Here is a 55,022-nt window from a genome sequence, read left to right on the forward strand (position 1 = left end):
GGAGCCGGCGTCGCCAGCGGATTCCGCACGGCACCCCCGTCGGAGTTCCTGGCCTTCGAACCGCACCAGCCCGAACTGTGCGGCTTCACACCGACCGTCTACGTGGACATCACGCCCGTATTCAACCGGAAGGCCGAGGCCATGAGTTGCATGGCTGCTCAGCAGTACCTCCAGGAGTACTACGCGCAACGCGCCGACCAGCGCGGCAACCACGCCCGCAAGGTCACCGGCAATCAGGACATCCGGCAGGCGGAGGCGTTCCACCGGCTGCTGCCCAACGTGGTGGGTGCCCTGTGAGCGCGGCGGTCACGGCCTCCGCCGTCGACGAGCTCGCCGCAGCGGGCGTGGCCACGGTCTACGAGGCGTACGGCCGCCGCGGGCTGCTCGACGTGGAGTGGGCGCCGCTGCAGCCGGGACGGAGTATCGCCGGGCCCGCCCGGATCGCCCGCTGCGGGCAGGGCGACAACCGTGCGGTGCACGAGGTGATGACGCATCTGCGCCCCGGTGAGGTCCTCGTCCTGACCATGCCCGAGCCGGAACCCGTCGCCCTCTTCGGCGACCTGCTCGCCACTCAGGCCGCGGCCTGCGGAGCGGCGGCGGTGCTCGTCGACGCGTCCGTGCGCGACAGCGCCGAACTGGCGCGGCTCGACTACGGGGTGTGGACCCGCTGGCGCCGCGCGCGCGGAGCCACCAAGAACGAACGCGGCAGCGTGAACGTGCCGGTGGAGATCGGAGGTACGACGGTCGCCCCCGGCGATGTGCTCGTACTCGACGACGACGGTGTCACCGCCGTCGAGGCCGCCGACGTCGGGTCGGCAATCGAGGCGGTCCGCGAACGCATCGCCAAGGAGGACGGGCTGCGCAGGCGCTGGGCGGCCGGCGAGTTCAGCTACGACGCGTACGGGATGCGGGAGTCCGATGAGAACACGTGCGAGGGGGCGGTGACATGACCGCGGTGCTCAGCGCAGAAGGGCTCACCAAGCAGTTCGCCAAGGACGACAGCGCGATCGTGGCCCTGCGCGACTTCGCCCTCACCGTCGAGGAAGGCAGCTTCGTCACCGTCCTCGGACGCAGCGGATGCGGCAAGTCCACGATGCTCAATCTCCTTGCCGGGCTGACTGAACCCTCCGAGGGTGTCGTGTCGCACCGGGGCGCGAAGCTGACCGGCCCGGACGTCGACATCGGGTACCTCACCCAGTCCGACACCCTCATGCCGTGGCGGGACGTGCAGCGCAACGTCGAAATGCCGCTGGAGATCCGCGGCGTACGAACGGACGAGCGGCGCAGGACCGCGGCCGAACTGCTCCGGCGCGTCGGCCTCGAAGGCTTCGAGAGGCACTATCCGCGCGAACTCTCCGGCGGCATGCGGCGCCGCGCGTCCCTGGCACGCATGCTCGCCGGGACTCCCAGCACGCTGCTGATGGACGAGCCGTTCGGAGCGCTCGACGCGCAGCTGCGCACCGAACTCCAGGAAGAACTCCTGAAGTTGTGGCACGGCAGCGGGCAGACGGTCGTGTTCGTCACGCACGACATCGAGGAGGCGCTGCTGCTGGGCGACCGGATCGTCGTGCTCGGCGGGCTCGGCCGCATTGTCGCCGACGAGAAGATCACCCTGGCCAGGCCCCGCTCCGTGGACGCGCTGCGCGTGGACCCGGAGTTCGTCAGGCTGCACACCGCGATGGCCGCCGCGCTGAAGGAGGGGTCGTCATGACCGAGCGGACCGTGACGCCGTCGCCCGAGAGCAAGTCCGAGGCAGCGCAGGCCGGGACGGCGGGGAAGGCCGCGACCGGTGACGCAACCACGCAGGGCACGGCGGGAAAGGGGGCCCCCTCCGGACCGGTGCGGATACCGGTCGAACGCACCTGGTGGCAGCGCAACGGGCGCACCGCGACCGTGTGGGGTGTCCGGCTGCTCCTCGTCGTCGTGCTGCTCGCCGGCTGGGAGGCGACCGCCGGAAGCCTCTTCGACATCACCTTCACGAGCAAGCCCAGCGCCATCGCGCAGCGTCTCGGTGAATGGTCGGGCGACGGCACGCTCTGGACGCACAGCTGGGTGACGATCCAGGAGATCATCTACGGTTTCGTACTCGGAGCGCTGGCCGGAGCGATCGCCGGATTCGTGCTGGCCTCCCTCCAGTTGGCGTACCGCGTGCTGGATCCGTTCATGATGGCGCTCTACTCGATCCCGAAGGTCGCGCTGGCGCCGCTGTTCATCGTGTGGTTCGGCATCGGGATGCACATGAAGGTGCTGCTCGCCGCGGCGACCGTCTTCTTCCTCGTGTTCCTCAACACCGCCGCGGGCGTACGGGAAGTGGACCGCGGGCTCATCGACGCCGTGCGGCTGATGGGCGGCAGCCGCCGGGACATCGCCTTCAAGGTCGTCCTGCCGGCGTCGATGACGGGTGTGCTCACCGGACTCAAGGTCGCCATCCCGTACGCGCTGATCGGCGCCGTCATCGGCGAGTTGGTGGCCTCCAACCAGGGTCTCGGCTACCTGATCAACGACGCGGCCGCGCAGTTCGACACCGCCGGCGTGTTCGCGACGCTCGTCGTACTGAGCGTCATAGCGGGGCTGTTGAACGTGCTCGTCGGACTCATCGACCGCCGCGTCAACCGGTGGAAACCCGTCGAGTCACAGGCCTGATGACCCCCCGTGGCGCGGTTCTTCGTTCGCCGGCCGCAGCCGCCCCCGCATCCGTCCTCTCTTCCGCCGTCCCCGATCCCGCCAAACCCCTTCCCCGTCATTCCCCGCCCTCTCCGTCCTCTCCGAACGGAGCTGGAACTCATGCGACTGGAGCTTGAACCATGGGCAAGCACATCGAGCGCCGCGCGCTGCTGAAGTCATTCGCAGCCGCCCCCGTACTTCTCTCCCCACTGGCCGCCGGATGCGCGGAGCACGGCTCCACCACCAAGGCCGGCACGCTCAACATCGGTCAGATCAGCAACTCCGTCGCCTTCTTCCCGCTCTTCGTGGCCGAGGAGAAGGGCTACTTCAAGGACGAGGGCATCAAGCTCGGCGACCGCCCGCGGCTCGGCACCGGTGCGAAGGTGGCCGCCGCGCTGAAGTCCGGCTCCATCGACCTGGGGGCCGGGGTGCTCACGGACGCCTTCAACCTCGCGGAGTCCTCGGAGCCCGGTGAGACGCGGGTCCTCTCCAGCCTCGTGACCGAGTACTACGTGGACATCGTCGTGGGGAAGTCCTTCTCCGGGCCGGGCGACAGGGCGAGCCTGGAGGAGCGTACTCAGGCGCTGGTGGGCAAGAAGATCGGCATCACCGGACCGGGCAGCGGCACCGAGGCCCTGGTGAGCTACCTCTTTGACGCAATCGGCAAGAAGGCGAAGACGGACGCGACTCTCGTCAACCTGGGAAGTGCGGCCACGTCGGCCATCGGCGCGCTCAAGTCGGGGCGCGTCGACGCGCTTTCCTTCTTCCAGCCGATCGGCCAGCAGGCCGAGGCCGACGGCTCGGGCCGGATTCTCATATCCCCGGCCAGGGGCGACGTGAAGGAGATGGCGGGCGCGCTGCACGGCGTCGTCTTCTCCACGCAGAAGCTGCTGAAGAAGAAGTCCAAGGAGGTCAAGGGCTTCCAGAGCGCGATCAAGCGCGCCCAGCAGGACGTGCAGGGCGACCCCGACAAGGTGCGGGAGCTCCTGGAGAAGTACCTCAAGGACTCCGACCCGAAGGCCCTCGACGCGCTGGTGCCGATCCTGCGCAGGGAGATGCCGCAGTCACCGGAGCTGAAGAAGGAGCCCTACGAGGTGGCGCGGCAGTTCCACGAGGACAGCGGACTGGTGAAGAAGACGCCGGAGTTCGGGAAGATCAAGGCGTAGGCGGCGGGCCGCGGTTCGCCGTCTGTTGCCCGCCATCGGGATGTACGGAGTCGGCGCCACCGTTCGGCGAACCCCGGTCGGCCCCGCGTGTCAGCCGGTCGTCTCGGTCCGCAGCCAGGCCAGATACTCGTCGCTTCCGGCGGTGATCGGGGTGGCGATGATCTCGGGCGTGTCGTACGAGTGCAGGGACTTGATGAGCGCTTCGAGCTCGTCGTAACGGGCCGACGTGCTCTTGAGGAGCACGCGCCATTCCGTGTCGATCTCGACCTTCTCCTGCCACTGGTACACGCTCTTGATCGGCCCGTCGACCTGTCCGCACGCGGCGAGCCGCCCCGCGACCGCGGATGCGGCAAGCACCTGAGCGCTCTCCTCGCTGTCCGTCGTGGTGAGCACGGCGAGGAACTCGGCCTCGGCCACGTTGTCTCCTCTCTCGGTTGGATCTGGAGGGCGACCGTACCGCGCGATGAAGCCGGTGCTTGCCGGGACTCCGGTCAGCGGGTGGCGTACGCGATGAACTCGGCCCAGGGCGTGTGGGAGAAGGTCAGCTGGGAGCCTTCAGCGTCCTTGGAGTCCCGAACGTGGACCGTGCCAGGGCAGTTGGCGACTTCGACGCAGTTGCCGCCCTCGCCGCTGCTGTGGCTGGACTTGTGCCATTCGAGGGCGACTTCCACGCATGCGCCGCCCTCGTTGTCGCTGTAGCTGCTCTTGAACCATGTCAGGGACGCGCCTGCCACGTCAGGGATCATGCTTCTCCCGCCAACTGCTCGATGAGGTGCAGGGATTCGTGAGGTGTAAGAGCCTGCGCGCGGATGATTCCATAGCGGGTATCCACCGTGCGGACCGCGTCACGCTTCGTGAACCAGACGTTGCGTCCCTGCGCTTCGGTGTACGCGAGCTTCTGCCCCTCTTGGGTCTCCAGAAGGATCAAGGGTCCTGCGACTCCTGGATGATCTGACCGCTGGGTCGGCATGACCTGAAGCTCCACATGCCGCATCCGTCCGAAGGCGATCAGCTGCCGTAGCTGTCCCCGCAATACGTCCTCACTGCCGAACGGTCGTTGCAACACCACCTCTTCGAGAACGAAGCTCAGCGTCGGCGGCGGCCATCGGTTGAAGATCTTCTGCCGGGCCAACCGCGCCGCCACGCGGTGTTCAACGGTCTCTTCGTCCAGGAGTGGGCGCCGCATTCGGTACAGAGCTCGCGCATACTCCTCTGTCTGGAGCAGGCCCGGCACGACCATGGTCGCGTACTCGTGCAGCTCGACCGCTTCGGTCTCCAGGCGCGCGAACTCACGGAAGAACGCCGGGTACCGGAGCCGCGCCCTGTCGATGTCCTCCTCGACCGCCTTGAGCAGCCCCCGGGCGTCCAGGATGCGTTCGGCCGCGTCGATGAACTGCGGCTTGGCCGCGCGGCGGCCGCGCTCGACGGAGGAGACCAGATCCATGCCGTAGCCCGCCTGTTTGCCGAACTCCGCCTGGGTCAGGCCCGCTTGTTCACGCAGGTGTTTGATCTGCTTGCCGAGGACCTTGTGTACGGGGTCCGGTGCGGCCTCGTCGGCTTCGAGATCTTCGATGTCGGTCATGCGCCCTCACCCAGCGTGCTGATTCCGTTGCAGTCAGCCTATGTCGGCGCATGGTCGTTGGGTCGTGGAATCTCCTCCTCTGTGGCATCCGTGGATGGGCGCTTCATCTGGCGCCATTCCGGGCGCAGGCCCGTCAGGTTCGTGGTGAGGAAGTACGCGACGCCGGCTGCGGCCAAGGCGGGGACGAGGCCCACGGAGGCCACCACTGCTCCCGCCGCGAGTCCGCCGAGCGGCATGCCCAGCCAGGCCATCGATGTGCCCAGGCCCGTTACGCGGCCCAGCAGTTGGCGCGGAATGCGTTCGTAGAGGATCGCTCCCAGAATGGGGTTGAGGAAGCCTGCGCCGAAACCGCTGACGATGAAGACGAGGACCACGGTCCACATCGGCACGTCGACCGCGAGGATCAGGAAGCGCGGTGCGCCGGCGAGTGTGAAGCCGGCGAAGAAGATGAGGCGGCGGTTGAGGCGGTGCGCCACGGCTGCCGCGGTGAGGCTGGCGGCGATGGCCGAGAGCCCCCAGGCGGTGCCGGTGAGTCCGATCGCGGCCGGGCCGTAGCCGGACTCCTTCGCCCAGACCGGTACGAGGACCGAGGAGAAGGCGGTGTCCAGCAGGTTGGTGACCGCGATCATCGCCGTGATGGTGAGCAGCAGCGGGTCGCTGCGCAGGAAGCGCAAGCCTTCGCCGAGGCGTCTCCAGTAACCCGGGCTGTCCGAACCGGGGCCTGGCGCTTCGGCGGTGCGGCCGACGCCGCGGGGAACGACCAGTGTGATGACGAGTGAACCCAGCGCGAAACACAGGGCGTTGGCCACCAGTGCGGCCATCGGTCCGAGGATCGCGACGAGCGATCCCCCCGCGGCCGGCCCGAGTGTGAACGCGAGGCGTTCCATGACGCCGCTGAGCCCCGTGGCCCGCTCCAGCGGTACGCTGCCGCGGTCCGCGGCCTCCGGAACCATGACCTGCTTTGCCAGATCGCCGGGAGCGCGCGCGGCGCCGATGATCGCCACGAGGAGCATCAGCAGCCAGAAGGAGAGCAGGTCCGCGGCGTGCAGAACGGGGATCGTCATGGCGGCCGCCGCACTCACCAGATCCGTGGACCAGGAGACGATCCGTGGGCCGCTGCGGTCCACCAGCGGCCCGATGAACGCCTTGACCAGTACGTACGGCCCCATTTCACAGAAGGCCACGAGGCCGGTCTGCGTCGCGCTGCCCGTGGTGACCAGGACGAACCAGGGCAGCGCGATGACCGAGATGCGGGTGCCGGTGAGCGCCAGGCCGGTCGCGGCGAGCACGCCGGCCAGCGGCCGCAGCGACCGTCCTCCGGAGGGGAGTTGACTCACGCCTGCCTCCCCGGGCCGTCCAGCTCGGGGAGGATCTGCGTGATCAGCATGACCCGTTCCGCGGCCTTCGGGGCGTCGGCTCCGGGCACGTCCCGCCGGTACCGGCCGATGACCGAGACCAACTCCTCGTACAGGGAACGGCTTTCCTCCGGGGTGAGGCGCAGTGCCCAGTCGCTCATGTCCGAGGCTTCGCGCCAGTCGCGGGGGAGTGTCTGGAACTCGTTGACCGCCCGCTGGGTGCGCAGGGTGTAGGCGGCGGCGACGGAGTGCAGGTAGGCGAGCGTTGCTTCCGGCTCACGCTCGGCCAGTTCCATGTCGTTGAACCGCGTCTTGCGGTGGACCGAACGCCACCATCGTTCCCGGGCATTGCCGCGCGCGGTGTCCTCCTCGACGAAGCCCGAGGCGCCCAGCTGGCGCAAGTGGTAGCTGGCGGTCCCGGAGTTGACGCCGAGCTGGTCGGCGAGGCGCGTCGCTGTCGACGGGCCGTTCTTGCGCAGCAGCCCGACGAGCTGGACGCGCACAGGGTGCGCCAGCGCGCGCAGCCCCTTCGCGTCCAGAACGACCGTGTCCTGCGAGGTCTCCTGCGGATCCTTCTTGTCGATGTCCCCCATGCCGTGAACTCTAGAAGACAAAGAGTTCTTCGCAAAGAGTTCTTCGCGAAGAACTCTTTGCAATCCAGGCGACGTGGGGACGATCAGGCGCCGAGGCAGAGCGCGAGCGTCATTCGTCCCCGGCCCCCGGCGAAGAACGCCGCGGGAACCGGGGACGACGGGCAGTGCCCATGAGGAGGGTTCGGTCAACTACGTTGCGGGACACCCTCGTCCGCGCCGACCACGCCCAACGCACGCTCCCCGCGTGCACAGTTGTCACGCAGCTCCGAGAGGACCCGCCCGGGCAGGCGAAGAGCCGAGCCGCGGCGGCCCGTACCGTCGAGGATCTCGTCGCCCTCCTCCAGCCACTCCGCGAAGGGCTGGACGCCGATGAAGTCGGCCAGCCGGGCCAGCTCCTGACGGGGTGAGTCGAGGAGACGTTCGTACGAGAGCGTCGTGACCTGCTCCCGCGGGACGGCGGCGAGGTACTCCATGCCCTCGCAGATCAGGTCCGACCACAGCGTGCCGAAGTCCGGCACCGGCATCTCGCGGTCGAGTACCAGCGCCGGGTCGTACTGCGGGCCGAGCAACGGGGCCAGGTCGTCGGGGAGTTGCTTGATGTGGTCGTCGGTCAGGTCCGAGGCCGACTCCACGCCCGAGCGGCGGATGATCTCACGGAGCAGGGAGATCATGCGGTAGCCGTTGTGGCGGCTCATGGACAGGGCGCAGTCGGGGCCGTCGCGGAAGAGGTGCACGAAGCGGGCCTCGGGGAAGAGCTCGTGAAGCAGATCGACGCGGTGCAGCGAGTATCCGGAGCGTTCAACGGCGGCCTCGCGCCCGCCGATCCGCGAGGCGAGCGCGCCGAAGAGGGCGTGCCACTGCTGCGGGGCGGGGCGCTCGGGCCAGGAGCGGACCTCGGGCTCCAGGGCGTCGAGGAGCGCGTCCGGGTCGTCGCTCAAATGTGGCAGCGGCATCATGCTGATCGCGGGGATGCCCGTGGTCTCGGCCGAGTAGCGCCACTCGGGGTGGCGGTTGTAGATGAACTCCGGGAGCGGGGTGCCACTGCGGACCATGGCGTCGAAGACCGGCATCGGTTCGCGCAGACATCGCCAGAACTCCGGTCCCGTCAAAGGCTGTTGGGACAGCGCCGGCGGGCCGTCGATGCAGGAGTAGAGCTCGCTGAGGCTGAGCACGTCGGGATGGAGCCGCAGCACCTGGGACAGCGCCGTCGAGCCGCTGCGCCCGGTGCCGACGACGAAGGTCAGGGTCTTGATGCCCGTGCGCACGGTGGTTTCCTCCCCCATGGCCCGGCCGCTCGCCAGGCCGTTCGGCTTTCCATCGCACCCAGTCCTACCCCTGCGCCCGGCGATCGACCCGGAGGACGGGACGGTCGGCGGAAGGTGTCACCCCAAAGAGATGTCGGCCAAAGATCTGTCACCCCATGAGAGAGGCGATCTCCTCCGCGCAGGCGCGCAACGCCGGTACGTGGCCGTGGAGTTCGTCCCAGGTCGTGAGCACGACCGTCGCACCGAGCGAGATCGCCAGACGGGGACGCAGCCCCCCGTTGAGGTCCGGTACGACGGTGGCGACGGAGCGGACGCCGACCTCGTTCTCCTCGTCGACCTCGGCCCAGCCCCGCTCCCGTACGCGCGCGACCTCGTCACGCAGCACCGCCGGGTCGGTGACGGTGCGCGCGGTGGGGGAGGGCAGGTCGGCAGCGAGGAGTGCTGCCAGCTCCTCATCGGGGAGCGCCGAGGCGAGCGCCTGGCCCATGGACGTGGCGTGCCACGGGTTGCGCGTGCCCTCGGCGCTGCGCAGCTGGAGATGCTGCGTGCCCTGCGCGCTCAGCACGATGAGCACCTCGCTGCCGTCGAGGATCCCCGCGATCGCGGGAAGTCCCGTGCGGGCGGCGAGGCGCCGCATCGGTGCGGCCGCGGCCGAATAGCCGGCGGGGGAGCGCTGGAAACCCCGCGAGAACTCCAGGACGCGCACGCCCAGGGCGTAGCGGCGGGTGTCCTCGTCGTAGGCGACGAAGCGTTCGGCGGCCAGCCGCCCCAGCAGCCGGTGCGCGCTGCTGACGGGAAGCCCGGCGGTGCGCGCCGCCGCACTGACGCCGAGCCCCGACGGGTTGTCGGCCAGTACGGTCATCAGCCGCAGACCCCGGCTGAGCATGTCGTCGCCGGGCGGTGCGGTCACCGTCGGTGCTCCCTCGAAGATCGTGCGCGGCAAGGTCAGTCGCGTCCGCCACTGCTCGATGCCCTGCCGGCGGTCGTGTGCGGATCCCCGCTCACCGTACAGGTATCACCCGGGGTGACCCGCGGTTCCCGGACTCCGAACATCAGCGCCGCGGAGATCATCGTGCACACCGCCATGAAACCGAAGGCACCTGCGTCACCGAGCGCGGTGCCGCGCACCCAGCCCACGAGATACGTGCCCGCGAACGACCCGAGCGCACCGAAGGAGTTGACGGCGGCGACGGCCGCGCCCGCGACTCCGGCGGGCGCCAGCTCGGAGACGAACGCGAAGTACGGGCCGTAGGGCGCGTACATGCACAGGCCCGCCACGGTGAGCAGCGTCAGTGCGAGCGGGAAGTTCGAACCTGCGAAGTAGGAGCCGAGCAGCGCCAGCGCCCCGGTGCCCAGCCACGGCCACACGGCGATGCGGCGGCGTCCGTTGCGGTCGGACAGGCGGGAGTTGAGCATCATCGCCACGACGGCGAACGCGTAGGGGATGGCCGAGATCAGGCCGGTCGCGCCGATGCCTTCGCCCGAGGCCTGCTTCACGATCGACGGCAGCCAGAAGATGAAGCCGTACATGCCGAACGACCAGAAGAAGTACTGGGCGGCGAGCACGACCACGGCGCGGGAACGCAGCACCTTCTTGTAGTCCGCCGCGGTGGCGCGCGGCGCGTCGGCGGTGGTGGCATGAGCGCCGGGGTCCGACCCGGCGGCGGGTGAGTCGGGCGTGCCCGCGCTCACCTCGGTGGCCGTCACGGCCGAGCCCGGCGCCTCGGCTGCGGCCCGCTGCTCGTCCGCGAGGTCCTTGCGCAGCTGGTCGTGCTCCGCCTCGGGCAGCCACTTGGCCTCGGCCGGGCGGTCCTTGATGAAGCGGATGCACAGCACGCCCCAGATGATCGAGGGCACGCCCTCGACGATGAACATCATCCGCCAGTCGGAGACCTCGATGAGCCATCCGGAGAGCACGGACAGCCACATCACGGTGATCGGATTGCCCAGAATCAGCAGGGAGTTGGCGCGGCCGCGCTCACGCTTGGTGAACCAACGGCTCAGCAGCACCACCAGCGCGGGCAGGACCGCACCCTCGACGACGCCGAGCGCGAAGCGCACCGGGATCAGCTGGCCCGGGCTGCTGAGCAGCCCCTGTGCCGTCGCCAGCACGCCCCACGCGATCGTCGAACCGGCGACCATCCGCCGCACGCTGCGCTGCTCGGCGTAGATCGTCCCCGGGATCTGGAAGAAGAAGTAGCCGAGGAAGAACGAGGCCGCGATGAGGGAGTCGGTCCCGGCCGAGAGGTTCAGCTCATCGGCCATGCCGCCCGCCGAGGCGATCGCGTAGTTGGACCTGTCGAGGTAGGCGAGCGAGTACGTGATGAACGCGATCGGCATCAGATACCGGGCGCGGGTGGATGACCAGAAGCCGCCGCTGGCGGTGCGGGAGGAAGACGCTGCCGTCATTCCCGAACACCCCTTTTTCCGTCGGGTGGAAAGTGTTTCACTGAGCGGGAAGGACGTTACGAGTGTGTGCGGGCCGGGTCAATGGCCATGACGAGTCCGGGCCCGCAGGCCGCCGGACTTCCGGGAGGCCCGCCGGTCCGCCGGTCCGCGGGTCCGGCTCCGTCGGTCCGTTCGTTCCGCCCGTCATCCGCCGCCGCGACGAGGAGAGGCACACGCCGATGCCCGAGACCACCGATCCCGCAGTCCACGTGCTCCTGCCCTGGAACGGCCTCGACGAGCGCCACGGGCCGTGGCCCTCGAACGTCTGCGTGCACGTATGGGACGGACGCACGCCCGAGGACGAACTGCCCACGGACGCATTGGAGTCGACGGAGCTGTGGGTGATGCCGTACGCGGTGCCGGGCGCCGAGCGGCTGCTCCCGCGGCTCCCCGCCGTGCGGGCCGTGCAGTCCCTCAGCGCCGGCGTCGAGAAGCTGCTGCCGGTGATGCCCGAGGGCGCGAAGCTGTACAACGGCCGGGGTCTGCACGACGCCAGCACCGCCGAACACGCGCTCGGCCTGATCCTCGCCGCGCAGCGCGACCTTCCGCGCTGGGTCGCGGACCAGCAGGCCGGGCGCTGGGAACCGCACTTCACACGCTCGCTCGCCGGGTCGCGCGTCGCCGTCATCGGCTACGGATCGATCGGGGAGGCGCTGGAGCGACGGCTGCTGGCGTGTGAGGCGGAGGTCGTGCGCGTGGCCCGGCGGTCCAGGCCCGAGGAGGACGTGCACCCGGTGACCGCCCTGCCGGAACTGCTGCCGGAGGTGGACATCGCGGTGCTCGTGCTGCCCGAAACCCCTGCCACGGCAGGCATGTTCGGGGCCGACGAACTCGCCGCGCTGCCCGACGGAGCGCTCGTCGTCAACGTGGGACGCGGCCGCACGCTGGAGACCGGTGCGCTGCTCGAAGAGGTCCGGAATGGACGGCTGCGCGCCGCCCTCGACGTCACCGACCCCGAGCCACTGCCGGGCGACCATCCGCTGCGGGGCCGGCCCGGGGTGCTGATCACGCCGCACGTGGCGGGCGGCTCCGCCACGTTCCGGCCGCGCGCCGAGCGCCTCGTGGTGGAGCAGGTCCGCCGCTATGCCGCGGGGGAACCCCTCGTCAATGCCTTCCCGCGCTCCTGAACAGCGTCCTTGAACCGGTTCCCCGATCCGCACGGCACCGGAACCGGGCCAGGACGCGGAAGCGGCCGACCGGCTCCGTCCTGCCGTGCGGTCAAAGGGCCCCGGCGGGCGGCTTGTCGGATCCCCGTGATCCCGGTGGCCTCGGTGAGCCCTTCAGCCCGGGGCACCATCCCGAACGGGTCACGCTCGTCCGGCTGCCCGGACCGGGCGGGGGAAGGTGACCGTGGAGCACCCACCCGTCCTCGCTCCGTGCCCAGTGGAGGACCTCTTCCTCCCACGGGCGGTTGAGCAGATTGATCCGTTCCCAGATTTCGATCTGCTCCGCGTTGAAAGCGCGGAATCTTCGCCAGAGATCCTTGAGCACCATGGAAATCACCACCGGCCGAGATCTTCGGAGGTATTCGCTGCCGGGCGTGCGCGCGAGGCCGCTTCTGTGCATCAAAGTTACGGCCACGGCGGCACCCGGTCCACGTTTCCGCCGCCCTTCGCCTGCGGTCGGGTGAAAGAGCCCGCTTCACCGGATTCACCGGCGATCCGCGGCCGGGTCCCCGGAACCGGGAGTGCACGCCGGAGGGAAGGGGACTCCCCCTCCCCGTGACACCATCGGGCGGTGCCCTTCGACCACAATGATCACTACCACCGGCTGCTGTCACGTCACGTTCCGAGAAGCGGCGGTACGGCGTTGGACGTGGGCTGCGGAACGGGCCGGTTCGCACGGCGGCTCGCCCGGCTGGGGATGGATGTCGACGCGATCGACCCCTCCGAGAAGGTGATCGCGCAGGCCCGTGGGCTGTGCCCGCCGGCCGAGGCCGTAGGCAGCCCGCGCTTCCGGCAGTCGGACATCATGGCTCTCGAACTGCCCCGCGGACACTACGACTTCATCTCTTGCCTCGCCAGCATCCACCACGTGCCGTTCGGCACGGTCTCCGCGCTGCGGGACGCGCTGGCACCCGGCGGTGTCCTGGTCATCCTCGGCTGCTACCGGGAAGAGACATGGCTCGACCATCTCTGGAGCCTGGCCGCCGTTCCCGTCAACGCCGTTGCCAGGCTGGCGGTTTGGGCAGGGGACAGGCTGCGTTCCGCCTCCGCGCCCGCAGGCCGGGCCCGGATGAAGCCCCCGGTGAAGCAGCCTGGGATGCCCCTGTCCCAGGTCCGGTCGGAATCGGCCGTCCTGCTGACCGGTTGCCGCATCCGCAGGCTGCTCTTCTGGCGCTATCTGCTCGTCTTCCGCAACGACCGCTGAACGGCGGCGAGTTCGGACGGCGCCCGATCCCGCTCTGCTTCTCCGGACGGGCCGTGCCGGGTCAGAAGCCGCCCGCCGTGTCGAGGATGCGCTCTGCGACCCGTACCGAGTCCACCAGCGGATGCAGCGCCAGCGCCCGCAGCGCCGCAGCACGTGAGCCGCTTTCCGCCGCCTCGATTGCCGAGCGTTCCACCGCCTTGAGCTGGAGCATCAGGCCCAGTTGATCCGGCGCGACGGGCCCCGCCGAGAGGGGCCGTGCGCCCCCTGCGTCGACCAGGCACGGCACCTCCACGACCGCCTCCGCGTCCAGGCCCGGAACGGCCGTGCGGTTGGGCACGTTGAGGATCAGCGTGGTGCGCTCGTTGCGGGAGACCGCACGCATCAGGGCGAGAGCGACACGGTCGTAGCCGCCGCCCTCGAGGTCGCAGCTGTCACGCTCCCAACCGCCGGTCGCCTCACGGCTCTCGGCCATGTAGGTCTCCTCGCGCTCCCGGCGCGTACGGTCCCAGGCCTCGTACGCCTCGGCCGGCCCGGCGGCACGCCCCAGGCGTGACTCCTCGTAGAAGCGGGACTGCTGCTCGCGCAGGAACTCCCCGCGGGTGGCCTGCGAACCACGGATCGAGGCGACGGCCTCGCGGTTGAAGTAGTAGTAGTGCAGGTATTCGTTGGGCAGCGCGCCCAGGGCCTGCAGCCAGCCGGCCCCGAAGAGCTTCCCCTCCTCGAAGGACTCCAGCAGTGCCTCGTCCGCGAGGAGTCCGGGCAGCCGGTCCTTCCCGTCCACGACGACGCGGCGCAGCCAGCCGAGGTGGTTGAGACCCACATAGTCGTAGTCCGCGCGGTCGGGGTCCGCTCCCAGGGCGCGGGCCGCCCGGCGGCACAGGCCGACCGGCGAGTCGCAGATGCCGATCACCCGCTCGCCCAGGCCCCGTTGGCGGAAGACACCAGCCATGGCCTCGGTGACCATGCCGGCGGGGTTCGTGAAGTTGATGACCCAGGCGTCGGGGGCGAGTTCGGCGACGCGTTCGGCGATGCGCACCGCGACGGGCAGCGTTCGCAGCCCGTACAGGACACCGCCGGCGCCCACCGTCTCCTGCCCCAGCACCCCCTCGGCGAGCGGCGTGCGTTCGTCGAGGGTGCGTCCCTCCAGACCGCCGACGCGGATGGCGGAGAAGACGAAGTCGGCGCCGCGCAGGGCCTCGTCGAGGTCCGTGGTGGCACGCACGGCGGGCGCAGGGTCCCGTCCGCCCGCGCCCCGCCCCGGCTGCTGCCGAGCCTGGTCCGCTTGGTGGGAGAGGACAGCCGTGATCGCGCCCAGACGGTCCGAGTCGGTGTCGTGGAGCACGAGTTCGGTGATGCGTCCCGCGTCGTCGCCCTCGTCCTCCAGCAGCGCCCGGTGCACCAGCGGTACCCGGAACCCGCCGCCGCCCAGCACCGTCAGCCTCATCGGCCTTCCACCTCCGCCTCCATGGCCGTCTCCACCTTCACCCCGGCCTCGCGGAAGACGGCGAGGGTGCCGGGGTCCGACGCCTGACTGGTGATCAGCACGTCGATGTCCTGCGGCCCGCAGACGCGGGCGCTCCCCGTACCGGGGAACTTGCGCGCGGCCGCGAGCAGCACCACGTGCCGTGCCGAGGCCAACATGGCCTGCTTGACGGGCACTTCGACGTCGGTGGTGTCCAGCACGCGTCCGTCGGGCAGCACTCCGCTGGTGCCGAGGAAGAGCCGGTCGGCGTAGAGATGACTCAGGCTCGACTCGGTCAAGTGCCCCACCAGGGAACGGTAGTTGCGGCGCACCTGGCCGCCGAGGAGCACGAGTGCGACCTCGGTGTCGTCCTTCAGCTCCTCGTAGACCGCGAGGTTGCTGGTCGCCACGGTGATGTTCCGGCCGCGGAGCCTGCGCGCGAGCTGAAGCGTCGTGGTGCCGATGTCGAGCAGTACCACCTCTCCGTCCTCGACCATGGCGGCGGCGCTGCGGGCGATGGCGTCCTTGTCGGCGCGGTCGTCGCCCTCCTCCTCCGCGAAGGGACGCTCGACGGGACCCCGCGCCACGGCACCGCCGTACACCCGCGTCAGCCGGCCCGCGTTCGCCAGGTCGTTCAGGTCGCGGCGCGCGGTGGCCTCGCTGACGCCGAGGCGCTGTGCGATCTGCCCGACAGGCAGTACACCCTCCTCGCGGAGCAGCTTCAGCAGCCGCTCATGACGGGTCTCGCGCAACATGCAGGCAATGTAGCGTGCGTGAGCGTCTTTGCGCGAGTGTGACCGGGGTCTTGCACTCATCGCCGCTGACGTGCAAGGTATCGCTCAAAGAATCGAGCGATCCTCCGGCTGTGCCCGGCCATCGACGACCGTGCCCTGCAGAGCACGACGCCGCCGGCGCACCGGAGGACGGGGCCTTCACAGGCCGCAGAAGGGGCGGGAAGAGCAGTGAGCACGACGGGGAGCGCGCAGCCGGCGCCGACTTCGGCGGCCCTGGACCCGCTGTCGGCCCTGCGCGACGACGGCGGCCCGGAGCAGGACGTGTTCCTCACCGGCACCGTCTTCCTCGACATCATCTTCACCGGGCTCGACCACGCTCCCGTACGCGGCACCGAGTCCTGGGCGCGCGGCATGGGTTCGTCACCCGGCGGCGTCGCCAACATGGCCACCGCCCTGCGCCGCCTCGGTCTGCGTACCTCTCTCGCAGCCGCCTTCGGGGACGACGTGTACGGCGACTACTGCTGGGAATCGCTGGCCGACAGCGAAGGCATCGACCTCGGACCGTCCCATCGCGCCAAGGGCTGGCACTCGCCCGTCACGGTCTCCATGGCCTACGAGGGCGAGCGGACGATGGTCTCCCACGGGCACGAGGCCCCCGCCCCGTGCGTGCGGTCGGCCGGACGCCCGGGCTCCCGCGCCTGCTTCACCGACCTGGCCCCCGGCCGGCTGGAGAGCTGGGTGCGCGAGGCCCACGACGAAGGCAGCAAGATCTTCGCCGACGTCGGCTGGGACGACACCGGAGCCTGGGACCCGGACACCCTGGCCGACCTCTCCTACTGCCACGCCTTCCTGCCCAACGCCGCCGAGGCGCAGCATTACACGCGCACCGAAAGCCCCGAGGAAGCGGTGCGGGCGCTGGCGGAACTCGTACCGATCGCCGTCGTCACCAAGGGCTCCGGCGGGGCCGTCGCCGTCGACTCGCTGACCGGTGAGAGCGCCGACCTTCCCGCACTGCCCGTCGAGGCGCTGGACCCGACCGGCGCGGGTGACGTCTTCGTCGCCGGCTTCATCACCGGCACGCTCGCCGGCTGGCCTCTCACCGACCGGCTCGCCTTCGCCAACCTCACCGCAGCACTGTCCGTGCAGCACTTCGGCGGTTCGCTGTCCGCGCCCGGCTGGCCCGAGGTCGCCGCCTGGTGGCAGTACGCGACCCGCTGCGGCGGACAGAGCGAGGACGTGATGCGGCGGTACGCCTTCCTGTCCGACCTGCTGCCCGGGGCCAACCGGGGCTCGGCGCTGCGCCGTGCCACGCCCACCATCGGATTCCGTGCGACCTGAGCGGTGCCGTGGCACGGACGCGGCCCGCCCCGCCCGTGCCACGGCAACCGCGGCAGGGCGCCGAGAGGAGATTCCCATGCGCGCTGAGCGACCGACAGGTGCGGGACCGGTGCGCCAACGCCCGCTCCGCCAAAGCCCGTTCAGCGGCACGGGACGGATTCGGCGGCGTACGGCAGCGCTCGTGCTGGCCGTCGGCGGTGCGCTGCTGGCCGCGGCCTGCGTCCCGGGAACCGACGGCTCGGGGGCGGCGGGGGCGGGAGCGCCCGGCTCGGCCGCGACCTCCAAGCCCGACCCCTCCAAGGCGGGCAAGGCCACGCTGACCGTCTGGGACCAAGAGGTACGCGGCGGACAGAACGACGAACTGGAGCGGCTCAACGCCGAGTTCGAGAAGAAGTACCCGCACATCCGCATCAAGCGCACCGCCCGCAGCTTCTCCGACCTCAAGACGACGCTGAAGCTGGCCATTTCGGGGAACAAGCCCCCGGACGTCATCCAGGCCAACCAGGGCTACTCCGACATGGTGGCCTTCGTGAAGGCCGGGCTGCTCACCCCGCTCGACAACTATGCGGGTATCTACGCCTGGAACACCCGCTACCCGTCGACGCTGCTCAACCTCAACCGGGTCTCCGTCGACGGCCGCGACTTCGGCACCGGGCGCCTCTACGGCATCTCCCAGACGGGCGAGTACATCGGCGTCTACTACAACAAGGACGTCCTGGAGAAGGCGGGCGTGAAGCCCCCGAAGACCTGGGGCGAGCTGACGGACGCGCTGCCCCGGATCAAGGACGAGGATGAACTGCCCGTCCAGTTCGGCAACTTGGACAAGTACCCGGCCATCCATACCTTCGGCGTGCTGCAGAACCAGGCCGGTGGCGCGCAGGAGACCCGCGAGAGTGTCTTCGGCCGCGGCAAGGGCTTCGACAACGGACCGACCAAGGAAGCCGCCCGCACCCTCGCCGACTGGAAGAAGAGCGGCTACGTGCCCAAGGGTGCCAACGGCACCGGATACGACGACGCCGCGAAGAAGTTCGCCGGCGGCGAGGGAGCCTTCCTCATCACCGGCACCTGGCAGCTGCCGGATCTGAAGAAGACCATGGGCGACAGTCTTGGTTTCATGCCGCCGCCGCCAGCGAAGAAGGACGCCGCACCCGTCACCACCGGTGGTCAGGGCCTGGCGTGGTCCGTGACGTCCAAGTCCCGCCACCCCGAAGTCGCCGCCGCCTACCTGGACTTCATCACCAGCCGGCACGCGGCGGACGTGATGACCGAGGAGGGCGTGTTGCCCGCCCTGCCCGGCAAGGCCGCCCGCGACATCCCCGAGGGCAGCGCCGACGCGCAGATGGTGGAGGGCTGGGAGCGACTCAACGCCGACGACGGGCTCGTGCCCTACCTCGACTACACGACGCCCGACTTCTACGACTCGCTCTCCGCGGACCTCCAGGGCGTCATCGACGGATCGGTCTCCCCGGAGGAGCTGTCGTCGAAGATGCAGCGCTCCTACACGGACTTCCAGGACACGAAGCGCGCCGAAGGGAAGGCGAAGCAGTGAGCTCCGCCCCCGCGGCGCCGGCCGCCGAACCCCGGGACGAGGCTCCCCGGCCTCCGGCAACGGACACCGGCTCCCGAGGCCGTCTGCTGCGTGACGCCGCGGGCCGCTACCGCCGCCGGGCGCCCGGGCAGCCCCGTGCGGTCGGCTACCTCTACGTGCTTCCGGCCCTCGTCCTGTACGGCGTCTTCCTGTTGTTCCCTCTCGGGCAGACGGTGTGGCTCTCGCTGCTGCACTGGGACGGACTGACCGTCGCCACCTGGGCCGGGACGGACAACTACCAGGCCCTGCTGACGGATCCGTCGCTGCGAGGCCCCTTCTTGCACGCCCTCGCCCTGCTGTTCTTCTACGCCGCTCTGCCCGTCGCGCTGGGACTGCTGCTGGCCTCCGCGCTCTCCCGCTTCCGGGTGCGCGGGATGACGTTCTTCCGCACGGTGTTCTTTCTGCCGCAGGTCCTGGCGATGGTCGTCGTCGGCGTCACCTGGCGCTCCATCCTCGGCCCGGACGGGCTGCTCAACGACTCGCTCCGCGCGGTCGGTCTCGGCTCTCTCGCGCGCTCCTGGCTCGGCGATTACACGTGGGCACTGCCGGCGGTCGGCACGATCGGCACATGGGTGGAGACGGGGCTGTGCGTCGTGCTCTTCCTGGCGGGCATTCAGCGGATCCCGCGGGAGCTGTACGAGGCAGCCCGCATGGACGGAGCCGGCCCCCTGCGGGAGTTCTTCGCCGTCACCCTCCCCGCGCTGCGTGCCGAGACCGCCGTCGCGCTGACGCTGACCATCGTCGCCGGGCTGCGCAACTTCGACCTGATCTACATCACGACGGGCGGCGGCCCGGGCAACGCCACCTCCGTGCCCGCGTACGAGGTGTACCACCGCGCGTTCGAGACGAACGAGGTCGGATCCGCGGCCGCGATGGGCGTCGGACTGACCGTGCTGATCTTCGTGCTGACGGTCTCCGTCGCACGGCTCGTAGAAGGACGGAACCGATGACCGGCCGCCTGGAACGCAGCGCCACCTACGGCATCCTCGCCCTGTTCGCCGTCATCAGCCTCACGCCCGTGATCGGCATTCTCTCCACGGCGTTCGGCCGCCCCTCCTCGCAGGCGGCGGGCTTCTCGCTGCCGGACGGCCTCAACTGGTCCAATTTCGCCGAGGCATGGACCCGCGGGCACTTCGGCTCGTATCTGACGAACTCGGTGCTGGTCGCGGTCGTGGTCGTCACGGCCACCGCCGTGCTGGCCGTGCTCGCCGCCTACGCCTTCGGCGTGATGCACTTCCCCGGCTCGAGCGTGCTCTTCTACCTCTTCGTCATCGGGCTGACGCTGCCCCAGGAAGCACTCGTCGTGCCCCTGTACTTCGATCTTCGGTACTGGCAACTCACCGACACCTACTGGGCGTTGATCCTGCCGCAGACCGCACAGTCACTCGCCTTCGGCGTCTTCTGGATGCGCACGTACTTCCGCAACAGTCCGCGTTCGGTCATCGAGGCCGCCCGGATCGACGGTGCGTCCAGCTGGACGACCCTGTGGCGCGTACTCGTTCCGATGGGACGTCCGGCGCTGTCCACGATGGTCGTCATCGTCTTCATGTGGACGTGGAACGAATTCCTGATGGCACTGGTCATGGTCAGCGACGAGGCGCACCGCACGGTCCCGCTCGGACTGGCCTTCTTCCAGGGGCAGCACAGCTCCGACACGGCGCTGCTGGCGGCCGCCTCGGTGCTCATCGCCCTGCCGGTCGTCGTGGTGTACGTGGTGCTGCAGCGCCGATTCATCGAAGGCATGCTCACCGGCGCCGTCAAGGAGTAGACGGCCGCGGTCAAGGAGCCCGTCAGAGGCCCCGCGCGTATGGGCGCCGGGACCTCCTTTCCGTGTGCCAAGTCACAGTTCCTCGCTGGCCGCCGTGCGTGTGACCGTGTCCGCGTTCGCAACGAATTGAGCCACCATCTCCCGGCTCTCACAAAGCAGTTGCGGTCCCAAATGTGATCGGCACGTAAAGCCCGACGCATAGCTCTTCACAGTCGGGGCACCCAACACACCCTCCGCAGGTTCGAGCGGTGAGACCTGGAACACAGGACTGCAACCCGGCCTCAGGGAAAGGGGTGAGAACATGGCGATATCAGGTGATAAAGAGAGCAAAGAGAACAAAACGCAGCATGCGAGTCGACGACAGCCAAGTCGGCAGCAGGCGAACGCAGATCAGAAGCAGGAGCGGAGCAGCAGCGCCGACCGGAGCGAGCGGCCGAGCAGCAACGCCGAGCAGAAGCAGGGGCGTAGCGGCAGCGGCCAGAACGGACGGGTTCCGATAGCGGAGGCCATGCGTCTCGCGGCCGGGCAGCTCGCCGAACTACTTCAGTGCGAGCCCGCTTCCGTCTCTTCGGTCAAGGCCACGGACGAAGGCTGGAGGGCCGACGTCGAGGTGGTCGAGGTGGAACGCATCCCCGAGACCACCAGCGTGATGGGCTCCTACCGCGTCGAGCTGGACGGCCAGGGAAATCTGCTCGGTTACGAGCGCACCCGCCGCTACGCGCGCGGTCAGATCGATCAGCGGAAGTGACCCCGGCGCGATCCGAGGCAACTGATTGCGGAACGGCGGTCTCCCCCTGCAATGCCATCCCGAAAGGATGATTTGAACGTGACGGTAGTCCCGCAGACGACCAACTCTCAGCCGAGCACCGGTGCCGGCGGTGGGAATCTCTACGACATCCTCGAACTGATCCTGGACCGAGGTCTGGTCATCGATGCGTTCGTGCGGGTCTCCCTCGTCGGCATCGAGATACTCAAGATCGATGTCCGTGTCGTCGTCGCCAGCGTGGACACCTACCTGCGCTTCGCCGAGGCCTGCAACAGGCTGGACCTCGAGGCCGGGCGCAAGGCTCCCACCCAGCTCACCGAGATCGTGGGCGACGCGACCGAGAGCGGCGCGAAGGGCAAGTCCAAGGGTGCGCTGACCGGTGCCGTCGAGGCCTTCAGCGAGTCGTTCCAGAGGGGACGCGACGGCGACGAGGAAGAGCGTGAGCCGAAGAAGGCGACCGCCTCGTCCGGCAGCCGTCGCACCCCCCGTCGCAAGGAGGACTGAAGCAAGTGTCCACCTACATCTACGCGATCACGGCGGCCGACCATCCGCAGAACCTCCACGGACTGAGCGGCGTCGGGTCTCCGGCAGGCTCGCTGCGCACGGTCAAGGCGCAGTCCCTGAGCGCCGTCGTCAGCGACGCTCCCGGAGACCTGCGTGCCAAGCGCCGTGATCTCGCCGCGCACCAGGCCGTCCTGGAGCAGCTGATGGCGGACGGTGCGACGCTGCCGATGCGCTTCGGTCTCGTCGGCCCCGACGACGGAGCCGTCGAGACGGTGCTGGAGGAGAATCAGGAGAGTTACGCCGAGCGGCTCTCGGAGCTCGACGGCTGCGTGGAGTACAACCTCAAGGCGGCCCGCGAGGAGGACGACCTGCTGCGCGAGATCGTCACCGGATCCGAGGAGATCCAGCGTCTGCGTGAGGTCACCGGGGAGCACCCTGAGGCCCAGGACGAGAAGATGCGGCTGGGCGAGCTGGTCGCGGGCGAGGTCCAGGCCCGTCACGAGGCCGAGGGCAGGGACCTGCTGGAGCGGTTGTCCGGTGGCGCCCAGCGCCACGCGGTCGCCGAGCCCACCGAGTCGCACTTCCTCAACGCCTCGTTCCTGGTGCGGCGGGAGGACACGGCCGCCTTCGCGCAGGCCGTGCACGAGGAGGCCGAGCGCAGGGGCGATGCCTACTCCCTCGATCTCCACGGCCCCCTGCCCCCGTACAGCTTCGTCTGACACGTGACCGGAGGGCCTGAGCATGGGCCTCATCACACAACTGCTGACCCTGCCGCTCGCGCCTGTGCGCGGAGCGCTGTGGGTCATGGATCAAGTCGTACTTACCGCCGAGCAGCAGTACTACGACCCGGAACCCGTGCGACGGCAGCTCGCCGAGCTGGAGCAGGACCTGCTCGACGGCCGCATCACGGAGGAGGAGTTCGACCGGGTCGAGGACGAGCTCCTGGACGAGCTCGAGTGGCGTCAGGCCTGGCAGCGACAACATCAGGAGCGCTCATGACTGCTCCGAGACCCCCGTCGGGACCGACGCGGAGACGGAAGGTGACCGGAAGATGATGAACAACAGCAAGATAGGACTGGCGCTCGTGGGGGGTTACCTCCTTGGGCGCACCAGGAAGGCCAAGATGGCCATCGGCCTGGGCATGTTCCTGGCCGGCAAGAAGCTCGACATCAACCCGCAGCAGCTGGTCAAGATGGTGGCGAACTCGCCCGTCGTCGGCCGGCTGAGCGACCAGGTCCGCAAGGATCTGGTCGACAACACGAAGTCCGCACTGACCTCGGCGGTCACCCAGCGGGCCGGCAGCATCGCCGACACCCTCCACGAGCGCACGCTCGACATCAACGATCCTTCGCGGAGCGCGAAGCGGTCCGAGGATGCCGAGAGCGCCGAGGACGGCGAAGAGCGCGCCGAAGACAGCCGCGACGAGCGCGAGGAACGCGACGAGCGGCCCAGGGCACGCAAGGCCGCGGCCGCGAGCGGCAGGACCGCGAAGACCGCGAGGACCGCGAGGACCGCCAAGTCCGCCGGGAGCTCCGCTTCGGCCAACGGCAAGGCAGCGTCCGCGCGCCGCAGCGCCGGCTCGGGAGGCGGTGCCCGCAACACGGCCTCCTCCGGCACGCGCAAGGCCACCGGCGGTGCGCGCAAGACCGCCGCGAAGACCGCATCGGGTGGCGCGCGGAAGGTGACCAACCGAGGAGGCGGCAATGGCTGACTCTGCTCTGAGCAAGTTCAAGGACGATCTGGCGAACGACCCCGCCACGGACCGCCTCAAGCAGGAACTGCAGTCCTACTTGCAGGCACGCGCCGTGAAGGCCGTGTCGGGGCTGGGCAGCAAGCTGGGCGAGGGCGTCGGCAAGCTGGCCGACCCCGGCGCCGGACCGGGCGCCCTCATGGGCAGCCTCGCCAAGGGCGGCCAGGCGCTGAGCGAGGGCAAGTCCCCCGCGCAGGCCGCCATGACGGCGGGCACCTCGCATCTGAAGGACATGGTCAAGGACAAGGTCAAGGGTTTGTTCGGCAAGGGCAAGGGCAAGAGCGGCGGCGGCAAGTCCAAGAGCGTGACGATCGTCGAGGACATCGACGTGGGCGTGCCGGTTCGCGAGGCGTACGACCAGTGGACGCAGTTCCAGGAGTTCAGCAGCTTCGCCAAGGGTGTCGTCAGCGTCGAGAAGTCCGACGACACCAGCAGCAACTGGAAGGTGAAGGTCGCCAAGTCCACGCGGAGCCTCAAGGCCAACGTCACGGAGCAGATCGCTGACGAGCGCATCACCTGGACGACCGACGGCGCCAAGGGCACTGTCAAGGGTGTCGTGACCTTCCACAAGATCACCGACAACCTGACCCGTGTGCTGCTGGTCCTGGAGTACTTCCCGGGCGGTTTCTTCGAGAAGACCGGCAACATCTGGCGGGCACAGGGCCGCCGCGCACGGCTGGACCTGAAGCTGTACCGCAAGTTCATCATGATGCGGGGCGAGGCCACCGACGGCTGGCGCGGTGAGATCCGGGACGGCGAGGTCGTCGTCGAGCACGACGACGCCGTCGAGGAGGAAGAGCGCGCCGAGGAGGAGTCGCAGAATTCCGATGACCCCGAGGCCCAGGCCGAGGGCGAGTACGACGACGAGGACCGTCCCTCCGACGAGATGGACGAGGACGAAGAAGCCGAGGACGAGTACGACGAGGACGACGAGCCCGAGGGCGAGTACGAGGGCGGGTACGAGGAAGAGGAAGACGCGGAGGTGGACCCCGAGGGCGAGTACGAGGAGGAGCTCGAGCCCGAGGAGGAATACGAGGAGGAAGAGGCGGAAGACGCCGAGGAAGACGAGCGTGGCCGCCGAACCGTCTCCGCCGGCCGCTGACTGCCCGAAGCAACACCCCGACTGAGCAGGCAAGGCTGATTCCACGTGTCCGATTCACTGGCCGGCCGTATGGGACCGACCCCCAGCAGGGCGGTCCCGTACGGCCAGCAAGGGTCCTCCTCCGCCAACCTGGCGGACATCCTCGAGCGGGTGCTCGACAAAGGCGTCGTCATCGCCGGCGACATCCAGATCAACCTGCTCGACATCGAGCTGCTGACGATCAAGCTGCGGCTGCTCGTGGTCTCCGTCGACAAGGCGAAGGAGATGGGGATCGACTGGTGGGAGAACGACCCGTCGCTCTCCTCCAGGGCCGCCGGGCGGTCGCAGCAGTCCGATGCCGCCCTCAACGGCGGTGAGAACCACAGGACCCTGGCGGAGGAGAACGACCGGCTGCGCCAGGAGATCGAACGGCTGCGCTCGACCGCGGAACTCCCTGCCGGTGAGGGGACCGGCGAGAGCGGGTCCGCGGCCAAGCGGACCGGCCAGAAGGGGACCGCCGCGGGGCAGAGCGGCGGCGACGGCACGCGCAAGCGCGGAAGGTGACCGGACAGATGCCGATTCCTGAAGGAGAGCCCGCAGCGCCGCAGCACGAACAGGACGGCGAACCGGCCCCGGTCCGCTACGTCTTCGCGGTCGGGCGGAGCGGCGAACAGCTCGGGTCCGCGGCCGAAGGGCTCTCCGGTCCGTCCGGTTCGCCGGTGCGCACCGTGGACGCGGGGGAGCTGAGCGCGCTCGTCTCGGATGTTCCGGCGGGTCTCTACGACGAGGCCGGGCTGAAGGCCCAACTGGAGGACATGGAGCGGCTGGAAGCGATGGCACGCTCCCACCACGCGGTGGTCGCCACGGCGTACGAGCACACCACGGTGCTGCCCATGCGTCTGGCGACGGTGTATCTCGACGACGGACGGGTCGCGGAGATGCTGGCAGGGCGGGAAGGCGAGTTCGCCGCCCTTCTCTCCCAGCTGGAGGGCCATGTCGAGTGGGGCGTGAAGGTCTACGCCGACCCCCGCGAGGCAGTGTCCGGCGCCTCGACGTCTTCCGACTCCGGTACGGCGTCGACGTCGCCCGGCAGCCCCGGGCGCGCATACCTCCAGCAGCGCAGGCAGCAGCGCAGCACACACCGCGACACCTACCGGGCCGCCGGCGCGGTCAACGAACGCGTGAGGGCGCTCGCGGACGGCATCGCCACGGCCAAGGTCGCGCACCGCCCGCAGCAGGGCGAACTGACCTCCGGACCGGGCGAGAACATCGCCAACGACGCCTATCTGGTTCCCGTGGCGCGCAGCGACGACTTCAGAGCCGCGATCGGCGGTGTCGCCGAGGACGTCGCCGAGGACGTCCCGGGTGTCCGTGTCGTGCTGACGGGGCCGTGGGCGCCGTACTCGTTCGCGACGCCGCCCTCAACGGCCGCAACACAGCAGCCTCAGCACGCGGGAACCGCCGACGATGGAACCTGAACTGCCCGGCAGCGGCTTCGCCGACGCCGTCGCGGCGGGCACCCGCTCGGCCTCGGACGGCTTCGCGGACGGCATCGCCGAGGAGAACGGGCTGGCCGGCCGTCAGGTCGCCCTCATCGACCTGTTGGACCGGCTGCTGTCGGGCGGCGCCGTGCTGACCGGTGACCTCGTGCTGTCCATCGCGGACGTCGACCTGGTGCGCATCAACCTGCGTGCCGTCATCCACTCGGTCACCCCCGACGACCCGGCGCCGTGGTGAGCGCGGCCGTGCCGGGCGCCGGTGAGGGACCGCACGGACCGGCGGACCGGGTCGACAGGACGGACGGACAGCCAGGCATGACGAGCGAGCCCGGGCCCCCGAGCGGCCCCCAGCACCAACCCCGAGGCACGCCGGAGCACGAGGCCGAACGCGGGCCTGCGCGGCCGGAGTCCGGCCAGCTCCCGGAGGGGCTGCCTGGCGGCGTCAACCTGGACGACGTGGCGCGCTCGGCGGCCCGCGCCTTCGAGTTGCTGCCCGCCGGACCGGACGAACACAGCTCCCGTGGCGACGGCAGGCTGGCCCAGCGGCTGCGCACGGACCCGGACTCGGTCGAGCGTGACCTGATGAAACTCGTGCTGACGATCGTGGAGTTGCTGCGTCAGCTGATGGAACGCACGGCCCTGAACCGGGTCGACCAGGGCGACCTGAGCGAGGACCAGGAGGAGCGGATCGGCATGACGCTGATGATCCTCCATGAGCGCATGACCGAACTGTGCGAGCGCTACGGGCTGACGATGGAGGACCTCAACCTCGATCTGGGACCGCTCGGTTCGCTCCTGCCGCGCCAGGACGGATAGCCGGCGCGCGCTTCGGCGGAGGCGGCGTTCGCCCTGTCAGGCCGCACACAGTACCCATACCGAATGTTTCAAGCCGCCACGCACGGCAACCCGGTGGCCATGACTGAGAACGGCAAGACCTCAAGCAACGCAGGAAAGGCCGCAGCCAGCACCAAGAAGCCCGCCGCCGCAGGGGAGAAGGCGGACCGCGGCATCACCAAGGCCGCGGAGAAGACAAGTTCGGCCACCCACTCGGTGGGGAACGCCGTCGAGGGCGGCGGCCGTAGCTTCGGCGATGCCACCAGGCGTGCCGGCCATGTCGCGAGCAGGAGTGCCGAGGCGGGGCGCCAGAAGCTGGTCTCCGCATCCAGCACCGCCGCGACAGCGGCGTCCGCGACGTGGACCGTGGTGAAGAACCGCAAGGCTGTCGCGGCCGGTGTCGGCACCGGGGCGATCACGGCAGTCGCCGCGTCCTTCGCGGCCGGCCGCTACTCGGCCAAGCGCAGGACGGGCCCGTTCACGCGGCTCACCGGCGGACGGCTGTAGAACTCGCCGTGCGGCTGAGAATCAGCTCACCCGGCAGGCGCCTGGCAGGGCAGGCGGGCGCCTGCCGGGTGCGCCGGACTCACCGGCAGCACGGCCGGGCCCGACCGGGCACTCTCAGGTAGCGGTCAGGTGTCCCGCCAAGTCCCCTGCGGGCTGGGGGATTTCACCGAAATCCTCGTCGTCGTCCAGCACTGGAAGCCGGTGGATGACGGCTTCCAGTGCGTTCGGCAGTCGGGGATGTCCGCCTTCGTGGCAGACGCTCAGCAGCCCGTGCCGCACCCCGTCCGGCAGGAGGGGACGCGCGGACGGCCGCTGCGGTGCACTCGGCTCCGGCGCCTCCGCCGTGCGGCCGCGCTGCTCGAGCCGCGCCGACTGGGCGCGCCAGTACCCGGCGTCGCGGAACTCCCCTTGCCGCCGGTGGTGCAGGCACAGACAGAAGGCGGCGGTCCTGGAACCGCCGCCGGCGGCGAACTGCCACCAGAATTGGGCCGCTTCGCGGTAGCGCGCCAGATGCAGCAGACACGCGAACACCAGCGCACCCTCCGGTGCGATGGACTCGTGGTCGTCGACCAGACGCGTCAAACTGGCCGCGGCCTCCGGGGCGTTGATCACCAGGCTCACCGCCAGGTCCAGGTCGTGGGCGGCCTGTTCGCACTCCGTCGGGTAATGACGCGCACGCACAGCTGCCGGGTCCGCGGTCGCCGCGGCAGCCTCCGTGGCAGCGCCAAAAGCCGCGGGAGCCGGTGATTCACCGGCTCCCGTTCCCGCGACGCCCGCGAGCACCCGCTCGCGCACCGCGGCCACATCGTCCTCGTCGTAGTCGTCGGCGAGCACTTCCGCGCCGCTCAACAGCGCGTCGATGGTGCGGTGTTCGTACCTCCCCCGCATCAGCCTTCCCCCGTGCCGGGCCCCGGTGCCGTGCGCAGCTCCCGGGCGAGCCTCCGTTTCGCATAGCGTATGTGGGAGCGCACCGTGGCTGTCTCGAAACCGAGATAGCCGGCCACTTCTTCCTCCGAGCAGCCGAGGACGTACCGCAGCACGACCACGTCGTACTGCCGCTCCGGGAGCCTCCCGATTGCCGCGTACAGCCCGATCTCGCCTTCCAGCACCGCGAATTCGTCCCGCAGTTCGTGCAGCAGCGCCTTGCGCACCGCCGTGTGGAAGGCCGCGGTCTCGGCGAGCTGCGGCCGCAGCCCGCGCTCGCCGAGCCAGTGTGCGACGTGCTCCTTGAGCACCGTCCAGGCGTACTCGGTGAGCGACTGCTGGCGCAGCGCGTGTTCCCAATGGGCGAGCAGATGACGGCACGCGTCTTCCACGATGCGCTCCGCCGCCTCGCGGCTGCCGGCCTGCGTATGCGCGTAACGCAGCCAGAGCCGGTGGTGGGAGGCGTCGAACGCGTCGAAGGAGAGCATCAGCCGCCGGCGGTCGCCACCGTATTGTGCCTCGTCCGTCGCTGCCGTCGCCCGTGCGGCGGGACCGCGGGGCCGGTCGGCCTCGGCCGTCATGGAGGAGCCCCCCAGGGGAGAACGTCGGTCGGAGAACGTCTGTCAGAAGGCGCGAACAGCCGGAAACGCGCGTGTCCGCGAAAGTCCGGCCAAAATACTACACAGAGTGAAAGCGTGGCTACCGCGTCCGTGCGCAGGTGCTGCTTTCACGCCACTTTCGTGCGGCTGGGCGACCGGTCCCGGCCGCCGACTCCCATGTGCCTTGGGCAAGTTCACCGGAGTGGCGCACGATAGCGGCCACAACAGCCGTATGTGATGCGGAAATCGAGAAAGGCGGAATCCTGTGGCCGTTGACGGAGGCGCGGTGGACCTGGAGCTGGACCGGGCGCACTCGGCGAGGATGTACGACTACTTCCTCGGCGGCACGACGAACTTCCCCGCCGACCGCGAGAACGCCGGCAAGGCCATGGCCGCCTTCCCCGGGGTGCTGGTCGCCGCCCGTGCCAACCGGCAGTTCATGCACCGTTCGGTACGGCACCTGACACAGATGGGAATGCGCCAGTTCCTGGACGTCGGCACCGGCATCCCCACCTCGCCGAACCTGCACGAGATCGCCCAGGGGGTCGCCCCTGACGCGCGCGTCGTCTACACCGACAACGACCCCATCGTCCTCACCCACGCGCAGGCCCTGCTGCGCAGCAGCTCCGAGGGCCGTACCGCCTACGCCCAGTGCGACGCCCGCGACCCCGAGGCCCTGCTGAAGTCCCCGGAGGTGCTGGAGACCCTCGACCTGAGCCGCCCCGTCGCCCTGAGTCTGATCGCGCTGCTCCACTTCGTTCCGGGGGAGCGCACCGCCCACGACATCGTCGAGTACTTCCGCGAGGCACTGCCCTCGGGCAGCACGCTCACGATCAGCCACGTCACCCCCGACTTCGATCCGGAGCCCATCACACGCGCCCTCGGGGCCTACGCGGCGGCGGGCACTCCCGTACAGGCCCGCACACGTGAGGATGTCAGCCGGTTCTTCGACGGCTGGGAACTGCTCGACCCGGGCATCACCGTCACCCACCGCTGGCGTCCCGATGCCGAGCACGACCTTTCCCAGGTCACCGACGCCGAGGCGACGTGCTACGCCGCGGTGGCCCGCAAACCCTGAGTGCTCCTGGCCGTGAGGCCGCCCTGCCGCACCGCCCGTCCGTTGCGGATTCAAATTCGGATGTGGCGGTGACCACTGGTCCCGTTTCGCGCACACTTGTTAGCAATCGGGGCGGACGGGTACCGGGGCACTGGTCCGAACGTGAGACAGGAGGCACCACTATGCCTGCAGGGTCGAACGCCAAGCGTGAGCGGCAGTACGAGCACATCAAGGAGGGCGCGGAGAAGCGCGGAGCCTCCAAGGGCCGGGCCGAGGAGATCGCCTCCCGGACGGTCAACAAGGAGCGGGCCCGTACGGGCGAGGCGCAGCGAGCCAGCCGGACCTCCACCAAGGGCAGCTCCGCCTCTGCACGCGGCGGCGCACGCTCGGGCAGGGGCATGGGCCCCAAGGCCGGCCCCACCAGGGACCAGCTCTACAACGAGGCCAGGCAGCGCGGGATCGAGGGCCGCTCCTCGATGAACAAGCGCCAGCTCCAGAAGGCGCTGGGACGCTGATCGGCTACGCGGGGGCCGCGAGGAGAGCCGGCATGGCCTCCGAGGTCTCACCTGTGTACGGGGCGCCGTGCTGGGTGAGCCTGGCGACGGGTGACCTGGAGAGCGCCCAGCGCTTCTACGGCGAGGTGCTCGGGTGGTCCTTCCGGCGCGGCAGCCTCGGCGAGGAGTTCAGCGTCGCCTACTCCGAGGACGTGCCCGTCGTGGGCCTGGGCGCCATCGCCCGCACGATGGGCGTGGCCGTGCAATGGACGCCCTTCTTCGCGGTCCCCGACGCGAACACGACCGCCTCACGTGTGCGTGAGCGGAGCGCCACGGTCGCGGTCGGCCCCATCCGCATGGGCGAGGGACGCACCGCCCTGGCGGCCGACCTCGCCGGCGCCACATTCGGCTTCTGGGAGGGCGCGGTGCTCTCCAGCTGGGACGCGGCACGGCGCGATCTGCCGGCACGTCTGGAACTGCGCACCCGTGACGCCTTCGCCGCCGCCATCTTTTATGCCGAGGTCTTCGACTGGGCATCCGATGCCGGACGCTGCGAGGTCGACTACCAGTACGAGGCGGTGGTCGTAAGGGTCGACGGTCGCGCCGTGGCCACGTTGCGGGGCGGAGCGATCGAGTCGGCACCCGATCCGCACATCCGCCCGCGCTGGCACGTCTCCTTCACGGTGGACGACGTCGACGACGCGGCGAAGACCACCGTCGCCGCCGGCGGCGCCATCGCGACGAGCCCGAGCGACAACCCCTTCGGGCGTTCGGCCGGCCTGGTCGACCCGGAGGGCGGCCTGTTCACCGTCCACTCCCGTGAGAGGTGACGAGCCGCCCCCCCCCGGCCGCAGCGCGCGGCCTCGCGCATGCGGCTGCTTGCGCCTACATCGACTTCATCTTCATGTAGCGCACGATGCCCGGTGCGCTGATCGCGGTCATAGCGGCCACCGCCACCACGGCGGTGCCCACGGCGACGCGTACGGCGACCGCCGGAATGAAGATCCCTTTTCTCATGTCCTCACCTCCCCACTGCCGGTCTGCTCAGGTCGACGTGCGGATCGCGCAGCAGTTCGCCGGTGAGGGACTCCAGCATGTCCGCGGCCACGGTCACCGCTGCCCGCACCGGTTCGCTCAGTCCCACCACCACGTCGGGCTCGTCCCCGCGCATCCGCACAGACGGTTCACAACCCAGGACGAGCACGCGGGGCAGTTCCTGCGTACCGTCCGCCAACTGCCGCGCCAGGGCGAGCACCTGCACGGGGTCCATGCCGTGCGCCTGCGGCAGGTCGCGCTCGGCGGCGTCCGGCGGCGCGCCGAGCGGCCCGGGATCGATCACGTGGACCGTGCCCGGTTCCTTGCCGCGGGGCGCCGCGTCGACGAGTACGGCGACGTCGTAGCCGTCCAGCAGCCGGTAGGCCAGATCCATGCCGCGGATGCCGAAGTCCGCGATGTGCACGCCCTCCTGGAGGGTCCGTCCGCGCATGGCGCTCACGACCTCCGGCCCGAAGGCGTCGTCGGCCATGAACATGTTGCCGATGCCCGCGATGAGGATCCGAGGGCCGGCCGGGGCGTCCTCGACGGGCTCCACCTCTTCCGGCGTGAAGAAGAAGCGATGGCCCAGGCCGGTGCGGAAGTCCCGTCCGTCGTCGCCGTCCAGCGTCACGACCACGTGGACGCGGCCCTCCAGGTCCTCCTCGACGGCATCGACCTCCGCCGTGCGTCCCGTGAGCGCCAGGTCGAGGACGTCCGCGGCCTGGCGGGGCCGCAGCCGCACGCGGCTTCCGCGCCCCAGCCGGACGCCCCCGACCTGGACCGTGCGTCCCGAAGCTGTTGTCATCGCGTCTCCAGTACCGGCCGGAAGGCGCGGATCGTGCCGTGCAGGGCTGCCAGCTCCTCGGGCTCCAGGGACGCGCAGCGGTCCAGGATCTCCCTGGCGCGCGGATCGGTGGCCCGCGCCTCGTCCTGCTCGCGCGGTGTGAGGCTGAGGACGCTGAGGATGAGCAGCTGGTCGATCTCGCCCCCGTCGAAGAGGTCACCGGGACTCTCCGGCGCGACGGCCGGATAGTCGTACAGGGTGATGGGCGAGGAGAGCACTTCCGACGAGTAGTGCGGGCTGTGCTGTCCGGCCTGCGGGTCCTCCGACACCAGTACGGGCCACACGCCGACGTTCTCGCATTCCGCCGCCGCCTCGAGCAGTTCCGCCGGCGGGTCGGTCAGCGAGACGAACTCGCCGGAGTCGGTGTTCAGCACGGTGTGCGTGGAGACGAAGGCGTACGGCGCCATCGTGTCCCGCGCCCCGCGGGCACCCGCGGTGGGAGGCGGGCACGGCGAGGTGTTCTCGACGTCCACCGTCACGCGCATCACCGTGTCCGTGACGGGCACGGAAGAGAGCCGGACGCTCCCCGTCAGCCGCTGCCAGTTCCGTACGAGCGTGCCGGCGACGCTGCCGGACTCGGCGCGCAGCGCCTCGCGGTCCGAACCCGCCGCGATGTCGACCGTGCTGGTGCGCGGCCCGCGACGCGGTGACCACGGCGGGCACACCCAGCGCCGCTCGGTCGCCTCCTGCCACGTCAGATGGCTGTCGCCCTCCACGCGCAGCTCGTCGACGGGGACCGGCCCCGTCGGTCCGTTGCGGTACACCTGACGGTCGATGACCTGCAGAAACCGCACATGCACCGTCAGCTTCGCCGCCGGGCTCGCGCGCAGCAGCACCTCTGTGCGCATGCGCGACGGTTCACCGATCAACTGGCCGCAGCGCCGCGGATAGACGCCGCCGAAGGTCCAGCGCTGGGCGTTCTTCAGCGTGCCCCTGCGGTACGGCCACAGCAGGTACCCCTCGTAGAGACAGGCGCGGGCGATCTTCTCTACGGCGTCCAAGCCGTGCCTCCTGCGGTGTTCCGTGCGCGGGCGAGCAGGTCGGAGATCGTCTCGTCCCATCCCGTGAGTGCGTGGCGGTCCCGGTGGGCCGTGATGTCGCGGTAGGTGCCGGGGGAGAGCGGCATCCAGCTCGTGCCGCCGTCGTAGCGGCCGGTCACCTCGTGCCAGAGGGCGGCGGGCACCCGGCACGTGGCGTCCTTGGCCCAGGAGATCTGAGCGGTGCGCAGCCGGCCGTCGCGACCGTCGTGGAAGACGGTCCCGCTGAAGAGGAAGTCCAGCGGGACCTCGCCGTCGCGGACCCCGTGGAAGTACGACGTGACGGCGAGGTCCATGTCCCGGCTGCAGGGCACCGCAAGGTCGGTCTCGGTGCGCTCGTCGAAGGGCGGGACGACGGTGCTGATCCTGGCCCAGGTCAGCGGGCGCATGCTGGTGGCCCACTGCTCCGGCTGGCCGAAGATCCTGGCCATGACCAGCCGGTCGACCCGGTCGCAGCCGCGTCGGTCCACCGCGATCCGTACGTCCGCGTTGAGGGAGACGGAGCGGACCCTGCCGCCACCGGTGCGGCTGAGCGCGAGCCGGAAGAGCAGCGTCGGCACGGCCGCATCGGTCATGGCGCGTGCGCCGGTGACGGCGAAGTCCAGGTCGGGCAGGTCCGTGCGCCGCCCGGTGCCGCCAGCGGGCGGGGCTTCGGTCGCGCTCGGGGCGGTGTTCGCCTTCACGCGGGGGACAGGTTCGGCATGCCGGGCAGGATCGGGTCCTTCGCCTTTGCGCTGACGCCCGTGGACCTGCGTGCCGTGGAGGTGTCGTCGGGCAGGTGGCCCGGCTGGCGCTTGTAAATGCCCTCGTGGTTGCCCTGACGCACGCCGGGGACGTGCGCCGCCTTGTCGGGCCGTACGTGCGGCTTGCCGACCTTGATCTCAGCCATGCTGACTCCTCGGTTCGTCTGCTGTGCTCGGCAGCACAGCGGCTCAGCTGGTGCGGGACCGCGGGGACGGCCCGGCCAGTCCCGCGAAGAACGCCTCGATGTGCTCGCGCACCTCGGGGCCGCCGGACAGCCCCCGCCAGTGGGTGCGGACGAGAGCCGCGAGCCGGTAGCAGTCGTCGAGCGGGACGATCCAGTGCTCGTCCGCGCCGTCCGAGCGGTGCACCAGCAGCGCCTCCACGTCGTCCGCGAGGTCTGCCAGCTCCGGGTACCCCCGCGCGAGCTCTTCCCAGTCCTCCGGACCGACGGCCGAACGGGTCACGCCCAGCGGACTCGGATACCCCACCCCGACCTCGCCGGACGCGCCGTCGCGTACGAAGAAGGCCAGGCCGACGGGCACACGGAGCCGGGCCCAGAGCATCCCGTCGATCCGGAAGCCCTCCAGCGAGGTCCTGCGTCCGGGCAGCAGCTTGTAGTGCCTGCCGCCCGCCGTGCTCTGCCCGAAGAGCAGGGAGCACGGCCCGCAGGTGCACAGCACCGAACTCTGCTGGACGTCCAGCATGTGCCGGTGACCCTCCGGTACCGGCTCGGCACACAGGTCGCAGCGCTCGCCCGCGGCGGATCCGGCGGCTGCGGGGGCCCCCGAGGTGCCGGTGGCCCGCGGCCGCTCCAGCAGTGCCCGGAGCCGGCCGCCCGGCACGCCCGGTGCCGCATCGCTCACCGGTTGCACCGGCGTCGCAGGACCCACGCCGCTCACCGGTTCCCGGCGGGCTGTGCGGCGGCGCCCCGGAAGAGGGAGTCCACCGGGATCAGCGCCGACTCGGGCGCGGCGTCCTCGGTCTCCACCCGGCCGACCTCTGGCGCCGCCCAGGCGACGGTGTCCCGCACCGTCTGCGCCAACTGCTCCGGGGACGGGGCGCCGCATCCCTGCGGGGCGATCCGCACGCGGACCTCCGCCTCGTCGGCGGCCACCACGGTGACGCCTCGCAGTTCCTCCAGGGCCCGGCGTACCCGCTGCCCGGCGGCCTCCGGGTGCAGCCCGTGCACGAGTAGCAGATGGCTCACCAGTTCGTCGTCAGCCATCGCCGATCTCGCCGCGTCGTCGGCTCCGCTCATCACCCTGGCGAGGCACTCGCCGTACATCTCCGCCAGGGCGTGCAGCGCGTCGAGGGCCTGCTCGCGGGCGGCGGTGTCGGTGATGCTGTCCAGTCCGGAGAGCAACTTCTCGGTGCGGGCCACGTGTTCACGCGCCTCGCGCTCGTTCCACGTCATTTCCGCGGCCTCACGCGAGGGCGCCGAACGTGGGCGAGTGGGTTTCCCGCACTGTCTGCCCGCCGCCGAGGTACATGTGCACACCGCAGGGCAGACAGGGGTCGAAGCTGCGGACCGTGCGCATGATGTCGATGCCCTTGAAGTTCTCCTTGCTGTTCTCCTCGAAGATCGGCATGCCCTGCACGGCGTCCTCGTACGGGCCCGGCGTGCCGTAGTGGTCGCGCGGGCTCGCGTTCCACGGCGTCGGGGGATAGGGGTGATAGTTGGCGATCTTGCGGTCGCGGATGACGAGGTGGTGCGAGAGCACCCCGCGCACCGCCTCGTGGAAGCCGACGCCGATGGCCTCCTCCGGAACCTTGAAGTCCTCGAAGACCTTCGTGCGCCCGGCGCGCACCTCCGCGAGCGCCTGGTCGACGAAGTGGAGCGCCATGCCCGCGGCGTACGCGACGAAGTACATCCGGGCCCGGTTGCGCTCCAGGGTGTTGGGGAACGCCGGCGGCTTCCACTCCAGCCGCGTCTCCGGCGACATCGGCGTCTTCGGCAGGTCGATCTGGACGCTGTGCCCGGTGGAGCGCACGTAGGGGGTGTTGACCTTGCCGGCGAGCGAGGTCGCCCACAGCCGCGCGATCGGGCCGCCGCCGGTGTCGAGCGCCAGATGGTCGCCCGTGCGCTTGTCGTACCAGCGCGGGCTCATGACCCAGCTGTACTTGCCGCCGTCCAGGTCGCGCTTCTGCGGCTGCGGCAGCGTGGTCTGGTTCCAGGGGTGGCGCCGGTCGACGGGGTTGCCCAGCGGGTCCCGGTCGACGTAGGTCTCCTCGGACGTCCAGTCCTCGTAGTAGCTGCTGCCGAGCAGGATGCGCATGCCGAGGTTGATGTCGACGAGGTCGGTGGTGACCAGCTTGTTGTCGACAACGATGCCGGGGGTGACGAACATGGAATTGCCCCAGGTGTTCATCGTCCGGTAGTCGTAGTCGACCACTTCGGGGTCCTGGAAGCTGCCCCAGCACCCGAGCATCGTGCGTCTGCGGCCGACCTCCTCGTAGCCCGGCAGCGCCTCGTAGAAGAAGTCGAAGACGTCGTCGTTCATCGCCACCGCGCGCTTGACGAAGTCCAGGCAGCGCATGAGCCGCACCAGGTAGTCGGTGAAGAGCTGCGGCGTCGCCACGGTTCCGACGCCGCCCGGGTAGAGCGTCGACGGGTGGACGTGGCGGCCCTCCATCAGACAGCACATCTCGCGGGTCAGCCGGCTCATGACCAGCGCGTGCTTGTACGTCTCCCCCTCGAACGGATTGAAGGAGCGCATGATGTCGGCGATGGTGCGGTAGCCGTGGGCCTCGGCACGGGGGGAGGCGGTCCTCTCGGCGCGCTCGAGCACAGCGGGGTTGGTCTCCCTGACCATGCGTTCGCAGTAGTCGACGAAGACCATGTTGTCCTGAAAGATCGTGTGGTCGAACATGAACTCGGCCGCCTCGCCGAGGTTGATGATCCAGTCGGCGAGCGGCGGCGGCTTCACCCCGTACGCCATGTTCTGGGCGTAGACGGAGCACGTGGCGTGGTTGTCGCCGCAGATGCCGCAGATCCGGCTGGTGATGAAGTGCGAGTCCCGCGGGTCCTTGCCCTTCATGAAGACGCTGTAGCCGCGGAAGATGGATGAGGTGCTGCGGCACTCGACCACTTCACGGCCCGGGAAGTTGATCTTCGTGTAGATGCCGAGGTTGCCGACGATCCGGGTGATGGGATCGAAGGCCACCTCGGTCAGTTCGCGCTCACCTTTGCCGGGGGCCTTGGTGGTCTGCTGGGCGGTCGCCACTTCTCGTTCCTCTCGCAGGTCGCTACACGGATTAGTTGCGGCCGGTCCAGCGGGGCTGGTAGCCGGATGTCAGCGCGGGCTCGTCGTGCCGCCACTTGGGTTCGCGGTTCGCCGACCGGTTGGTGATCGACCGGAGGCTGCGGATGAACGGCCCGTAGAGGCCCATCAGCGACGAGGAGAGCGAGCCGCCGGGCGGCTCGTCCATGAACGGCATGAACTTGTCGGGGAACCCGGGCATGGTGCAGCCGATGCAGATGCCGCCCACGTTGGGGCAGCCGCCGACGCCGTCCATCCAGCCGCGCTTGGTGACGTTGCAGTTGACGACCGGTCCCCAGCAGCCGAGCTTCACCTGGCACTTGGGGGAGTTGTAGTCCTTGGCGAAGTCGCCCTGCTCGTAGTAGGAGCCGCGGTCGCACCCCTCGTGGACGGTCTTGCCGAACAGCCAGGTCGGCCGCAGATTCTCATCCAGCGGGATGGTGGGGGCGAGTCCGGAGGCCATGTGGAGCACCCACAGCAGCGTCTCCATGAAGTTGTCCGGCTGTACGGGGCAGCCCGGGACGTTGACGATCGGCAGACCTGCCTTGGAGCGGTAGTCCCAGCCGAGATAGTCGGCCAGCCCCATGCAGCCGGTCGGATTGCCCGCCATCGCGTGGATGCCGCCGTACGTGGCGCAGGTGCCGATCGCGACGACGGCCCAGGCCTGCGGGGCGAGACGGTCCAGCCAGGTGTTGAGAGTGACCGGCTCCCCGGTGTCCGGGTCGTTGCCCATCGAGGTCCAGTAGCCGTCACCGTTGATGTTCTCGTTCGGGATCGACCCTTCGACGACGAGGATGAACGGACCCAGCTCGCCGCTGGCCCCCTTGCGGAACGCCGTCAGGAAGTCCTCGCCGGTCTCGTACGCCAGGACCTTGTTGTGCAGATGGACCTTGGGGAGACCGGGGACGGCGCCGAGCACCACGTCCTCCAGGCTGGGCAACGTCGCCGCGGTCACCGAGACCGTGTCGCCGTCGCAGCTCATGCCCTCCGAGGTCCAGAGGATGTGGATCTCGTCGAGCGCCGTCTCCGGTGCCGTCGCTGTCGCTGCCGCCTCGTCGCCCATGGGACCGATCCCTTCGCACCGTCGCCGACCGCTCGTACAGCTCTCAGAGCAATGCCAATTCAAAAATCTGACATATCGGTAGATATGTCACAACGTAAGCGCGCCGGGGCAGGTGAGCCGAACGGATCACCTTGCCGCCCGGGGGCGGCGTGTCAGGGGAGAGCCCTGCTGAGCCCGGCCTGTAATGAACCGCGAAGCGGAGGGATGAGATGCACGAGATGTCCATCGCTGTGGCGATGGTGGAGCAGGTGACCGAGAGCCCCGCCGCTGACGGGCACGGGACGGTGTCCGCCGTACGGCTGCGGCTCGGCGAACTGGCAGGTGTGGTGGCCGACTCCCTGAGCTTCTGCTTCTCGCTCGCGTGCGCCGGGACCGTGCTCGACGGCGCCGAACTCCTCATCGATCACGTACCGGGCAGAGCGCGGTGCGGCCCCTGCGGGGCGGAGTGGGCCACCGGAATGCCGCCCCAGCTGTGCTGCCCGCAGTGCGACGGCGGCAGGGCCAAGCTGGTGCAGGGGCGTGAACTGCAGATCGTCGGCCTCCGCCACACCGGCAGCGACACCGCTGACGGCGCCGCCCACCCCGCATCCGTACAGGTCAAGGAGAGCTGAGACGCATGTGCCGAGTCGTCGATCTGCAGCAGGCGGTGCTCGTGAAGAACGACGAGCGCGCCGGGACGCTGCGCACGGAACTGGCCGCCCGCGGAACGACGGTCGTCAATCTCCTCTCCAGCCCCGGCAGCGGCAAGACGGAGCTGCTCGAAGCGGAACTCGCGCTCGCCGCCTCGCGCGGTGTGCCCGTCGCGGCACTGACGGCGGACCTGGCGACCGAGCACGACGCGGAGCGCCTCTCCCGGGCGGGGGTTCCCGTCAAGCAGGTGCTCACCGACGGCCTGTGCCACCTGGAGGCCGACATGCTCCGGGCGCAGCTGGAGGGCTGGCTGCCCGACGACACCCGGCTGCTGTTCGTCGAGAACGTGGGGAACCTCGTCTGCCCGGCCTCCTACGACCTCGGGGAGTCGCTGCGCGTCGTCCTCGCGTCCGTGACGGAGGGCGAGGACAAGCCGCTGAAGTACCCCACGGCGTTCGGCCTGGCGCAGCTCGTGGTCGTCACCAAGGACGACATCGCCGAGGCGGTGGGCTTCGACGAGGAGGCCTTCCGGGCCAACGTCCGCCAGGTCAACCCGGGCGTCGAGGTGGCGCTGACCTCGGCGCGGCGGGGGACGGGCGTCGGCCTGGTGCTGGAACGGGCGCTGGCCGTCGCCAGAGGCGAGCGGGCGCACCGGCCGGTGATGGCGCGCACCGTCTCTGCTTCAGGTGACGTCACCGCGTTCGGGCACACGCACGCACACCCGCATGCGCACGACCACGACCACGAGCCCCTGCACGGTCATGGGCACGAAGACATCCACCTGCACACACCTGCCGCCGGCGTGCCGGCCAGAAGCCACTCGTGAACCCGCAGCACGGCACCGCCACCGCGGCACGCACCGGTACGCAGGAATCCGGCGGCGGCCTCGGGGCGGAGCACACCGAAGAGACGCAGCGCCGCAAGGTCACCGTGCGGGGTGTGGTCCAGGGCGTCGGCTTCCGGCCCTTCGTCTACGCGCTCGCCGGTGAACTCGGATTGTCCGGGCACGTCGCCAACACCGGGGACGGCGTCGTCGCCGAGGTCGAGGGCGGACCCGACGCGCTCTCCGCCTTCTGCGGCCGCATCAGTTCGGACGCACCGCCGCTCGCCGTCGTCCAGTCGGTGACGCACGAACCGATGGACCCGGCCGGCGGTCAGGGATTCAGCATCGGGAAATCGCGCGGCAGCGGCGGCACCGTACGCACTCTCGTAGCGCCGGACACCGCGACCTGCGCCGACTGTCTCGCCGAGATGAGCGATCCGGGCGACCGGCGCTACCGGCACCCCTTCATCACGTGCACGCACTGCGGGCCGCGCTTCACGATCGTCACCGGCCTTCCCTACGACCGTGCCCACACCACGATGGAACGCTTCCCGATGTGCGAGCGGTGCGCCCACGAGTACGGGGACCCCCGCGACCGCCGCTTCCACGCGCAGCCCGTCTCGTGCCACGACTGCGGTCCACGGCTGAGGCTGCGCGTGCCGGGGGCGGACGGTAAAGCGAGAGCGGAGAGCGGTGAACCGGTCGCTGCCGCACGGAAGTTGCTCGCCGAGGGGGCTGTCGTGGCGGTCAAGGGCCTCGGGGGCTACCACCTCGCGTGCGACGCGTCCGACCCGGAAGCCGTGAGCCTGCTGCGCCGCCGCAAGGCGCGCGGTGACAAGCCGTTCGCCGTCATGGTCAGTGACCTCGAGGATGCCGAGCGGCTCGTGCATCTCGACGCCGTGGCGCGCGGTCTCCTCAGCGGAGGCCGCCGGCCCATCGTGCTGCTGCGCAGGCGTACGGACGTGCCGGGACGCCCGGACGCTCCACCGGTGGCGGGCGAAGTGGCGCCGCGCAGCGCCGACTTGGGGATCATGCTGCCCTACACGCCGCTGCACCACCTGCTCCTCGGACTCCCCGGTGACCCTCCCGGACCACGGTTGTTGGTGATGACCAGCGGCAATCTCGGCGGTGAACCGATCGTCACCTCCGACGAGGAGGCACTCGACCGGCTCGGCCCGCTCGCCGACGCCTGGCTCATGCACGATCGGCCGATCCATGTGCCGTGCGACGACTCGGTCGTGAGGGTCGCGGCAGGGGAGCAGCTGCCCGTGCGCCGCTCGCGCGGATATGCGCCGTTCCCCGTCAATCTGCCGAAGCCCGTGGCGGCCGCGCTCGCTGTGGGCGGCGACCTGAAGAACACCTTCTGCGTGGGCGAGGGCCACCACGCCTGGCTCTCCGCGCACATCGGCGACATGGACGACCTCGCCACACTCACCGCTTTCGACGGCGCGGAGCGGCAGTTGGAGAAGATCACCGGGGTGCGCCCGGAAGTGCTGGCGGCGGACCGGCACCCCGGCTACCGCTCTACTGGATGGGCCGAGCGCAATGCCGGGGAACGACCGGTGCACCGCGTCCAGCATCACCACGCCCACATCGCCTCCGTCATGGCCGAACACGGGCTGGACGGCACGTCCCCCGTCATCGGTGTCGCCTTCGACGGCACCGGATACGGTGACGACGCGACCGTGTGGGGCGGCGAGTTCCTCCTCGCCGACTACGACGGGTACAGGCGGCTGGCACATCTGAGTCCCGTGCCCATGCCCGGCGGCGACGCGGCCGTGCGGCGCCCCTACCGGATGGCGCTGGCCCATCTGTACGCGGCCGACCTGCCCTGGGACGCCGACCTGCCGTGCACGGCAGCCTGCCCGGAAGACGAACTCAAGGCACTCGCCGTCCAGTTGGGGCGCGGGCTGGGATGTGTGCCGACCTCCAGCATGGGGCGGCTCTTCGACGCCGCGGCCTCTCTCGCGGGTGTGTGCCACCACGCCGGATACGAGGCCCAGGCCGCCATGGAACTCGAGGCGGCCGCCGTCGGCCACGAGGACGTACAGGACGGCCGCGAATGGGCGTTCACGCTCCGGACGACGGCAGGGGAGACCCTCGCGTGCGATCCGTCACCGGTACTGGCCGGGATCATCGCGGACGTGCGGGAAGGTGTGCCCTCGGCGGCGACGGCCGCGCGCTTCCACCGGTCGGTCGCGGCGCTCGTCCTCCGTGTCTGCCGTGCGGCCCGCGACCGGCACCGGCTCACAACGGTCGCTCTCAGCGGCGGAGTCTTCGCCAACTCCCTGCTGTCCGCGGCCTGCGCGCGGCTGCTGAGCGAGGACGGATTCACCGTGCTGCGCCACCGCCTCGTGCCGCCCAACGACGGGGGCCTCGCCCTGGGCCAGTTGATGATCGCGGCACGCACGGACGCGTCCGGGCCACCGGACGCATCGCAGACGGAGGAGGCACCGGCGGCTGACCGCCCACGCGGCACGACGCCCGGCCACACGGCGGTCGTCCGCTAGAGGGCACAGCCGAATCCCCTGCAGAGCCACAGCCCGAAGCCCCACAGAGCAAGGAGAGAGCCATGTGCCTGGCGGTACCCGGCAAGGTGCTGGAGATCAAGGAGCGGGACGGCACCCGCATGGCCACGGTCGATTTCGGCGGTATGGCGAAGGAAGTGTGCTGCGAATACCTGCCGGACCTGCAGCCCGGTGAGTACACCATCGTCCACGTCGGCTTCGCGCTGCAGCGTCTGGACGAGGAGTCGGCGCGGCAGACGCTCGCGCTGTTCGAGGAACTCGGGTTGCTGGAGGAGGAGTTCGGCGACCCCTGGGAGCTGGCAGCTCAGGAGGCGGCGAAATGAAGTACATCGACGAGTTCCAGGACCCCGAGCTCGCACGCAAGTTGGTGGAGGACATCCACGCCACCGTCACCCGGCCCTGGGCGCTGATGGAGGTCTGCGGCGGCCAGACGCACTCCATCATCCGGCACGGGATCGACCAACTGCTGCCCGACGAGGTCGAGTTGATCCACGGTCCGGGCTGCCCGGTATGTGTCACGCCGCTGGAGGTCATCGACAAGGCACTGGAGATCGCCTCCAGGCCCGAGGTGATCTTCTGCAGCTACGGCGACATGCTGCGCGTGCCGGGCACGGGACGTGACCTCTTCCAGGTCCGCAGCGAGGGCGGCGACGTCCGCGTCGTCTATTCGCCGCTCGACGCGCTGCGCATCGCGCAGCAGAACCCCGGGCGGGAGGTCGTCTTCTTCGGCATCGGCTTCGAGACGACCGCGCCTCCCAACGCCATGACGGTCCATCAGGCACGCAAGCTGGGCATCCGCAACTTCAGCATGCTCGTCTCGCACGTCCGCGTGCCACCGGCCATCGAGGCGATCATGCAGTCGGAGGCCTGCCGGGTGCAGGGTTTCCTCGCCGCCGGCCACGTGTGCAGCGTCATGGGCACCGGTGAATATCCCGCTCTGGCCGAGCGGTTCCGGGTGCCGATCGTCGTCACGGGCTTCGAGCCGCTCGACGTGCTCGAGGGCGTGCGCCGCACGGTGGGGCAGCTGGAGCGCGGTGAGCACACCGTCGAGAACGCGTACGCGCGCGTCGTGCCGCCGGAGGGCAACCCGGCAGCGAAGGCGATGCTCGCCGACATCTTCGAGGTCACCGACCGCGCCTGGCGGGGCATCGGCGTGATCCCTGACAGCGGGTGGCGACTGGCCGCCCGCCACCGGGAGTTCGACGCCGAACACCGCTTCTCGGTGACGGACATCGACACCCGCGAACCCGACGAGTGCCGCGCCGGCGAAGTGCTGCAGGGCCTCCTCAAGCCGCACGAGTGCGAGGCGTTCGGAACCGCGTGCACCCCGCGCACACCGCTCGGCGCGACGATGGTCTCCAGCGAGGGTGCCTGCGCCGCGTACTACCTCTACCGCCGGCTGGGGACTTCGGACACGGGCGCGAAGCAGTCCGCGCAGGCGACCGCGCCGGCCGCCGTCAACGCCCCCCGTACCCCCGACGGAACGAGCACCGCATCCGCACCCGCATCCGCGTCCGCACCGCTGGAGGGAAGTTCCGTTGTCTGAGACCACCGGCCTCGCCGAACTGAACACCCGGGCCGCACCGGACTTCTCCGGCTGGACGTGCCCCGCGCCGCTGCGCGACCAGCCGCGCGTGGTCATGGGCCACGGCGGCGGCGGAGCTCTCTCCTCCGAACTCGTTCAGCACATCTTCGCGCCGGCCTTCGGCGGTGACCTGCTCGCCGGGCTCGCCGACTCGGCGGCCCTGACCCTGGGAGGGACGCGGCTGGCCTTCTCCACCGACTCCTTCGTCGTACGGCCGCTGTTCTTCCCCGGCGGCAGCATCGGCGACCTCGCCGTCAACGGCACCGTCAACGACCTTGCGATGAGCGGCGCTCGGGCCGCGTACCTCTCCTGCGGCTTCATCCTGGAGGAAGGGGTCGAGGTGCCGCTCGTCTCGCGGGTGGCCGAGGCGCTGGGAGCCGCGGCCCGCGCCGCCGGCGTCGAGGTCGCGACCGGCGACACCAAGGTGGTCGAGGCCGGACGCGGCGACGGCATCTACCTCAACACCGCGGGCATCGGACTCATCCCCGACGGCGTGGATATCCGCCCGCAGCGTGCCGTGCCGGGTGACGTCGTCATCGTCAGCGGAGCGATCGGCGTGCACGGCGTCGCCGTGATGAGCGTGCGCGACGGCCTGGAGTTCGGTGTCGAGGTCGAGAGCGACTGCGCCGCACTCGGCGGTCTCGTCGAGGCGATGCTCGCCGTCACCCCCGATCTGCACGTGCTGCGCGACCCCACACGCGGCGGCCTGGCGGCGGCGCTCAACGAGATCGCCGTCGCGGCGACCGTCGGTGTGGTTCTGCGGGAGAAGGCGGTGCCGGTGCCACCGCCGGTGGCCAACGCATGCGCCGTGCTCGGACTGGACCCGATGTACGTGGCGAACGAGGGCAAGCTCGTCGCCTTCGTCCCCCGCGAGCACGCGGACGCGGTGCTGGCGGCCATGCGGGAGCACCCGCTGGGTGCGGAAGCGGCGATCATCGGGGAGTGCGTGGAGACGCACCCCGGGATGGTCGTCGCCCGTACCGGGCTGGGCGGCACCCGCGTGGTGGACCTGCCCGTGGGCGAGCAGCTGCCGCGCATCTGCTGACACCACCCCGGCCGGTGGTGCGCACCGGAGCAGTGCGCACCGGAGCAGTGCGCACCGGAGCGGAGGGCCGGGGGCAGGACGTCACGTGGAGCGCAGGCCGTGGTCGGCCAGCGGACCCACCGTCAGTCCCTCGGCCCTGCACCGCATCACCAGGTGCGGCAGCGCATCGAGTGCCGAGTGCCACGCGTGCGGGGCGCAGGCGTGGTCGGAGTCGTGCAGCAGTACGGTCGCCCCGCCGCACATCCGTTTCGCCAGCTCCGCGAGGACGCTCTCCGCGTCCGCCTTCGCCGTCCAGTCGCGGCCCCAGGCCGTCCACAGCACCGGGCGCAGCCCGACCCGCCGCGCCGCCGCCAGCCGGCTCGCGGTGAGGACGCCGTAGGGCGGGCGGTACCAGCGTGGCCGCGAACCGGCCGCGCGGTGCACAGAATTCGTGGCGCGCGCCAGGTCACGTACGTCACCGCGTGGCCGCGGATGCCAGAACCTCTCGTGCTGCCAGCCGTGCACGGCCAGCTCGTGGCCCTCCGCCACGATGCGCCGCCCCAGCTGCGGATACCGCTCCAGCCGGCTGCCGAGGACGAAGAAGGTGGCCCGTGCCGAGAGCCGCGCCAGCTCCTCCAGGAAGTACGGGGTGCTGAGCGGATCGGGGCCGTCGTCGAAGGTGAGCGCCACGTGGCCCGGCTCGCCGCGGCCGTCCAGAGCCGGACTGACCGCTCTGCGCACGCCCGGCAGCCAGCTCGCCGCCGGTCCCAGATGCCAGGCCGCGGCGGTCAGCGCGGTCGCGCCGGCCCACAGGGCTGTGTCCCGGGCGGTCCGCGCGGGCCGAGCGCTCCGATGGCCATGGCTCGAAGCGATTGCGCTCACCACACTTCTCCCTGCTGGTCGCCCGAGACTTCCGGAGTCCTCGCCAGCTGGAAGCTGCCGAAGCCCACCAGCGCCAGCGCCCCCAGCTCCGGGAAGACGAGCACCCCGAGCCGCAGATGCTCCTCGAAGAGCACCGCGCCGAGCACGAGACTCATCAGCGAGTCGCCCAGGGTCAGCGCGGGCTGCGAGGCCACCAGCGTTCCCGCGCGCAGCGTCATCTGGAGAAGCAGGAAGCTCGCCAGCCCGATCACGGCGACGCCGTAGGTCTGCCAGGCCGTCAGCAGCGCCACCAGTCCGTCCGACAGCCGGGCGACAGCGTCCTTCATCAGCGCCGCCGTGGAGGAGAAACCGAAGGCCGTCGCCGCACCGAGAACCGTCGCCCGCGGCGAGGACGGCAGCCGCGTGGCGAGCAGGAGCAGCAGCAGGACCAGGGCCAGCAGCACCGCTCCCGTCGCCACCCACCGCCCCACCGGCACCCGTGTCGTACCCGCGGAGGGGTCGATGAGGACGAGGAAGATGCCCAACCCGGACACCATGGACAGGAACGCCCACCAGGCTCGGGTGTCCGGGCGGCGGTGGAAGAAGAAGCTGCCCACGACCAGCGTGAAGAGCAGTTCCGTCGCCATCACCGGCTGCACCACCGCCAGCGGGCCGGTGGCCAGGGCGCCCGCCTGGAAGATCCCGGAGAAGACGAGCATCGCCGTGCCCCACATCCACACGGGCCGGTGCAGGAGGTGGGTGAGCCAGGAGAAGCGCTTGCCGCTGGAGGTGATCCGCTCCGTCGCCGCGGCACGCCGCTGCAGCACGGACGCCGCCGCGTTGGCCAGGGCGGCCAGCAGCGCGAGGACGACACTTACCACCGTCAGCAACACGTGCATTGACTCCTAGCCGAAGCGCTGGGCGAGGGATCGGAAGACACCGGGTGCGGCGCCGTGCAGCCGGGCCGGCATGCCGAGCCAGCTGGGCACGTACGCGTCGGGCCTTCCGTGCACGAGCGCTCTGCGCACGGCGTCCGCCACCTGTGCGGGCGGCACCGGCCGGGGCCTCGTCCGGTGGTACGGGGCACCGCGGCGCCCGAAGAAGGGGGTGTCCACTGCTCCCGGCAGCACGATGGAGACGCGTACACCGGTCGAGGAGAGCTCGTAGCGCAGGCTGTCGGCGAATGCGATCAGGCCGCCCTTCGTCGCCGCGTACACCGCTTCGTCCCGCACGCCGACCGTGCCGGCCATGGAGCCGATGAGGACGATGCGGCCCCTGCGGCGGGCGACCATGCCGGGCAGCAGCAGCCGTACCAGGTGCAAGACGGCGGAGAGATTGACCGACAGCAGGCGGTCGATGGATTCCACGGGCTGCGCGGTGAACGGCCCTGCCCAGCCGATTCCCGCCGCGGCGACCAGCGCGTCGACCCGCCCGCCGTGCGCCAGCGCCTCGCGGGCCAGGCGGGCGCGCGACTGCGGATCGGTGACGTCGGCGGCCAGAGCCGTGCCCCGGGTGCGTACGGCTACGTCGCCCAGCCGCTCCTCGTCACGCCCGTTCAGCAGCAGGCGCCAGTTGCCTTCCGCCGCGAGCTTCTCGGCGACCGCCGTGCCGATCCCCGACGAGGCACCGGTGATGAGCGCCACCGGCCGCTGCGTGCCGTGCGTCACGAGCCGGCCAGAACCCTCGAACATGACACCCTCCGGGTGATCAGGAGCAGGACTCCCAGAATGCTGGCTATCTGCCGCAGCCGCCTGTGGGGCTTTGACCGCACGGCAGCCCGAATCACCCGATCGGGCCCGGTTCGCCGCAGCCGTAACGCGGCACCCAAGAGGTCCGTACGGGCGACGGACCGCGCGTCCGGAGCCGATCAACGGACTTGGGGGAGGCGCTGTGCGGCAACGGTTTCTGCTCCTGAGCGCCAGCATGGGCGCGGGCCACGACGCGGTCGCCGGCGAGATCGCCGAGCGTCTGCGGGCACGTGGCCACTCGGCCCGCATCCAGGATGTGCTGACACTGCTCCCCTCGGGGGTAGGGCCCGCGCTCCGCTCGGGCTACCGGGGGTCGGTCCGTCACGTCCCGCGGCTCTACGCGTGGATCTATGCCGCGTTCCTGGCGCCGGTCGGACGGGGCGGCGCGTCGGTGCCGAGGCCGGGCAGCGCGCCGCTGGCCGCGCTCGCGGAGCGGCCGCTGATGAACGTCGTCGAGGGCTGGCAGCCCGATGCGGTGATTTCCACCTTCCATCTGTCGGCACAGGTGACGGGGCGGCTGCGCCGACGCGGCGCGCTGCGCATACCCAGCGTGGTGACGGTCGTCGACTTCGCAGTGCACCGCGGATGGCTCCATCCGGGCAACGACGTCTACCTGTGCGTCACCGAGTCCGCGGCGCGCACCGCGGCTGCCGTCACGGGCAGCCGGGCGGAGGCGACGGGACCGGTCGTACCCGAACGGTTCGGCGGGAGGAGCGGCGTCCGGGGGAGAGGGGTGGACTCCGCGCACTGGCGGGACGAGTTCGAACGGTTCGCTGAAGGCACGCCGGTCGTCCTGCTCTCCGCGGGAGCGTGGGGTGTCGGGTCCGGACTGACGGACACGGCAAGGGAGTTGGCGGCCGGCGGATTCTTGCCCGTGCTGCTGTGCGGCCGGGACGAGAAGCTGCGCCGACATGCTGCGTCACTGCCCGGGGCCCTCGCGATGGGCTGGGTCGAGGACATGGCCGGGCTGATGGCCTCCGCGGACGCGCTCGTCGACAACGCGGCGGGGCAGACCGCCGCGCAGGCGCTCGCCGCCGGGGTTCCGTTGATCGGATACCGGCCCCTCCCCGGACACGGCGCGGACGGCATACGGGAGATGGCCGAGGCCGGACTGACCGAACTGGCCACCAGCCATGAGGAGTTGGCGGCCGCGCTGGAGAGCGTCGTCCGTCCGGGCACCGCGCGTGAGAGGTGCGTACGCCGTGGCCGTGATCTCTTCCGTGCGGACGTCGCGCAGCGGATCACGGACCTCACCCTGGCAGGGGTGCGGGCGGCCTGACGCCCGGAACTCCGGCTTGCTGCCCGCCGGGGCTCCGGGCGGACCGCCACCGGTTCCGGCTCCGGCCCGACGCACACCGTGGCCCCGTCGTGCCCGTTTTGTCGCCTCGTGGACGGGAACCTGGATCCGATGAGCGAACACGAGCGATCCCGTACCGTGGCGGCCCTTCCGGAGGACGTATTCGCGCAGGCCAGAGACCTCGGCCAGATCGACACGTGGCTTCCCCGGGACCTGCACGTGCGCCGCGAGGACCCGCCCGCCGTCACCGTGCACGACGACAGCACCGGCAGGGACGCCCCCGCGCTGCTGAAGGCCCGGCCGGACCAGCTCCGCCTGGAGTGGAGCACACGCGACGGCGGAAGCTACGCGGGCTGGCTCCAGGTGGAGGGCATCGACGGCGGCGCCAGCTCGGTCACCGTCCATCTGTCCTTCCTGGACGAGGGGCACGCACCCCCGGACAACGAGGTGACCGTCGCGCTCGACGAGAGCCTGGACCGGCTCGCCGAGCAGGTGCGGGTGCGGGCCGACAGATCGGGACGGTAGGGCGGTCCCGACCGGGAAGCAGCTCGCCGCCGGGACGGTGGGGCAGGGAACCCCGACCGGGCGTCAGCTCGCCGCGGCGCCGCTCTCGTCGGCGATCAACGCGACCCATCCGTACGGAAGTTCCTCACCGTCGACGGTGATCGCCTCGACGGTACGGGTCCGGGGGTCGACGTCGGCCTCCACGCCTTCGCCCGCGTAGCGCGGATAGCCGCTCTCGCCGATGGCCCCCGTCGCCTGCACCGTGATCACCCGCAGCACGGGCCCGTGGTCCGGGTGGCCTTCGAGGTCGGCCGTCTGCGGCTGGAGGAGGATGTCGTAGCTGACTTCACCAGGGCGCATGTCTTCGACGATAAGTGCGTGTGCGGCCGGGCGCCTCCCGCGGGCGGGCCCGTGGGGGCCAGTCGGGACGAGGCCGTGGACACCGCGCGGGCCGCAGGTAGTCTCTGCCGTCACTTCCCTGGTCACCCGACGTCTGGAGCGGCCGTGCGCGTCCTCGTCCTCAATCCGAACACCACCGCTTCGATGACCGCCACGATCCGGACGCTCGCGGAGACCAGCGCCCGCCCCGGCACGGGGATCGTCGCCACCGAGCCGCTCTGGGGGCCGGAGTCGATCGAGGGGCACTTCGAGGGCCACCTGAGCGCCGCGGCGGTGCTCGACCGCCTCGCCACCATCGACGAACCGTTCGACGCACTGGTGATGGCGGGCTTCGGCGAACCGGGACGGGAGGCGGCCCAGGAGATCCTCGAGGTCCCCGTATTCGACATCACCGAGTGCGCCGCGCAGATGGCGATGATGCTCGGGCACTCCTACGGCGTCGTCACCACTCTCGACCGCGCCGTGCCGCAGATCCGGGACCGCCTTCTGACGGCGGGTCTGCTGCAGAGGTGCGCGTCCGTACGGGGTACGGGGCTGGGCGTACTCGAGCTGGAGGAGGACACGGAGCTGACCGTGCGAGCGATCCTCACGCAGGCGCGAGCAGCGGTGGAGGAGGACCACGCGGAGGTGATCTGTCTCGGCTGCGGCGGAATGGCAGGGCTGCGCGAGCGGATCGAGGGCGCGCTCGGAGTGCCCGTCGTGGACGGAGTGGCAGCCGCGGTCGCCTTCGCCGAGGCGGTCGTGGGGCTCGGCCTGTCCACCAGCAAGGTGCGCAGCTTCGCCCCGCCGCGGCCGAAACAGATCACTTCGTGGCCGTTGAGCAGGCACCTTCCGCGCCCGGACTGATCTCGCGGCAATGGCGTCGCAACGATGTCGCAACACCCGTCCTGGACCGTAGGGTGCGGCCGGAACCGGTGGCCGGAACTCTCTTTCCGCCCACCGGAGTGCCAGTTCGACGGAAGGCCTGCACGTGACGACTCCCCCCACGCCGGATCCCCGCCTGTACAACGCGGACCTCGCACCCGCCGCGGAACGCAAGTGGGGCGCGTACTCCATCTTCGCCCTGTGGATGTCCGACACGCACGCGATCAGCAACTACGCCTTCGCTGCAAGCCTGTTCGTGCTCGGCCTGCCGCCCTGGCAGGTCTTCCTCTCGCTGCTGGTGGGCGTGTGCATCCTCCAGTGGCTGATGAACAGCATGGGTCACGCGGGGCACCGCACGGGCGTCCCGTTCCCCGTGCTGGCGCGGGCGAGTTGGGGGGTCTACGGCGCCAACATCCCCGCGCTGCTGCGGGCGATGATGGCCGTCGCCTGGTACGGCATCCAGACCTGGCTCGCCTCGAAGGCGCTGGTGCTGCTCGCCATCCAGGTATCGCCCGGCCTGGAAAGCCTCGACACCGGCGGCTTCCTCGGGCAGACGAGGCTGGGCTGGATCTCGTTCCTGGTGATGTGGGGCGCGCAGGCCGTGCTGCTCACCCGCGGCATGGAGTTCATCCGCAAGGTCCAGGACATCGCGACCGGGCCCGTCGTGTGGATCGTGATGCTGGCTCTCGCGGCGTGGCTGCTGGTGAAGGCCGGCGGTGACATCTCGCTGACGAAGTCGGTGACGGGCCTGAGCGCGTCGGAGCAGTTCCACGAGAGCGCCATCGCGGTCTCGCTGACCGTCACCACGTTCCTGACGCTGGTACTCAACTATGCGGACTTCGCCCGCTTCACGCCGGACCACCGCGCCTACAGGAGCGGCAACATGTGGGGCCTGCCGGTCAACTTCACCGCGTTCGCGGTGGCCGCCGTGCTGATGACCGTGGGCACCATCTCGGTCTTCGGCGAGGCGATCTCCGACCCGGTGGAAGTCATCCACCGCATCGACAATCCGTGGGTGACGGTGATCGGCGCCGTCTCCTTCATGATCGCGACCATCGGCATCAACGTCGTCGCCAACTTCGTCTCGCCCGCTTACGACTTCGCCAACCTCCTGCCGAAGTACCTGGACTTCAAGCGCGGCGGCATGGTCACGGCGCTGCTGGCGATCGCCGTCCTACCGTGGAAGCTGTACTCGACGCCCGTGATCATCCAGTACTTCCTCGGCGGACTCGGGGCCTTCCTCGGGCCGATGGTGGCGATCCTGCTCGTCGACTACTACCTGATCCGGCGCGGGAAGATCGATGTGGATGACCTGTTCACCGTGGAGAAGAGCGGTGCCTACCACTTCCGGCGCGGGTTCAACCCGGAGGCGCTCATCGCGTTCGTGCCCTCCGCGATCGTCTCCGCCGTGCTGGCGCTCGTCCCCGTGTTCTCCGGCGTGGCGCCGTTCGCCTGGATCTTCGGCCTGCTTCTCGCCGGCGGCATCTACTACGTGCGTTCCTCGGGCAGGCGCGAAGAGGGTCCGCTGGAGGATGAGATCATCCGCTCCGGCCACGCGGACGCAAGCGAGGCGCAGGAGGTGGCGTCGTCCGCCATGTCGTCGCCCGTGCGGGGAAGTTGATACGGCCCGAGGGCGTCAGATGACGCCGTCGGCCCGCAGCGCCGCGACGGCGTCGGCGGAGTGGCCCAGTTCGCCGAGGACGTCCGCGGTGTGCTCACCGGGCGCCGGGACGGGGTCCATGCGGGCGCTCGTACCGGCGATGTCGACCGGCGGCAGAAGGGCACGCACCGAGGCGCCGGGGATGCCCACGTCGCGCCAGCGGTCGCGGCAGCTGAGAACGGGGTGTGCGAGGAACTCGGCGACCGAGTTGACCCCGGCGCAGGCGACGCCGATCCGGTCGAGGGTGCCGATGATGTCCTCGGCTCCGGAGCGGGCGAAGCGTTCGGCGACGACGGTGTTGAGTTCCTCCCTGTGCTGCACGCGGGCGGAGGACGTGGCGAAGCGCGGATCGTCCGTCAGGGACGGGTCCTCGAGGAACTCCGCGCACAGGGCGGCCCATTCGCGCTCGTTCTGGATGGAGAAGAGCACCTCCTTGCCGTCGGCCGCGGTGTAGGCGCCGTACGGGGCGATGGTGGGGTGCTGCGTGCCCAGACGCGGCGGCTGCGTCCCCGCGTGGGCGGTGTAGTAGGCGGGCTGGCCCATCCACTCGGCGAGCGCTTCGAACAGGGACACCTCGACGGGGCGGGCCACGCCGGTGGTCGCGCGCGTGAACAGGGCCGTCAGGACCCCGCTGTAGGCGTACATGCCCGCCGCGATGTCCGCGACGGACACCCCGGCCCTCGCCGACTCGTCATCGGTGCCGGTGAGCGAGACGAGACCGGTCTGGCACTGCACGAGAAGGTCGTACGCCTTCCGGTCCGACCACGGGCCGCTCGTGCCGTACCCGGAGATGGTGCAGGGGATCAGACGCGGGTGTGCGGCGGTGACCTCCGCGGGGGAGAGGCCCAGCCTCTCTGCGGCCCCCGGTGCGAGATTGCTGACGAACACGTCTGCCCGGCCGAGGAGTTGACCCAGCACGGCACGCCCGCGCTCGTCCTTCACATCCAGGCTCAGGGACTCCTTGGAGCGGTTGAGCCAGACGAAATAGCTGGAGTGCCCGTGCACCGTCGTGTCGTAGCGCCGGGCGAAGTCACCGCCGCCGGGGCGCTCGATCTTGATGACGCGCGCGCCGAGGTCGGCGAGCTGGCGGGTGGCGAACGGCGCTGCCACGGCCTGTTCGAGGCTGACGACGGTGATGCCCTCCAGCGGCCGGACGTCGGTCATGGACGCTCTCCGTTCATCTCCGCGTGCTCCGCCGGACCTCGCCGAGTCCGAGGTACCGCTCGATTTGTACGGCCAATTCGCTCGTGATGTCAATGCCGCTGTGAACTGCGGGAACCTCTCCCGGCCTTGACCATCGGGCAGCCCACTCCGCAGAATTTCCCTGCTTTGTACGTACCGGGGCCGTCGCGAAGGCGCGCCCTCGGGCGGGAGCGTGAGAGCGAGGGGATACCCGTGTCCGAGTCCGGCACCGAGGGCTCCGGCGGATCCGAGGGCCGCGGCGGCGCCGACGTCCTCAGGGAGGTCGCCGATGCGTGGCGCCCCGGCCCTGAACACAGCACCGACACCCTCGATCCGGGGCCGTCGGCCGCGCTGTCGGCGGTGCTCGGTCTGCCTGCGCCCGCCGCCGGGGCCGGGCAGCCGCTTCCCCCTCTGTGGCAGTGGCTGCACTTCCTGCGCTGGCCGCCCCAGCACCGACTCGGCGCGGACGGGCACCCGCGCGACGGGCACTTCCTGCCGCCGCTGCCGCAACGGCGGCGGATGTTCGCCGGCGGACGTCTCGAGGTGGGCACACCGCTCACGCTGGGCCGGCCCGCCGAACTGACCAGCTCCGTCATCGGTGTTGAGGTCAAGGAGGGACGCAGCGGCGCGCTGCTGTTCGTGACCGTACGCGGTGAGTACCGGCAGGACGGAGCGCTGTGCCTGACGGAGGAACAGGACCTCGTCTACCGGAGCGGCGGGGGAGCCCCCGTCCCCGATGGCCTCGTCCCGGACACGGAGACGACGCCCGATGCAGCCGCGCCCTGGCAGTCGCCGTGGGGCACCGACCCGACCCTGCTCTTCCGCTTCAGCGCCCTCACCGCCAACGCCCACCGCATCCACTACGACGCCCCCTACACCACGGGCACCGAGGGGTATCCCGGGCTGGTCGTGCACGGGCCGCTGCTGGTGCTGTCGATGCTGGAGCTCGTCAGGCGCGAGGCCCCGGACCGTACGGTGCGCACCCTGTCGTACAGGCTCCGCAAGCCGGTCTTCTGCGGCGAACGGCTGCTGACGTGCGGCGAAGACGGAGGGCCGTACTCCCAGGGTGACGGCGGTGACAACGTGCGTCTGTGGGTGGCCAGTTGCCGCGAAGACGTACATGCCACCGCGGAGGTGACCCTCGCGTGACGGGCAGCGGCACCGGCGCCGGAACGGGTTCCGGCAGAGCTGCGGGCGCTGCTGCCTCCGCGGTACCGGGCGTGCCGGGCCGCGCCCGCAGCGCTTACCGCGGTCTCGCCGACGATCTGCGCGCCGGGCTCCTCTCACGCAGCTACCCGGAGGGCACGCGGCTGCCCACGGAGGCGGAGCTGGCGCGCACGTACCGGGTCAGCCGGCAGACGGTCCGCCGTGCCTTCCAGGACCTCGTCGCCGAGGGGCTGGTGCATCGCGTGCCCGGTCGCGGCACGTTCGCGGCGCCACGCGGCGGCCGCTATCTGCGCCAGTTCGGTTCGGTGGACGACCTGATGAGCCTGTCCGTCGACACGACCATGCGGCTGTCGGCGCCGCTGCGCCGTCAGGTCGACGTGGACGCAGCGGGCAGGCTGGGCCTGGAGAGCGACGTGGTG

General features: G+C 70.4%; 63 protein-coding genes (2 of these 63 only partly in view). 37 read left to right on the top strand and 26 right to left on the bottom strand.

From position 1 onward, the window contains the following. The 5 genes from I004_RS0116570 to I004_RS0116590 all read left to right on the top strand — a co-directional run. Positions 1 to 297: the 3' end of a PIG-L deacetylase family protein gene (locus I004_RS0116570; protein WP_037976528.1), read on the top strand. It extends 435 nt beyond the left edge of the window; 297 of the gene's 732 nt are visible here — the last part of the coding sequence; the start codon falls outside the window, past its left edge; the stop codon is at positions 295 to 297. Next, positions 294 to 950: a 4-carboxy-4-hydroxy-2-oxoadipate aldolase/oxaloacetate decarboxylase gene (locus I004_RS34340; RefSeq protein WP_037976530.1), complete on the top strand. Its 657-nt coding sequence runs from the start codon at positions 294 to 296 to the stop codon at positions 948 to 950. The genes I004_RS0116570 and I004_RS34340 overlap by 4 nt, the downstream gene beginning before the upstream one ends. Then, complete coding sequence (locus tag I004_RS0116580; RefSeq protein ID WP_028436420.1) at positions 947 to 1,711, top strand: ABC transporter ATP-binding protein; 765 nt, start codon at positions 947 to 949, stop codon at positions 1,709 to 1,711. The genes I004_RS34340 and I004_RS0116580 overlap by 4 nt, the downstream gene beginning before the upstream one ends. Continuing rightward, positions 1,708 to 2,643, top strand: coding sequence for an ABC transporter permease (locus tag I004_RS0116585; RefSeq protein ID WP_078511307.1), 936 nt, complete (start codon positions 1,708 to 1,710; stop codon positions 2,641 to 2,643). Before I004_RS0116580 ends, I004_RS0116585 begins: the two co-directional genes overlap by 4 nt. Positions 2,644 to 2,804: 161 nt before the next feature. Then, positions 2,805 to 3,830 carry an ABC transporter substrate-binding protein gene (locus I004_RS0116590; protein WP_028436422.1) on the top strand — a complete coding sequence of 342 codons (1,026 nt, stop codon included), beginning with the start codon at positions 2,805 to 2,807 and terminating at the stop codon, positions 3,828 to 3,830. A 90-nt stretch (positions 3,831 to 3,920) separates the two neighbouring features. On the opposite strand, the gene cutA is transcribed toward I004_RS0116590, so the two are convergent. From cutA to I004_RS34350, 8 genes are all read right to left on the bottom strand, one after another. Beyond that, a complete protein-coding gene (cutA, locus tag I004_RS0116595) occupies positions 3,921 to 4,247 on the bottom strand; it encodes a divalent-cation tolerance protein CutA (protein WP_028436423.1) in 327 nt (108 codons plus the stop codon). 74 nt (positions 4,248 to 4,321) lie between these two features. Beyond that, entirely contained in the window at positions 4,322 to 4,564 is a 243-nt protein-coding gene (locus I004_RS0116600) for a DUF397 domain-containing protein (RefSeq protein WP_028436424.1), read from the bottom strand. An 8-nt stretch (positions 4,565 to 4,572) separates the two neighbouring features. Continuing rightward, positions 4,573 to 5,412, bottom strand: a complete 840-nt coding sequence (locus I004_RS0116605; RefSeq protein ID WP_028436425.1) for a Scr1 family TA system antitoxin-like transcriptional regulator — start codon at positions 5,410 to 5,412, stop codon at positions 4,573 to 4,575. A gap of 38 nt (positions 5,413 to 5,450) precedes the next feature. Then, positions 5,451 to 6,749, bottom strand: a complete 1,299-nt coding sequence (locus tag I004_RS34345) for an MFS transporter (protein WP_037976533.1) — start codon at positions 6,747 to 6,749, stop codon at positions 5,451 to 5,453. Beyond that, a complete protein-coding gene (locus tag I004_RS0116615; protein ID WP_028436426.1) occupies positions 6,746 to 7,360 on the bottom strand; it encodes a helix-turn-helix domain-containing protein in 615 nt (204 codons plus the stop codon). Before I004_RS0116615 ends, I004_RS34345 begins: the two co-directional genes overlap by 4 nt. 185 nt (positions 7,361 to 7,545) lie before the next feature. After that, positions 7,546 to 8,625, bottom strand: a complete 1,080-nt coding sequence (locus I004_RS0116620; protein WP_486580048.1) for a sulfotransferase family protein — start codon at positions 8,623 to 8,625, stop codon at positions 7,546 to 7,548. 148 nt (positions 8,626 to 8,773) lie between these two features. Then, complete coding sequence (locus I004_RS0116625) at positions 8,774 to 9,535, bottom strand: IclR family transcriptional regulator (protein ID WP_486580049.1); 762 nt, start codon at positions 9,533 to 9,535, stop codon at positions 8,774 to 8,776. 35 nt (positions 9,536 to 9,570) lie between these two features. Beyond that, positions 9,571 to 11,034, bottom strand: a complete 1,464-nt coding sequence (locus I004_RS34350; protein ID WP_078511308.1) for an MFS transporter — start codon at positions 11,032 to 11,034, stop codon at positions 9,571 to 9,573. A 218-nt stretch (positions 11,035 to 11,252) separates the two neighbouring features. Here I004_RS34350 and I004_RS0116635 point away from each other — a divergent pair, with 218 nt between their 5' ends. Then, positions 11,253 to 12,200: a 2-hydroxyacid dehydrogenase gene (locus I004_RS0116635; protein WP_028436429.1), complete on the top strand. Its 948-nt coding sequence runs from the start codon at positions 11,253 to 11,255 to the stop codon at positions 12,198 to 12,200. A gap of 610 nt (positions 12,201 to 12,810) precedes the next feature. Then, complete coding sequence (locus I004_RS0116645) at positions 12,811 to 13,443, top strand: class I SAM-dependent methyltransferase (protein WP_028436431.1); 633 nt, start codon at positions 12,811 to 12,813, stop codon at positions 13,441 to 13,443. Between the two features lie 61 nt (positions 13,444 to 13,504). Here I004_RS0116645 and I004_RS0116650 read toward each other — a convergent pair whose 3' ends face one another. Then, entirely contained in the window at positions 13,505 to 14,887 is a 1,383-nt protein-coding gene (locus I004_RS0116650; RefSeq protein ID WP_028436432.1) for a 6-phospho-beta-glucosidase, read from the bottom strand. Beyond that, positions 14,884 to 15,660 carry a DeoR/GlpR family DNA-binding transcription regulator gene (locus I004_RS0116655; protein ID WP_028436433.1) on the bottom strand — a complete coding sequence of 259 codons (777 nt, stop codon included), beginning with the start codon at positions 15,658 to 15,660 and terminating at the stop codon, positions 14,884 to 14,886. Before I004_RS0116655 ends, I004_RS0116650 begins: the two co-directional genes overlap by 4 nt. A 207-nt stretch (positions 15,661 to 15,867) precedes the next feature. On the opposite strand from I004_RS0116655, the gene I004_RS0116660 reads away from it, so the two are divergent. The 15 genes from I004_RS0116660 (at position 15,868) to I004_RS0116730 (ending at position 27,274) form a co-directional block, all read left to right on the top strand. Beyond that, positions 15,868 to 16,977, top strand: a complete 1,110-nt coding sequence (locus I004_RS0116660; RefSeq protein ID WP_028436434.1) for a PfkB family carbohydrate kinase — start codon at positions 15,868 to 15,870, stop codon at positions 16,975 to 16,977. 76 nt (positions 16,978 to 17,053) lie between these two features. Beyond that, a complete protein-coding gene (locus tag I004_RS0116665) occupies positions 17,054 to 18,526 on the top strand; it encodes an extracellular solute-binding protein (RefSeq protein WP_078511311.1) in 1,473 nt (490 codons plus the stop codon). Positions 18,527 to 18,612: 86 nt separating this feature from the next. After that, on the top strand, positions 18,613 to 19,515 hold the full coding sequence (locus tag I004_RS0116670) for a carbohydrate ABC transporter permease (RefSeq protein ID WP_028436436.1): 903 nt from the start codon (positions 18,613 to 18,615) through the stop codon (positions 19,513 to 19,515). Beyond that, entirely contained in the window at positions 19,512 to 20,333 is an 822-nt protein-coding gene (locus I004_RS0116675) for a carbohydrate ABC transporter permease (RefSeq protein ID WP_028436437.1), read from the top strand. The genes I004_RS0116670 and I004_RS0116675 overlap by 4 nt, the downstream gene beginning before the upstream one ends. 301 nt (positions 20,334 to 20,634) lie before the next feature. Beyond that, positions 20,635 to 21,081 (top strand): gas vesicle protein GvpO, encoded by a 447-nt coding sequence (locus I004_RS38215; protein WP_078511313.1) that lies wholly within the window; start codon positions 20,635 to 20,637, stop codon positions 21,079 to 21,081. A 78-nt stretch (positions 21,082 to 21,159) separates the two neighbouring features. Further along, on the top strand, positions 21,160 to 21,603 hold the full coding sequence (locus I004_RS0116685; protein WP_028436439.1) for a gas vesicle protein GvpJ: 444 nt from the start codon (positions 21,160 to 21,162) through the stop codon (positions 21,601 to 21,603). A gap of 5 nt (positions 21,604 to 21,608) precedes the next feature. Further along, on the top strand, positions 21,609 to 22,322 hold the full coding sequence (locus I004_RS0116690) for a GvpL/GvpF family gas vesicle protein (RefSeq protein WP_028436440.1): 714 nt from the start codon (positions 21,609 to 21,611) through the stop codon (positions 22,320 to 22,322). Between the two features lie 22 nt (positions 22,323 to 22,344). Next, positions 22,345 to 22,602 (top strand): gas vesicle protein GvpG, encoded by a 258-nt coding sequence (locus I004_RS0116695; RefSeq protein ID WP_028436441.1) that lies wholly within the window; start codon positions 22,345 to 22,347, stop codon positions 22,600 to 22,602. A 55-nt stretch (positions 22,603 to 22,657) separates the two neighbouring features. Continuing rightward, on the top strand, positions 22,658 to 23,314 hold the full coding sequence (locus tag I004_RS34355) for a hypothetical protein (protein WP_158677044.1): 657 nt from the start codon (positions 22,658 to 22,660) through the stop codon (positions 23,312 to 23,314). After that, positions 23,307 to 24,455: an SRPBCC family protein gene (locus I004_RS34360; protein ID WP_037976540.1), complete on the top strand. Its 1,149-nt coding sequence runs from the start codon at positions 23,307 to 23,309 to the stop codon at positions 24,453 to 24,455. The genes I004_RS34355 and I004_RS34360 overlap by 8 nt, the downstream gene beginning before the upstream one ends. A gap of 69 nt (positions 24,456 to 24,524) precedes the next feature. After that, positions 24,525 to 24,998 (top strand): gas vesicle protein, encoded by a 474-nt coding sequence (locus I004_RS34365; protein WP_078511358.1) that lies wholly within the window; start codon positions 24,525 to 24,527, stop codon positions 24,996 to 24,998. Positions 24,999 to 25,006: 8 nt separating this feature from the next. Next, the gene (locus I004_RS34370; protein WP_078511315.1) at positions 25,007 to 25,912 is read left to right on the top strand and encodes a GvpL/GvpF family gas vesicle protein; all 906 of its coding nucleotides are present in this window, start codon (positions 25,007 to 25,009) and stop codon (positions 25,910 to 25,912) included. Beyond that, complete coding sequence (locus tag I004_RS0116720) at positions 25,902 to 26,171, top strand: gas vesicle protein (protein ID WP_078511317.1); 270 nt, start codon at positions 25,902 to 25,904, stop codon at positions 26,169 to 26,171. The genes I004_RS34370 and I004_RS0116720 overlap by 11 nt, the downstream gene beginning before the upstream one ends. 77 nt (positions 26,172 to 26,248) lie before the next feature. Beyond that, on the top strand, positions 26,249 to 26,749 hold the full coding sequence (locus tag I004_RS0116725; RefSeq protein ID WP_078511360.1) for a gas vesicle protein K: 501 nt from the start codon (positions 26,249 to 26,251) through the stop codon (positions 26,747 to 26,749). A gap of 63 nt (positions 26,750 to 26,812) precedes the next feature. Further along, positions 26,813 to 27,274 (top strand): hypothetical protein, encoded by a 462-nt coding sequence (locus tag I004_RS0116730; protein ID WP_028436444.1) that lies wholly within the window; start codon positions 26,813 to 26,815, stop codon positions 27,272 to 27,274. A gap of 114 nt (positions 27,275 to 27,388) precedes the next feature. Here I004_RS0116730 and I004_RS34375 read toward each other — a convergent pair whose 3' ends face one another. Next, positions 27,389 to 28,162, bottom strand: a complete 774-nt coding sequence (locus I004_RS34375) for a hypothetical protein (RefSeq protein ID WP_037976542.1) — start codon at positions 28,160 to 28,162, stop codon at positions 27,389 to 27,391. Continuing rightward, positions 28,162 to 28,779: a sigma-70 family RNA polymerase sigma factor gene (locus I004_RS34380; RefSeq protein ID WP_051345102.1), complete on the bottom strand. Its 618-nt coding sequence runs from the start codon at positions 28,777 to 28,779 to the stop codon at positions 28,162 to 28,164. The genes I004_RS34375 and I004_RS34380 overlap by 1 nt, the downstream gene beginning before the upstream one ends. 283 nt (positions 28,780 to 29,062) lie before the next feature. On the opposite strand from I004_RS34380, the gene I004_RS0116745 reads away from it, so the two are divergent. The 3 genes from I004_RS0116745 (at position 29,063) to I004_RS0116755 (ending at position 31,178) form a co-directional block, all read left to right on the top strand. Then, positions 29,063 to 29,875 (top strand): SAM-dependent methyltransferase, encoded by an 813-nt coding sequence (locus I004_RS0116745; protein WP_028436445.1) that lies wholly within the window; start codon positions 29,063 to 29,065, stop codon positions 29,873 to 29,875. A 161-nt stretch (positions 29,876 to 30,036) separates the two neighbouring features. After that, positions 30,037 to 30,369 (top strand): hypothetical protein, encoded by a 333-nt coding sequence (locus tag I004_RS0116750; protein ID WP_028436446.1) that lies wholly within the window; start codon positions 30,037 to 30,039, stop codon positions 30,367 to 30,369. A 32-nt stretch (positions 30,370 to 30,401) separates the two neighbouring features. After that, positions 30,402 to 31,178, top strand: a complete 777-nt coding sequence (locus I004_RS0116755) for a VOC family protein (protein ID WP_028436447.1) — start codon at positions 30,402 to 30,404, stop codon at positions 31,176 to 31,178. Positions 31,179 to 31,233: 55 nt separating this feature from the next. Here the strand turns inward: I004_RS0116755 and I004_RS40360 are convergent, their stop codons facing one another. From I004_RS40360 to I004_RS0116800, 9 genes are all read right to left on the bottom strand, one after another. Then, entirely contained in the window at positions 31,234 to 31,365 is a 132-nt protein-coding gene (locus tag I004_RS40360) for a hypothetical protein (protein ID WP_281393731.1), read from the bottom strand. Between the two features lie 4 nt (positions 31,366 to 31,369). Continuing rightward, positions 31,370 to 32,188, bottom strand: a complete 819-nt coding sequence (locus I004_RS38220; protein ID WP_078511319.1) for a hydrogenase maturation protease — start codon at positions 32,186 to 32,188, stop codon at positions 31,370 to 31,372. Then, positions 32,185 to 33,228 carry a hypothetical protein gene (locus I004_RS34390; RefSeq protein ID WP_051345103.1) on the bottom strand — a complete coding sequence of 348 codons (1,044 nt, stop codon included), beginning with the start codon at positions 33,226 to 33,228 and terminating at the stop codon, positions 32,185 to 32,187. Before I004_RS34390 ends, I004_RS38220 begins: the two co-directional genes overlap by 4 nt. Then, positions 33,216 to 33,947: a DUF6084 family protein gene (locus I004_RS34395; RefSeq protein ID WP_199779407.1), complete on the bottom strand. Its 732-nt coding sequence runs from the start codon at positions 33,945 to 33,947 to the stop codon at positions 33,216 to 33,218. The genes I004_RS34390 and I004_RS34395 overlap by 13 nt, the downstream gene beginning before the upstream one ends. Further along, entirely contained in the window at positions 33,944 to 34,153 is a 210-nt protein-coding gene (locus tag I004_RS0116780; protein WP_028436448.1) for a hypothetical protein, read from the bottom strand. Before I004_RS0116780 ends, I004_RS34395 begins: the two co-directional genes overlap by 4 nt. A gap of 43 nt (positions 34,154 to 34,196) precedes the next feature. Continuing rightward, a complete protein-coding gene (locus I004_RS34400; protein WP_037976645.1) occupies positions 34,197 to 34,871 on the bottom strand; it encodes a DUF5947 family protein in 675 nt (224 codons plus the stop codon). A gap of 32 nt (positions 34,872 to 34,903) precedes the next feature. After that, positions 34,904 to 35,422, bottom strand: coding sequence for a hypothetical protein (locus tag I004_RS0116790; protein WP_028436449.1), 519 nt, complete (start codon positions 35,420 to 35,422; stop codon positions 34,904 to 34,906). A 10-nt stretch (positions 35,423 to 35,432) separates the two neighbouring features. Beyond that, positions 35,433 to 37,172 carry a nickel-dependent hydrogenase large subunit gene (locus I004_RS0116795; protein WP_486580077.1) on the bottom strand — a complete coding sequence of 580 codons (1,740 nt, stop codon included), beginning with the start codon at positions 37,170 to 37,172 and terminating at the stop codon, positions 35,433 to 35,435. A gap of 91 nt (positions 37,173 to 37,263) precedes the next feature. Further along, complete coding sequence (locus I004_RS0116800; RefSeq protein WP_028436451.1) at positions 37,264 to 38,331, bottom strand: NADH-quinone oxidoreductase subunit B family protein; 1,068 nt, start codon at positions 38,329 to 38,331, stop codon at positions 37,264 to 37,266. Positions 38,332 to 38,540: 209 nt separating this feature from the next. Between I004_RS0116800 and I004_RS0116805 the strand changes: the two genes are divergently transcribed. From I004_RS0116805 to hypE, 6 genes are all read left to right on the top strand, one after another. Beyond that, on the top strand, positions 38,541 to 38,942 hold the full coding sequence (locus I004_RS0116805) for a hydrogenase maturation nickel metallochaperone HypA (RefSeq protein WP_028436452.1): 402 nt from the start codon (positions 38,541 to 38,543) through the stop codon (positions 38,940 to 38,942). A 5-nt stretch (positions 38,943 to 38,947) separates the two neighbouring features. Continuing rightward, on the top strand, positions 38,948 to 39,787 hold the full coding sequence (gene hypB, locus I004_RS34405; protein WP_051345104.1) for a hydrogenase nickel incorporation protein HypB: 840 nt from the start codon (positions 38,948 to 38,950) through the stop codon (positions 39,785 to 39,787). Between the two features lie 104 nt (positions 39,788 to 39,891). Further along, positions 39,892 to 42,294, top strand: coding sequence for a carbamoyltransferase HypF (hypF, locus tag I004_RS34410; RefSeq protein ID WP_486580078.1), 2,403 nt, complete (start codon positions 39,892 to 39,894; stop codon positions 42,292 to 42,294). 62 nt (positions 42,295 to 42,356) lie between these two features. After that, positions 42,357 to 42,635 carry a HypC/HybG/HupF family hydrogenase formation chaperone gene (locus I004_RS0116820; protein WP_028436453.1) on the top strand — a complete coding sequence of 93 codons (279 nt, stop codon included), beginning with the start codon at positions 42,357 to 42,359 and terminating at the stop codon, positions 42,633 to 42,635. Then, positions 42,632 to 43,858: a hydrogenase formation protein HypD gene (hypD, locus tag I004_RS0116825; protein WP_028436454.1), complete on the top strand. Its 1,227-nt coding sequence runs from the start codon at positions 42,632 to 42,634 to the stop codon at positions 43,856 to 43,858. Before I004_RS0116820 ends, hypD begins: the two co-directional genes overlap by 4 nt. Further along, positions 43,851 to 44,942: a hydrogenase expression/formation protein HypE gene (hypE, locus tag I004_RS0116830; RefSeq protein ID WP_028436455.1), complete on the top strand. Its 1,092-nt coding sequence runs from the start codon at positions 43,851 to 43,853 to the stop codon at positions 44,940 to 44,942. Before hypD ends, hypE begins: the two co-directional genes overlap by 8 nt. An 81-nt stretch (positions 44,943 to 45,023) precedes the next feature. Here the strand turns inward: hypE and I004_RS0116835 are convergent, their stop codons facing one another. From I004_RS0116835 to I004_RS0116845, 3 genes are all read right to left on the bottom strand, one after another. Next, positions 45,024 to 45,734, bottom strand: coding sequence for a polysaccharide deacetylase family protein (locus tag I004_RS0116835; protein ID WP_028436456.1), 711 nt, complete (start codon positions 45,732 to 45,734; stop codon positions 45,024 to 45,026). 65 nt (positions 45,735 to 45,799) lie between these two features. After that, positions 45,800 to 46,669, bottom strand: a complete 870-nt coding sequence (locus I004_RS0116840) for a DMT family transporter (protein ID WP_028436457.1) — start codon at positions 46,667 to 46,669, stop codon at positions 45,800 to 45,802. Between the two features lie 18 nt (positions 46,670 to 46,687). Then, a complete protein-coding gene (locus I004_RS0116845) occupies positions 46,688 to 47,473 on the bottom strand; it encodes an SDR family NAD(P)-dependent oxidoreductase (RefSeq protein WP_051345105.1) in 786 nt (261 codons plus the stop codon). Positions 47,474 to 47,672: 199 nt separating this feature from the next. On the opposite strand from I004_RS0116845, the gene I004_RS0116850 reads away from it, so the two are divergent. Both I004_RS0116850 and I004_RS0116855 read left to right on the top strand, forming a co-directional pair. Then, positions 47,673 to 48,809: an MGDG synthase family glycosyltransferase gene (locus I004_RS0116850; protein ID WP_486580053.1), complete on the top strand. Its 1,137-nt coding sequence runs from the start codon at positions 47,673 to 47,675 to the stop codon at positions 48,807 to 48,809. A 129-nt stretch (positions 48,810 to 48,938) separates the two neighbouring features. Next, positions 48,939 to 49,352 (top strand): SRPBCC family protein, encoded by a 414-nt coding sequence (locus I004_RS0116855; protein ID WP_028436460.1) that lies wholly within the window; start codon positions 48,939 to 48,941, stop codon positions 49,350 to 49,352. 63 nt (positions 49,353 to 49,415) lie between these two features. Here I004_RS0116855 and I004_RS34415 read toward each other — a convergent pair whose 3' ends face one another. Further along, positions 49,416 to 49,691 carry a hypothetical protein gene (locus I004_RS34415; protein WP_037976546.1) on the bottom strand — a complete coding sequence of 92 codons (276 nt, stop codon included), beginning with the start codon at positions 49,689 to 49,691 and terminating at the stop codon, positions 49,416 to 49,418. Between the two features lie 144 nt (positions 49,692 to 49,835). On the opposite strand from I004_RS34415, the gene I004_RS0116865 reads away from it, so the two are divergent. Together I004_RS0116865 and I004_RS34420 are read left to right on the top strand one after the other, a co-directional pair. Beyond that, entirely contained in the window at positions 49,836 to 50,576 is a 741-nt protein-coding gene (locus I004_RS0116865) for an aspartate/glutamate racemase family protein (protein WP_028436461.1), read from the top strand. Positions 50,577 to 50,700: 124 nt separating this feature from the next. Next, positions 50,701 to 52,215, top strand: a complete 1,515-nt coding sequence (locus tag I004_RS34420) for an NCS1 family nucleobase:cation symporter-1 (protein ID WP_051345106.1) — start codon at positions 50,701 to 50,703, stop codon at positions 52,213 to 52,215. Between the two features lie 15 nt (positions 52,216 to 52,230). Here I004_RS34420 and I004_RS0116875 read toward each other — a convergent pair whose 3' ends face one another. Beyond that, on the bottom strand, positions 52,231 to 53,418 hold the full coding sequence (locus tag I004_RS0116875) for a CaiB/BaiF CoA transferase family protein (protein WP_028436462.1): 1,188 nt from the start codon (positions 53,416 to 53,418) through the stop codon (positions 52,231 to 52,233). 231 nt (positions 53,419 to 53,649) lie between these two features. On the opposite strand from I004_RS0116875, the gene I004_RS34425 reads away from it, so the two are divergent. Together I004_RS34425 and I004_RS0116885 are read left to right on the top strand one after the other, a co-directional pair. Then, entirely contained in the window at positions 53,650 to 54,585 is a 936-nt protein-coding gene (locus I004_RS34425) for an HTD2 family dehydratase (RefSeq protein ID WP_051345107.1), read from the top strand. Then, on the top strand, positions 54,582 to 55,022 hold the 5' portion of the coding sequence (locus I004_RS0116885; protein ID WP_199779408.1) for a GntR family transcriptional regulator. Its footprint extends 375 nt past the window's final position; only the first 441 of its 816 coding nucleotides appear in the window; it begins with the start codon at positions 54,582 to 54,584; its stop codon lies off the right edge, out of view. The genes I004_RS34425 and I004_RS0116885 overlap by 4 nt, the downstream gene beginning before the upstream one ends.

It is taken from the genome of Streptomyces sp. TAA486 (assembly GCF_000426165.1).

Excerpts from the sequence above, each read along its gene's own strand:
- I004_RS0116580 (WP_028436420.1), top strand. The coding sequence starts at position 947 with ATGACCGCGGTGCTCAGCGCAGAAGGGCTCACCAAGCAGTTCGCCAAG.
- I004_RS0116585 (WP_078511307.1), top strand. The coding sequence starts at position 1,708 with ATGACCGAGCGGACCGTGACGCCGTCGCCCGAGAGCAAGTCCGAGGCA.
- I004_RS0116590 (WP_028436422.1), top strand. The coding sequence starts at position 2,805 with ATGGGCAAGCACATCGAGCGCCGCGCGCTGCTGAAGTCATTCGCAGCC.
- I004_RS0116605 (WP_028436425.1), bottom strand. The coding sequence starts at position 5,412 with ATGACCGACATCGAAGATCTCGAAGCCGACGAGGCCGCACCGGACCCC.
- I004_RS0116615 (WP_028436426.1), bottom strand. The coding sequence starts at position 7,360 with ATGGGGGACATCGACAAGAAGGATCCGCAGGAGACCTCGCAGGACACG.
- I004_RS34350 (WP_078511308.1), bottom strand. The coding sequence starts at position 11,034 with ATGACGGCAGCGTCTTCCTCCCGCACCGCCAGCGGCGGCTTCTGGTCA.
- I004_RS0116635 (WP_028436429.1), top strand. The coding sequence starts at position 11,253 with ATGCCCGAGACCACCGATCCCGCAGTCCACGTGCTCCTGCCCTGGAAC.
- I004_RS0116650 (WP_028436432.1), bottom strand. The coding sequence starts at position 14,887 with ATGAGGCTGACGGTGCTGGGCGGCGGCGGGTTCCGGGTACCGCTGGTG.
- I004_RS0116655 (WP_028436433.1), bottom strand. The coding sequence starts at position 15,660 with ATGTTGCGCGAGACCCGTCATGAGCGGCTGCTGAAGCTGCTCCGCGAG.
- I004_RS0116665 (WP_078511311.1), top strand. The coding sequence starts at position 17,054 with ATGCGCGCTGAGCGACCGACAGGTGCGGGACCGGTGCGCCAACGCCCG.
- I004_RS0116675 (WP_028436437.1), top strand. The coding sequence starts at position 19,512 with ATGACCGGCCGCCTGGAACGCAGCGCCACCTACGGCATCCTCGCCCTG.
- I004_RS38215 (WP_078511313.1), top strand. The coding sequence starts at position 20,635 with ATGGCGATATCAGGTGATAAAGAGAGCAAAGAGAACAAAACGCAGCAT.
- I004_RS0116695 (WP_028436441.1), top strand. The coding sequence starts at position 22,345 with ATGGGCCTCATCACACAACTGCTGACCCTGCCGCTCGCGCCTGTGCGC.
- I004_RS34355 (WP_158677044.1), top strand. The coding sequence starts at position 22,658 with ATGAACAACAGCAAGATAGGACTGGCGCTCGTGGGGGGTTACCTCCTT.
- I004_RS34360 (WP_037976540.1), top strand. The coding sequence starts at position 23,307 with ATGGCTGACTCTGCTCTGAGCAAGTTCAAGGACGATCTGGCGAACGAC.
- I004_RS34365 (WP_078511358.1), top strand. The coding sequence starts at position 24,525 with ATGGGACCGACCCCCAGCAGGGCGGTCCCGTACGGCCAGCAAGGGTCC.
- I004_RS34370 (WP_078511315.1), top strand. The coding sequence starts at position 25,007 with ATGCCGATTCCTGAAGGAGAGCCCGCAGCGCCGCAGCACGAACAGGAC.
- I004_RS0116720 (WP_078511317.1), top strand. The coding sequence starts at position 25,902 with ATGGAACCTGAACTGCCCGGCAGCGGCTTCGCCGACGCCGTCGCGGCG.
- I004_RS0116725 (WP_078511360.1), top strand. The coding sequence starts at position 26,249 with ATGACGAGCGAGCCCGGGCCCCCGAGCGGCCCCCAGCACCAACCCCGA.
- I004_RS0116730 (WP_028436444.1), top strand. The coding sequence starts at position 26,813 with ATGTTTCAAGCCGCCACGCACGGCAACCCGGTGGCCATGACTGAGAAC.
- I004_RS34375 (WP_037976542.1), bottom strand. The coding sequence starts at position 28,162 with ATGCGGGGGAGGTACGAACACCGCACCATCGACGCGCTGTTGAGCGGC.
- I004_RS34380 (WP_051345102.1), bottom strand. The coding sequence starts at position 28,779 with ATGACGGCCGAGGCCGACCGGCCCCGCGGTCCCGCCGCACGGGCGACG.
- I004_RS0116750 (WP_028436446.1), top strand. The coding sequence starts at position 30,037 with ATGCCTGCAGGGTCGAACGCCAAGCGTGAGCGGCAGTACGAGCACATC.
- I004_RS0116755 (WP_028436447.1), top strand. The coding sequence starts at position 30,402 with ATGGCCTCCGAGGTCTCACCTGTGTACGGGGCGCCGTGCTGGGTGAGC.
- I004_RS40360 (WP_281393731.1), bottom strand. The coding sequence starts at position 31,365 with ATGAGAAAAGGGATCTTCATTCCGGCGGTCGCCGTACGCGTCGCCGTG.
- I004_RS38220 (WP_078511319.1), bottom strand. The coding sequence starts at position 32,188 with ATGACAACAGCTTCGGGACGCACGGTCCAGGTCGGGGGCGTCCGGCTG.
- I004_RS0116780 (WP_028436448.1), bottom strand. The coding sequence starts at position 34,153 with ATGGCTGAGATCAAGGTCGGCAAGCCGCACGTACGGCCCGACAAGGCG.
- I004_RS0116790 (WP_028436449.1), bottom strand. The coding sequence starts at position 35,422 with ATGACGTGGAACGAGCGCGAGGCGCGTGAACACGTGGCCCGCACCGAG.
- I004_RS0116800 (WP_028436451.1), bottom strand. The coding sequence starts at position 38,331 with ATGGGCGACGAGGCGGCAGCGACAGCGACGGCACCGGAGACGGCGCTC.
- I004_RS0116805 (WP_028436452.1), top strand. The coding sequence starts at position 38,541 with ATGCACGAGATGTCCATCGCTGTGGCGATGGTGGAGCAGGTGACCGAG.
- hypB (WP_051345104.1), top strand. The coding sequence starts at position 38,948 with ATGTGCCGAGTCGTCGATCTGCAGCAGGCGGTGCTCGTGAAGAACGAC.
- I004_RS0116820 (WP_028436453.1), top strand. The coding sequence starts at position 42,357 with ATGTGCCTGGCGGTACCCGGCAAGGTGCTGGAGATCAAGGAGCGGGAC.
- hypD (WP_028436454.1), top strand. The coding sequence starts at position 42,632 with ATGAAGTACATCGACGAGTTCCAGGACCCCGAGCTCGCACGCAAGTTG.
- I004_RS0116845 (WP_051345105.1), bottom strand. The coding sequence starts at position 47,473 with ATGTTCGAGGGTTCTGGCCGGCTCGTGACGCACGGCACGCAGCGGCCG.
- I004_RS0116855 (WP_028436460.1), top strand. The coding sequence starts at position 48,939 with ATGAGCGAACACGAGCGATCCCGTACCGTGGCGGCCCTTCCGGAGGAC.
- I004_RS34415 (WP_037976546.1), bottom strand. The coding sequence starts at position 49,691 with ATGCGCCCTGGTGAAGTCAGCTACGACATCCTCCTCCAGCCGCAGACG.
- I004_RS0116875 (WP_028436462.1), bottom strand. The coding sequence starts at position 53,418 with ATGACCGACGTCCGGCCGCTGGAGGGCATCACCGTCGTCAGCCTCGAA.